The organism is Paraburkholderia sp. BL6669N2 (genome assembly GCF_003387275.1).
Taxonomy (GTDB): domain Bacteria; phylum Pseudomonadota; class Gammaproteobacteria; order Burkholderiales; family Burkholderiaceae; genus Paraburkholderia.
In genome coordinates this window covers 1,259,943-1,317,613 of record NZ_QUNA01000001.1, presented here as the reverse complement: position 1 = coordinate 1,317,613, position 57,671 = coordinate 1,259,943, and the positions used below count along the sequence as shown (strand labels likewise).

The window sequence follows — 57,671 nt, the reverse complement described above, 5'->3', positions numbered from 1 at the left end:
ACAACCACGACGAAGATCAATGTCATCAGCGTGATTGCGATGATCGCGAGCGCCTTCGCAAGGAAGGCGAGCAAGATTAGCGGCAGGTTTTTGATTAGCGTCCAGATCGAGATCAGGCCCGCCGAGTTCGCGCCCGCATCACTGGCCGAGCCGCATTCTTGATGCTCGGTGTTCGGAATCACGACACCTTCGGGCGTGACGTCGGGCACTTCTTCGCAGACCTGCGCTGCTTCGGTACGCACGCCCTGCATGATGGTCGATGCGGCATTGACAAGCGCACGCAGCAGGTCGCCCGGATTGCCGTCGCTGCCGGACACGCGTGAGGCCATCGTCTGCATGTTGTCGACGAAATAGCTGTGAACCGTGCTGCTCCATGCGGTGAGCAACACCAGGATGACCGCGCACTTGATCAGGTGGCGGAACAGGTTCGAAAAGAAGCCGGGGAAGTCGCCCTCGAGCAGCCACAGGAACACGTGCCAGGTGGCCATGACGAGACCTAATGCAGCGAGCAGATCAAGGCCATCGGAGAGGAACAGTGTCTGCAGGCTCATGCCTTTCGCCTGCATCGTCGCGAATAGCGTGTTGAGCACCGAGATGACGTCGTTCATGGCGCGGCTTCCTAGTGCTCACCGCAGGGCGCCTGCAAGGCGCGCCATTGCCAGCAGCGCAGCGAGCGGTAGGGCGAGCCAGCCGGCCGCGAACACATGGGGGCTGTCGAGTTGCACGACCAGCAATCCGGTGAGCAGCGACAGCCGGATGTTGCGGTTAATCCGTCGGTCAAAGCGCCACGTTTCGTTGTGCTCGTCATCGATGCCCCGGCCGCGCCCGCGATACGCACGGATGCCTTTGAGCACGACGCGCAGTTCGGCAGATGTCATGCAGAGGGAGCGGATCAGCCAGCGTAGCAACATGGTCGGCTCCCGGAGTTACTGATCCTGCAGCAGGTTGAAGTCAGGTGCCCCCTGCGTCTTCTGCTGCTCCTGCTGATTGATTTGACCCATCGCCGCGGCGCGCGCGGCGGCGAGTTGCGCGGCATTACCCTGCGCTTGCGCTTGGGCGACACGGTCCTGCATCTGCTGCGCGACCTGACGCTGCATGAGCGCATGCAAATCCACCATTTCGCCGGCCACTACGTTCGATTGCTGGTTCAGCATCTGCAGGCCCTGCACCGTGCCGGTGACATTGGGAATCTGCGACTGGATCTGTTGCAGGTTCTGTGCGCGCCCGGCGAGCGTGTCGAGATTCTGCATGTCCTGCGTGAGCTGCTGCTGATAGATTCCGCCGCGCGTCGAGGCGAGCGACGTGTAGGCCGACAGCCACTGCGCGGGGGACATGCCGGTTGTATTCATCTCCGACAGACTGCGCCCGAAGAGGGCACTCGTGGCGTTCGCCGCCTGCTGCAACTGCGTGATCGCCGTGGACAACGACTGGAAATTCGAAATCTGCGTGCGATACGGGGCGATCGTCTGGTCGATGAGCGAGATCGGTACCTGCTTCAGGTTCTGCACCATCGTCACGTACTGCTGCAGGCGCGTGATCTGCGCCTGGACGTTTTGCTCCACCATCTGCGCTTGCTGCGCTACGGAGGAGACCAGCTCCGCGTGGTTCAGGAGTTGTGTGATCTCCGTGGCGCCGCCTGTCATGCCACCGCCAGCCCGAGCTGTGCTGATGGACAAAAGTAGGCCAACAAAGAGCGAAGCGCGAGCGCCCCAAAGTGGGGTATCACGCATGATCGACCTCACGGTCGGCTGTAGGAATTTGATTCCCGCGCGCCTGTGCTGTTGCTTCCTCGATGTACCGCTCCTTCCAGTCCGAAAGACCCGAATGTAGATGCCGATCGAACATGATCTGCGCGCTCATTTCCGAGCGTAGGATTGCGATCGTGCGGGGATCGAGGGGCACCGAGACGCGGCGTGACGCGCCACCCTGCTCGGCGATGAAATAGTCGCGTTTTGCAACGAGCTTCTGGATCGCGCGAATCTGACCGTCGGACAGTCCAAAATCCCGCTGATAAGCGGTCTTTGCGGAAGGTGTGAAGTTCTCGACGGGCACAAAAACTCGCACGAGCACGTTATCGCGGATCTGCGGCCAGATCGCCGACGACGACACCTGTTCGGGCGACTGTGCATCCATCCACACGCAGCCGAGCTTCTTGCGCATCGTGACGATCCAGTTGCCGATCTGCCTCGCGAACGATTCATCGTCGAGCAGATTCCAGATCTCGGGAAGCATGACTACCGTCGGGCCGATGACACCGTTCGTGCGGCGTTGCTCGAGCGAATCCTGTATGCGGTAGGTGACGTATGACAGGAAAGGTCGCGCGATGACGGAATTCGCCAGAATCCGGTCGGTTGCCATCGAAACCCAGCGCGCGTCATCGAAACTGTCCATGACATTGTCAAAGTAGTGCGCATGCACGGCAGGCCCGACCCACAGAGCGAGCTCGTCTGCGAGCGGCCCTGCCGGCAGTGACGCGTGAACCGTGCGCAGCCGCCACAATCGCCGGTCGCTGCGGCTGCGCGTGGCGGCGAGTGCCGTTTGCAGCTCCCGCCGATCAGCAGCAGTGACGCGATAGGTGCCGCGCTGCTGCACAAGCAGCACGATCCATTCGACCAGGAATTCGAGATGGCGTCGGTCCGCGAGCAGCATCAGCGGATTGATTCGGGCTAGCTCGTTGGGATGGACGTCGCTGGCCTCGCTGTCGAACTGCATGTAACGACCGCCCTGGAGAATCGTCGGGATACGCATCGACTGGTCCTTGTCGAAGCCATACAGCCACGCGTTCGGATACTTGCGAAAGAGCGTCGCGCACAGCAGCATGAAGATCGTCTTGCCAAAGCCTGTGCGACCGCACACCAGCATGTGTCCGACGTCACCGAGAAAGCCGGTGAACCAGTAGGGGGTGCCGAACTCCGTCGGGAACGCGGCAAGCGCGGGGCAGCGCACGCCCGTTTCCTTCGTGAGATGTGCGTTGACGCGGTGGCCATCGGACACGCCACGCAACGGTAGCAGGCGCACCAGAGCCTCGGTGTCGATGAAGGACCAGCGCGCGCATTCGCGCCACATGCCGGGGATCGTGGTCGCGAACGCCGAGAGGGCGTGCAGCGTTTCGCGTACCGGCGTGAACTGAGCCGCGCGCAGCGCTTCCTCGACCGCCTTGTGCGTGGCCACGGCCTGCGTCCACGCCGCCTCAGCGGTGTGTCCGTCGTCGAACGGGCCGGTTTCGAAGACGGGCGAGTACGACAGTACGGACAGGTTGTAGTACCCATACAGTTCTTCGGCCATCTCGACCTTGCCGGCCCGACGGTTGGCTTCGTCGGCTGCGGCCGAGCGCGCCTGGTTCTGACGTGCACCCGTCAGATCTCCGCCGCGCAGTGTGGCGGCAAGGAGCGATCGCGTATCGAGCCGGCGTCCCTCGTGATAGCGGCGCACGCCGTCGATAAAGTGCATCGCAGCGGACGGCGACGTGAGCCGGAAGCAATGGCTGATGGTCACTTCGCCGGGAAGCTTGAGAAGGCCGTCGAGACTGGTCGGTAGGACGCTATCCGGCCAGAAGTCACGACGGGCCGGAATGCCCGCGGCGATCCCGAACCGTTGCCGACCTCCAGCATAGAAGTGCAAGTAGTCGTGACCCGGGCGCACTTCCGTATCGCACATTGCAACGTCGAGTGCAGGAATGTCCGGCACGGAGACCGCCTGCAGATGGTCGCTGGCGGGCGAGCCGCACGCGTGCATGAAGGCGCCCAGGCGGTTGCCGGACAGCCGTTGACAGTCCAGTCGAGGATTGCCGGCGACGAAGCCGAACAGGATGTGTTCGAAGGCTTCCACAACGGCGGCAAGTTCGGACGCGGTGTACGCGAACAGATACTGGTCGGAGAAGGTGCCGCGCACGGCCTGGAGCAGCGAGTTGATGAGGGAGAGCCCGTCGTGCGTCATTCCGTGGGTGAGCTTGCCGGCGAAGCGATCGATGCCGACTTCCGGCGCGAGCGTGAACGTCAGAAAGTGACGGTTCGAATAATTCGCGGCCTTCATGAATGTTTCTCGCCGTGCGTCATCGACCTGCTGCGAAACCGGGTCTGGCATTGGTGCGCTGAGATACCGCGCACTACGGCGGCGATGAACCGTCCACCACATCGTGATCGGGCGCCGAGCCATGTCGCGCAGTGACGTGAGGAGGTTGTCCATCAGTTCAAGGATGTGGCTGGTCGACAGCGCGTCCGCGTCAGGCCCGGTGAAGCCATATGTCGCCATCAGCGCCGAATCCTTGTTGACGATGAGCGAGTCGCTGAAACGGAAGAGCCATGGCACCAGTTCAGCAGTCGAGCGGCGATCGCCATCGGTGCGCTGTGCGACGCGCGTGAGCGATTCCGCGTCGAACGGGGGGCGTGCGAAGGCAGGCGTCAGCATGGCAAACTCCTCGCAAAGCCTTTCGGACGTGCGTTGACCTTCTGGCGGAGCAGCTGGCGCGGTTCGTAGTACTCGCCTTGGCGGCTATATTTCGTGTAGCAACGGATCTGGTCCGGATCGCGTCGCACGGCAAGCCACAATACGGGGTGCGTAACCAGCACCGCGAGCAGTACCCATGCGTTTCGCATGCCGGCGGCGAACGTGATGACGATAGCGCACTGCGCGATGCACCATTTTCGGTCGATACCAAACAGCAGGAACTGTTCGAGCATGGTCTTGCGGATACGTGCTGCGAGCGGATCGTCAGGTTCGCCAGTTGCATCGAGGTGGTCAGCGTGCTGTGCGCCCATCGTGTGTCTCCGATTCGCTCTTCACAGCGTGCCGGTGCAGGCTGCACCGTGGTTGAAGACCTGCGCCCACAGTAGCGGCATGTTCAAAATTGCGAGCGTGCCCAGCACGCCGCGCAGCACGTGGGTCTTGATGTTGCTGCGACCATCATCGAGCAGCCACAGCACGATCGAGCCGACCAGTGCAGACAGCGACACGACTTCCAGCAGCTCGTTGTCGAGCACGTCCTGATAGACCGTGCACAGGCCCCCGTTCCAGATCCCCGCATGTGCAAAGATCGGGATTGAACCAAGCCACAACGCAACGAGGATGGCGCGGATGGCACGCTCGTGCTGGAGCAGCAAACCTTGCCAGGTCGTCCGAAGTGCGCGGCTCATGTTGACGGCAACGGAAATCGTGCGACGCACAGCAATCACGCCCTGGGAGATAGGGGTTGATTCATGCATGAACTGCCTCCTCGACGTCCGCGTAGCGGGAAAAAAGGCGACGCGTGCTGTAGCGGTCGTGTTCAACGCCGAGCACTTCGAGGATTTCGACGGGACCGCGGACTGCGCCCTGTCGCTCGGCGTGCACGAAGAAGCGGAACGTCGAGGCGATCTTTTGGCGCAGGTCTGTCATCGTCATCAAACGCCCCTCGTCGCTCATGCGAATGAGCGATTCGAGTCGCGCGGGTGCCGTATCGGCCGAATCAGCGTGGAACGAGACGATGGAACCGGGGTGACCCGTGTTCAGCGCTTCCATCAAGTCGAATGCTTCAGCGCCGCGGACTTCACCGACGATGATGCGGTCGGGGCGGATACGCAGCGAGAAGCGAACAAGGTCGCGGACAGTGATGCCGAGGTTGGTTTCCAGTCCCACGTGGTTGGGTGCAAGGACCTGCAGCTCGGCCGTATCCTCGATAGTCACGATGCGATCGCTTGCCGGCATCGCATCGATCATCGCGTTGAGCAGAGTTGTCTTGCCAGACGACGTGCCGCCTGAGAACGCGACGTTAATCCGCTCACGCATGACCCATTGAAAAAACTCCCGCAGGGCAGCGCCGCCGCCAGCCAACCGTTCAAGCAGGGCTGCATTGCGACGGCGTGCGGGGCTGGACCGTGCCGCAGGCAGCACGTCGAACGCACCGTTACGTTCATATTCTCCGAGACCTATGCGACGGCGCGCGTGCTTGCGGACCGAGAGCATGTCGCCGTGAACGGCAACCGGATGTCTGGCGGCTGCGAGCCGAAGACCGGGCAGGCGCGCATCGAGCAGCGGTGTTTGTGCCTTTGCATTGACATTGGCGAGAATCGTAATGGCGCGGTCAAGCGCGTCCGGATCGAGGTCTGCGCCAGCAATATATGAAACAGCTCCGTTGCGCTCGAGGAAGACGGTGTCGGCACGGTTGACCATGATCTCCTGGACGTCAGGATCGGCCAGCATGGGTTGCAGTGGACCAAGGTAATCGTTCAGTACCTCAATCGCGTATTCGTACGTGAGCCGGCTCATTGCCCATTTCCCCATCCGATAGGTTCGAAGAGTCGGGCTACGAAGCTCGAATGAGAAGCCCCGGCAGTCATGGCTTGCTGGTGCTGGGCCCCGGTTTGCGGTGCGGCGTGCAGTTGCCGGTAAACACGACGTGCATAGGCAATGCGCTTTTGACGTGTGCCGGCGTTGTAGGCACCGATAGCATCCCACGTGAGTCCGAGGCGACGGATGTCCTGCGACAGGATCCACGCGCCGACATAGGCATTGGTGCAGCCGTCTTGGAGGTCTGCACGCGAGACGCCGAAGCGGGAGAGCCTCGAGAGCCACCGGCTGTTGATTTGCATGAGCCCGATGTCGGTGGTGCCGTCATCATTCAGATGGACGACGCCGGCGCGCTGTCCTGATTCAACGGTGGCGATCGCGCGCACCAGGCGGACATTGACGTGATGAAACCGCGCGGCATCGTCGAGGCAGTTGGCGCGGCTCGTCGCGGCGACGAGCAATGCACACAGGGGCATCATCGGGACACGCTTCACGTCGACCTCATCCGGTGGGACAGCTTTGAAGAAAAAGGACCTGCCGGGCGCGGGGTGCAGCCCGGCAGGTCAACAGCGCGCGTCAGTCCAGGGGGAAGGACTGACGGTTTCACTGTAGGCCGGGCCGGTGCGGTCAGTGCGGGGATGCCTGCACCGTAGCGATCCGTCTCGCGCCGTCATTTCTGACTGGGCCAGCGAACGGAGCCGACAGCACACGTGCTGTCCAGTGCGGGACAAAGTGATCCAGACAAGGCCGCAAAGGCAAGGGGAACAAAGGTTGTTGTAAAAGGGAAGGGCCCAATCCAAAGGCCGCGGATGATGCTGGGAGGATTCGCATCACCCGCTCAAAGGCGCAAACGGCCAAGGGCAAAAAAGGGTTGTGCAGCAACGGAGAAAAACGCTGCGGCCCTTGCCGCACAAGGCCGAGAAAGGACTGGTGGGCGGCCCCAGAAATAGGCTCACCGCCCGGCGGCGTGTCTGCGCGACGCGGCACGTTGTCGTGCAGCCATTTGCGGCAGGCAGTGCGGGCCAGTGCGTACCGTTGAACCGTGCGACGCATTTTCGATCGCGCGCCGAGGTCATCCCCCCTCCCGTTCTTCTGGAAACCTCACATGGCTTTAGCCAATGCGCTTGACTGGTTGAAGTTGCCACGATCGTCGATGGAGCTGGCGACACTGCCGGTGCAGCCGCCGGTGTCGTCATCAGTGCCGCCCGCGCCGCCTGTCAGGCGCAGCGTGCCGCCTTTGCCGCAGTATCTGCCGGTACTGGGATTTCGCGAGCTGGTCCAGCGAACGGGCGTCGAGGCAATGGTCCGCCGTATTGCCAGCAGTCTGGGTCTGTCGCCCGAGAGCGAGCAGCGCGACCTCGAACCTTTGCTGCAGCGGCTCACGGAGTTCGTGCAGCTTCTGCCGGCGTCGGAGTCGCATCATCACGCGCAACCGGGCGGGCTGCTCATCCACCTGCTCGAGGTGGCGCGCTATGCGCTGCATTTTCGTGAGGGTTACCGGCTGCCGCTCGGCGCGAGCCCCGAAGACCAGATGCAGCATGGCGCGCGGTGCAGCTATGCGGTGCTGGTTGGCGCGCTGCTGCACGACATCGGCAAGCCGCTCGCGGACCTGAAAGTCGAACTGGCCGCCGGGCATGACGTTCGTGCCTGGGTGCCGATGGCCGGCAGCATGAACGAGCAGGGTGGCGAGTGGTACCGCGTCGATTTTCCGGCGCCTGGGGACCGCGATTACGGTGCCCATTCGCGTCTTGCCATCGTCTTGCTGCAGCGTCTCGTGCCGGCAGCGTCGTTGAGCTGGCTGGCCCAGTATCCGCCAGTGCTGCAGGAACTGGCGGCATACCTGTCCGGAGAGGCCAGATCGAAAGACAGTGCGCTCGCAAAGATCGTTGGCGACGCGGATCGCCGGTCGGTCGCGGAAGACCTGCTTGCCGGTCCGCGCACGCGGTTCGCGACGGCGCGTGCGGTGCCGCTGATCGAGCGATTGATGGAGGGACTGCGACGGCTTCTGGCAGAAGGCGGGCTGCCGCTCAACCGCGCAGGCGCGACCGGCTATAGCGACGGCGAATCGCTGTGGTGCGTGGCCAGAACACTCGCCGAGGCTGTCCGCACTTACGTCGCTGCGCATGAAGAACAACGCAGCGGCGCCGCCGGCATTCCGGCGGACAACAACCGGCTCTTTGACACGTGGCAGGAATACGGTGCGCTGGTGCCCACGCCCGAGGGTGGCGCCATCTGGACGATCATGGTGACGATCGGTGCCTGGAGGCAGACTTTCACCGTGCTGCGTTTTCCGCTCGATCACCTTTACGCCGATCCCGCTCGCTATCCACGTGCCTTGCCTGCGGGTTCTGTTGAAGTCGTTGAAGTGAGCGCCGAGCCGAACCCCACTTCTGAATCAGCCGACATCGCTGATGGCGGTGCAACGACCCCTACAGCAGAGCCTGCCGGGCAAGCGTCATCCCCAGCCGCCGATCCAGTGACGACGAAACTCGATCAAGGCGTCTGCGCACCGGACGCCGCGGCATCGATCGCGCGCGAGAATCCGGATCGACGCGATCACCGCAGATCGGCCAATGACTCGCCAGGGCCGCAGGTGCGCTCCGCTTCTGATGCCGGTGCGCCGTCCATGAACGAGGGTGCGACGGCGTATCTGCCCGACGCCGAGAGCGCCGCCGTGCCCGATGACGAAGCGGTCATTGCACACCGCAGAGGCAGCGACGAAGTACCCATACCGGATCAGGTCAGTGCGCCGGTTCGCCCGCGCGAGAAGGCGCGGGTTCCATCAAGATCCATTGCCGCCCGCGCGGGTGCCCGGCAGCCGCGGCCCAATGCCGAACGGTTCATGGCCTGGGTGCAGGAGGGTATCGCGACCGGCGCGTTGCCCTACAACGAAGCAATGGCACGTGTGCATTTTGTGCCGGAGGGCATGCTGCTTGTCACGCCCGCGATCTTCCGGGATTTTGCCCAGGCGCATCCTGATGCGATCGAGCAGGCCGCGACCGACGATGGCCGTACCCCGGAGCCGTGGAAGCAGGTTCAGCGCGATTTCCAGAAGTCCGGCTACCCCGTGACAGCCGATGCCGGCGGCGTGGGCCGGTCCTATCTGCTCCACTACACCATCAAGGGTGCCGGCGGCCGGCAGCTATCCGTGATGCTGGTTCCCGAGCCCGAGCGGTTTTTCAATCCCGTGCCGTCGGCGAACGCGATGATCCAGTCGAAGCAGAAAGCGGGCGTAGCGGAAGACGCGGATTCACCTCAGTCATCTGAAGCGTGATCGGGGCATCGGGGAAACGGCGATGGCCTATCCGGTCGAGAACCTCTTTCGCAGGCCCGTTGAACTGCTGTCCTCCGTGGCTGCGCTCGCTGCAACCGGCATCCTCTGGTCCCACCGGGCGCTCTTCCTCATCACGCCCGCCACCGGCGCCGTCACGACGCTCGCGCTCCTGTCCCTGGCCTGCGTTCGCGGGCGACAGGCAGGGCGGTTGATGCGCTTCCAGCGCAACCTGCGGCGCCTGCCTCAATATGTCATTCCCGCGGCCGGGATTCCGGGCTCGGCGAACGAGGTGTTTCTCGGGCGGGGCTTTCGCTGGAGCGTCATTCATACGCAGCGGCTTTACCAGTCCCGTTTTCCCGAAAACCGCCGGCTGCTTGGCCGCAATGACCTGTACGACCGGGCGCGCGACTATGAGCGTCGGTATCCCGATAGCCGGATCGCGCATGTGACCCGTCGTGAGGCATGGTGGAATCCGGTGGCGCCGTTGCCGCCCGTTGGAGGAGACCCCGCGCTGCATGGTGTCGAACCGGATGAGCGGGACATCTGGTTCGACATTAGCGAGCGTGTCGGGCACATGGCAGTGCTTGGCACGACGCGCGTGGGCAAGACGCGGCTGTGCGAGGCGTTGGTTGCGCAGGACATTCGGCGCGGTGACATCGTGATCGTGTTCGATCCGAAGGGCGACGTCGATCTGCTGCTGCGCATGTACGCCGAGGCGAAACGCTGCGGGCGGGAAAGCGAGTTCACGTTCTTCCATCTGGGCTATCCCGACAAATCAGCGCGCTACAGCCCGATTGGCACCTACTCGCGCATCACGGAGGTGGCGACACGCATTGCCGGCAATCTGCCGAAGGAGGGCCAGTCCGCTGCATTTCGCGACTTCGTCTGGCGCTTCGTGAACGTGATGGCCCGCGCCATGAGTGCGCTCGGCATCCGTCCGACCTACGAGATGATCTACCAGAACGCGGTGAACATCGATGGGCTCGCGTTACGGTACTTCCGCTTCTGGCTCGATCGCAACCATCCGCGTTGGGAGGAGGGGCTGGAGGCGCTGGACAAGGAAGAGGCGAAGCAGGCGATGCGTCTGCAACGCAACCAGGAAGTCTTGCAGGTCGCGAACCTGATCCGGCAGCAGGGCTGGACCGATCCGATCGCCAATGGGCTGCTGTCGGTGATCAGCAACGAGCGCTCGTATTTCGACAAGCTCGTGTCGTCGCTCTATCCACTCCTGGAAAAGCTCACCACGGGCCGGACATCGGAGCTGTTGTCGCCTGACTATGACGACCCCCATGATCCGCGCCCCGTGTTTGACTGGAACCGCGTGATGGACCGCGGTGGCATTGTGTATGTCGGGCTCGACGCGCTGTCCGACTTCGAGGTCGCGGGCGTGGTCGGCAACGCCATGTTCGCGGATCTGACGTCGACCGCGGGCCGCATCTACAAGTACGGGCACAGCTACGGACAGAGCACGGCCGGCGGCCGACGGCGCGTGTCGATCCACGCCGACGAATTCAACGAACTGGTCGGCGATGAGTTCGTGCCGATGGTCAACAAGGCGGGCGGTGCCGGTTATCAGGTCACCGCATACACGCAGACAAGCGCCGATCTTGAAGCCAGAATCGGCTCACGGGCGAAGGCAGAACAGATCTTCGGAAATTTCAACACGCTTGTGATGCTGCGCGTGAAGTACGTCACCACCGCGAAGATCCTGACGGACCAGCTTCCGATGGTCGATGTGAAGTCGCTCACGCTCGCGTCGTCGGCGACGGACGCGGTGCGGCGCGGCGAGGGCATACATTTCACCGCGCAGACGCACGACCAGATCGCGGTGCGACAGGTGCCGATGCTGCAGGCGTCCGATCTGACGCAACTGCCGAAGGGCCAAGCGTTCGCGCTCGTCGAGGGCGGCCAGCTTGTGAAAGTGCGGCTGCCATTGCTCGACGCGCAGGACCCGGTCAGGCTGCCGGGGCTCGATGAGGTAGTGGCCGACATGAGGTCCCGCTATGCGTCCTACGTCCACGCCGTGTCGCCATTCGACGAGGCGGGCGGCGTATCGCCCGATGCCATTGGCGGCACGGTGGGCAGCTTCATGCCGGTCGATGCGTCTGCCGGGTCACCGGCGTCCACCACCGGTCCCTGGGCCGTGGAGGGCAAGGGCGCCGGGTTCTGACGATTGAGGCGGGCATGGTCACGAAAACACGGGACGGCAATGCCGATGGTGTGAAGTCCTTTTTCTGGATTGTTGACCTGGCGATCCAGATTGCCCTCTGGCTGCTGCTGGCTAGCATCCTTGCGGTGCTGGCCGATCTCGCAGTTGCGCACTACCTGTGGCGCGCCGATCCGGTCGGCGGGATGCAGGAGCTCCTGCACTTTTACCTGAACGAGACGACCGATCCCGGGTTGGCGGCGCGGGCGGCCGACGTCGCGTACTGGAGCTGGTTCGGCTGGACCGGCATCGATGCGTCGGCGCGGGCATGGGGGGCGGGCGTTCTGCCGTCACATGGCTTGGAATCGTACCTGCGACCGGCGTTTACGGGGGCGACACGCGAGTCGCTCGTGGTGGCGATGGTCGGTGTCGAGCTCTTCGGCGTTCGCATCGCCATGCTCTCGATGACCGTTCCGCAGTTCGTGCTCGCGATTGTTGTTGCTGTGGCCGACGGTCTGGTGGCGCGACACGTGAGGCGCGCGCAGGGCGGCCACGAGTCGGCGACCCGTTACCATCACGCGACGCGCTTCCTGACGTTCGGCGTGGTTCCGTTGACTGCGATGATCTGGCTCGTCGCGCCCGTACCCATACCAGTCTGGCTGCTGTTCTGGCCGGTGTCGATCATGATCGTCATGGCAGTATGGAACATGGCGAAGTACTTCAAGAAGTACACGTAGGTTGCAATTTGACTCCCCTATACTCCCGCCATGAAGAAACAGAACAGACAGGTTATGCAGCGACGTGTGGCGGTTCGACGCTCGCCCGTGCATGGGCGGGGCGTGTTTGCGTTACGGGAACTCGAAGCCGGAGAACGGATTTTCGAATACAAGGGCGAGACGATCGAGTGGACGGCAGCCATCAGACAGCATGAAAGCACGGGCACAACTGGCCACACGTATTTCTTTGGTCTGTCCGATGGGCGCGTGATCGACGGCGGGCGTCGGGGAAACAGCGCGCGCTGGTTGAATCACTCGTGCAACGCCAATTGCGAGGCGTTGGAGATTGAGGACCGCGTATTTATTCATGCGTCGACGGCGGTCGCACCCGGCGACGAACTCTTTCTGGACTACCAGTTGGTCGTCGACGAACCTGCAGACGAAGAGGCCCGACTGAGCTATGTCTGCAGATGCGGCGCGGCGGGATGCAGGGGCACGATGCTGGCCGCGGGCTCGTGATGTTACGCGCGGAATCAGCGGTCCGATGAGAGCGTTGGCGCCGAACGCTCTCGCGCGGCGGTGCGGTTCGCGAGCCAGGCTTCCAGCTCTGATTCGCGCCAACCTGTTGCACGTTCTCCAATGCGGATGGGCCGCGGGAATTCGCCTCGCCCGATCATTGCATAGATGGTCGCACGGCAAAGGCCGATCTTTTTCACGACATCCTTCATCCGCATTACCTGATCCATGGCGCATATCCTCCTGCTTCTTGTTCAGCTTTGATTATCCCCCCATCGTTTCAGCCCTCAATGGACACGCGTCAGAACGGGAATGAGGTGTCGTGAGGCGGCGTGAAGATTCGCCACCCAAGCTAAAACTAAAGTGACTGTCGCCGTTACTCTTGGTTACAATAATCCGCCTTGGACACGCTTGCGGCTGCGTCGGTTGACCGGATTCTAAGGTCGTGCCTAGCAACTTCGTCACAGGGCCAATACTTCGCTCCAGTATCGCGGCGGATGTGCAGGAAACCGTGAGCATCCTGAGACGGATTCGTTGGAATTCATCTGGCTGCCATGTATCAATGCAGTCCGGCGATTTCGAATCTTAAGACTCAGGTCGTGGCGGGATAGAGACCTACGGGGAAACAGCATGAACATCAAGCTCGTCGAGATCGGGAACTTCCGCAAGTTGCAGAAGGTGAGGGTCGATCTTGCGGAGAAGACGACTGTCTTCGTCGGCGCCAACAACAGTGGAAAGACGTCCGCGATGGTCGCGCTTCGCCATTTCCTCGTGGGACGCATTGATTTTTCGATCAATGATTTCACGCTGTCAAATTGGGCCAAGCTCGACGCGCTCGGGCAACAATGGGAGGCTTCGGAAGCCGAAGAGGCGGACCAGCCATTCGACTGGAACGCAGTACTTCCGCACCTCGACGTTTGGCTCGATGTGTCGGAGACGGAACTTCACTACGTTCAGAAGATCCTGCCGACGCTCGACTGGGCCGGCGCGCCCATCGGCGTGCGTCTGCGCTACGAACCCAAGGACGAGCAGGCCTTCAGGGCCGCATATCTGGCAGCGAAACTCGCAGCGGCGGCTGTCATGAGCGCTAATGCGGCGGAGGCAGCACCGTCAGCAGCAGCTTCTAATGGAGCGGATGGGTTCGCTCTCTGGCCCCGGTCCTTGATGGACTTCCTGTCCGTCAAACTTCGTTCGATGTTCGAAGTACGCGCGTACCTCCTTGACCCGGCCAAGCTGGTTCTGCCGAAGGATGGTATCGCCGCGCCGCAGGCTCTTCCCGCCGATAGCGAGCCTGTGGAAGGAGATCCACTTAAGAAGATTATCCGGATCGATGAGATCAGCGCGCAGCGCGGGTTTGGATTTGCGCCGGCAACGACACGGGGTGAGGATAATCAAGATGAAAGTGGCGCGCGCGGTGGGAAAAAACTATCCAGTCAGCTTCGTCACTACTACGCCCAGCACCTGGACCCTTTCGATCAACCCGAGCCGAAGGATCTGGAGGCCTTGCAAGCTCTTCACGGAGCGCAGACCGCATTCGGCAAGCGCCTGGCAGTGTGCTTTGCCGATGCACTCCGGGAACTGGAGGACATCGGCTATCCCGGTGTGACAGACCCGAAGCTCACGATTACCACGAACATCAAGCCCATCGACGGCTTGAATCACGCATCGGCTGTTCAGTACGTCGTGCCCACGCATCAAAGCACCCCGACCGGCCAGATCCATCAGCTTCCAGAAGATTCGAACGGACTCGGTTACCAGAACCTCGTTTCGATGATTTTCGCGCTGATGAGCTTTCGTGACAAATGGATGCGCATCGGCAAGGCCGGGAAAGTGACCGGGGATGGCGATGAGCTGATCCCGCCGCTTCATCTCGTGCTGATCGAAGAACCGGAGGCGCATCTTCATGCGCAGGTTCAACAGGTCTTCATCAGGCAGGCGTATGAGGTCCTGCGCAAACACGACAAGCTCAAGGCCTCAAAGGACCTGTGTACTCAACTGGTAGTGAGTACACATTCCAGCCATCTTGCACACGAGGCCGAGTTTACGTCGCTGCGGTATTTCAGACGACTCCCGGTGAAGACGGTGGACGGCTCCGTGCCCGTCTCATGCGTTGTGAACCTGTCCGGGACGTTTGGCACCGAGGACGATACTGCCCGATTCGTCAAACGGTACCTGAAGGCGACGCACTGCGACCTCTTTTTCGCCGACGGAGTGATCCTTGTCGAGGGACCGGCCGAACGTATTCTCGTTCCGCACTTCGTGCGTTCCCGGAGCGAGTATGAGTTCCTCGGCCGTTGTTACGTGACGTGGCTTGAGATCGGCGGGAGCCACGCTCATCGGTTGAAGTCGCTGATTGAACATCTCGGCCTGAACACGCTGATCATCACCGACATCGACGCCAAGAACGCTACGGGCAGTTCAGTTCCGCCGGCTCGTGGCACCGGTCTGAAAGCGCGCAATGAGACGCTGAAAACGTGGGTTCCGAAGAGTGAGTCGCTGGATACCTTGCTCGACACAAAGGAGGAGGATCTCGCTCTTTCGGACAGCAGTGGGTACGGCGTCCGCGTGGCCTATCAGCAACCCATAAGGGCCAAGTTCAAGACAACCGATCCGGTGGAGCTGCTCGCAAACACCTTTGAGGACGCGCTGGTCTACGAAAACCTTGAGACATTCAAGACGATGAGCGGCACCGGCCTGATGGGTCGCCTTCGGAAGTCGATTGATGACGCAGTCGATGCTGCCGACCTCGCCGGCAAATTCGCGATTGACCTCGGGAAAGGTGGCAAGGCTGAATTCGCAATGGAGCTTCTCTATAGTAGCGAGATCGACACGATGAGCGTCCCCACATATATCAGCAAAGGGTTGCTATGGCTCGCCGCCCAATTAAAGAGAAAGGAGGACGAGGTCCTCGGCAAGGGGCCGTCTGCTGTTTTGATGCCGGTAGAGTCCACGCCTGAAGAGCCCATAGGCGACGAGGTGGCCGCATGACGGCCGCCCTCCAACCGGCAGAGCCAGACGATGCTCACGTCGACATTGAAATCGCGGCCTGCCTCAATCTCGATACACCGAAAAGCTTTTTCCTCTTCGCTGGCGCCGGCTCCGGCAAGACGCGATCGCTTGTCACGGCGCTTCAGCACGTTCAAAGGACGATGGCAGACCGACTCCGCGTCAAGGGCCAGCGGGTCGCCGTCATCACCTTTACCAATGCCGCAAGCGACGAGATCAAGAGACGACTCCAGTTCGATCCCTTGATTGACGTTCGAACCATACATAGCTTCGCCTGGTCGCTCATCGAGGGGTTGAACCACGATATCCGGGAATGGTTGCGGTTGGATCTCGCAGAGGACATTGCGAAGCTTAGAGCTGAAGAAGCCAAGGGGCGCAAAGGGACGAAGGCTTCCGCGAGCCGCCTGAGCAGGATCGAATCGAAGACGCGGCGGTTGCAGAACCTGCCCAACATCAAATCGTTCACATATAGCCCAACAGGAGATAACCGCGGGCGCGACGCGCTCAATCATGGGGAGGTGCTGAAGCTAACGGCCCATTTTTTCAGCACGAAACCGGCCATGCAAAGCATTCTCGCGGGGCGGTATCCGATCCTGCTTATTGATGAAAGCCAGGATACCAATCGGCATCTGGTCGATGCACTCTTTGCCGTTCAGTCCAAACTGAAAGGGCGATTCCTGCTCGGCCTGATAGGCGACATGATGCAGCGGATCTATTCAGACGGGAAGGAGGGGCTTGGACAGGGCCTGCCGGACGACTGGTCAGAGCCGGCGAAAGCCTTGAACTACCGGTGCCCCAAGCGTGTTGTTACGTTGATTAACAAGGTACGCAGCGACGGGCAACGGCAGATCACACCATCATCCACGTCCGACGGGCATGTCAGGCTTTTCATTCTTCCCAGTAGCACGGAAGACAAGCCTGCAGCAGAACGCGCCATCGCCAGGCACATGGCCGCCATCACCCGCGATGAACAATGGAACGAGGCAAAGGCTGTGAAGACGCTCACCCTTGAGCATCGCATGGCCGCGTCGCGCCTGGGGTTCCTTGACGCGTTTTCCGCGCTCTACGACTACGAAGGCTGGCGCACCAGTTTTCTTCAGGGCACGCTGCCAGTATTCCGGTTTTTCTCGGAGCAAGTCCTTCCCCTGATCCGTGCCCAGCGCGCAGATGACCAGTTCGCCATTGCCCGCATGGTCAAAGCCAGCTCGCCGCTCATGAGCCCCGTGTCCCTGCGGCAGTCGAAAGACAACAAGGCCCTGCTCCAGGGTGTCAGCAAGGCAGTCAGCGGTCTCCTTGAACTCTGGAGCGGCACCGTGGAGCCTTCATTGCTCTCCGTCTTGACGTACGTCGCGACGACCAGTCTCCTTGAGATCCCCGATGCGCTTCAGGCACATGCGTCTGGAGCGATTGAACGGGCCGCGGCCGACTCATCCGACGAAGATGAACGGGAAGATCACCAAACGGAACGGGACATCGCCATCCAGACTTTTTTGAGGACGCCGTTTTCTCAAATCGAACCGATGACCGAATATCTTTCAGGTAGGGCTCATTTTGACACCCATCAAGGCGTGAAGGGTCTGGAATTTGATCGGGTAATGGTCGTCATGGACGACTCGGAAGCACGCGGCTTCATGTTCAAGTACGACGATCTGTTCGGGGGGAAGCCTGCAGGGGATAGAACGGTGGAAGCAACCAAACGCCTGTTCTATGTGACGGCAAGCCGCGCGAAGGAAAGCCTTGCGCTGGTCGCCTATTCCGCGGCGACCGAACGTGTTACGTCCTTCGTTTTGAACGAAGGCTGGTTCACTCCCGCAGAAATCGTCTCGGAACTCCAATTGGCTACATAGACACCACGGCGCCGTCTGAGCGCAACACAACGGAAAACGACGGGGAAATTAACCATGGACCAGGTCCCGGACATCAAGATCGACGAAGTTTTGCCACCTAAAGCGACGGGCACTCCCACGAGCAAAGAAAGAGACGATCCTTTTGGCCTTGCTCGCGCCGCCGAGAGCATTCGACATGGTTTCGTCGATACAACGCGTATTCGCGAGGAAGAGAAGACCCAGCGCGACGCGAACCTGCATCAGCAAAAGATGCTCGAGTTGGAGCACGCCGAAGCTGAGCGAAGGCGTACATTTCGTTCGAACTGGATCATTGCTGCCGCCTTCTGTGTCTTCCAGGCCCTGATTGCGGCATACGGTTTCAAGACAAGCAGCGTTAGCTACGTCCTTGCGGCGGCAAACGGCTTTGGTGCTTTTTTTGTCAGTCGCAAGTTTTGATAGACCGGAACGCAACCCTTGGGCGCCCCATAAGGCGGTCCACCACACAGAAAGGAAGAGGTAAACCAATGACTAGGCCGCCTCAATCGGCAACCCACTACGTTCAGACTTCCGCCGCATTGACCGATATCGAGGAGTGGGGGATCGCGCTAACATCGTCCCGGGTGGTCGGCGAGGGCGCAAGCCAGTGCATGCAGTTTCGGACCGCTTGGGTCAACACACCGGCGTTCGACTATCCGATCGCCGGCGCCATGCCGCTCGGCCTCTACCAAGGTCACGAGCTCTATGTTCGCCTACCTGCGGGGCATCTACCGGCGATGCTCGTCGCGCGCTATGGTCGCGAGCTTGGGCAAGAGCAGACCTGGCTACCGGCACCCGCCGGAAACCAGGCGATCACGGTCGTGGCTGACGTGCTGCAGGAGGCGCATCGTCGCGCACTGGCGCTCGGCTACGGCACCCTGCTCGCGTTTTGAGCAACGGAAAGCAAGAAGACAGCGGGACCAGCATGTCAAACAAAATCCAAATCGCTTTTGATACGTGGACACCTAGAAAGTATGCGGCGGACCAGCGCGTATATCAGGAGCGACTGATCGCGGCACTTCCGGCGCACGAATTGAAGTTCTCGATTGCCCGCGACACGCCTCAGTCGGTGTACATGCCGGAGGGCATAAGCATGGCCTCCGGTGTCGATGCGGCTTTGGCGATGAAATTGGCTAAAGCGATCTGGCCAACGGTGGCGAACACCGACCACCGACTGTACGTGCACAAGCTTGTACAACAGTTCCTGCTGTCCACGACGCGTGTACCGACGGAAATTTTGGACAATTCAGTAGTAGCGGAAAGTTGGCCAAGTGAAGAAAAGCCGCACGCTGCGGGTTTTCTTCACACTCGTCATGCCAGTCGGAGCATCAGTATGAGGGGATGAATCGGAGACGGTGTGAACGCGTACCCGCTTATTCGTATGGTTCAAGATGTCCCCGTCATAATTTTTCTGTGATCGCTGGCGTTTCGTTCTCAGAGAAGGGTTATAGTCTTCGTCGAAAAGGGGCCTTCGAATAACAAGAAGGCAAAAAGGACCGGGGGATTCATGGAATCAGTACGGGGGCAAGCCGCGTCTGCGGCCGGTGAAGATCAGTCCATTTTTCAGAGTAACTTGCCGCTTGTTGAAAAGCTGGAGCGAGCCCGCATCGAGTTACTCGATTTATCAGCGCGCAATCGCCTGCTTAATATGCCCCGAGGTGCTCGGGGAGGTCGCTCCATCGAGATTATCGATGAGAAAGCGGGTGAGATTTTTCGGCTGTTGGTCCGAGAGGGGAAGACTTTCACGTTCCTGGCAGGGCGGGCCGCGGAAACCGGGGATCCGATGCGGGAGGGCGCTGACGAAGCCTCAGTAGAAGACGTTTCGGACAAGGCGCCGACCGAACTCGATGAGATCGACGAATTGGCGCAGCCCGAAGATAACAGCATTGACGAGCGGGGTGTTTTGCGCCGGCATGCCGACACGCGTCTGCAAACACGTTTGACCAGCAAGGGTCTCCAGAAGCGCCTGCTGGAACTTTATCTGGATGCACGTACGTTGGAGGAAGAGCAGGGCGTCAACGTGCTTTTCCTGGCGATCGGTGCCCTGAAGTGGGTCGATCCGAATAACGCGGAGAACATCCGGTATGCGCCGCTTCTATTGATCCCCGTTCAGCTGGATCGCGGCAACGCGGGCGAACGCTTCAATCTGAAGGTCAGGCAGGAGGACTTTGCGTCGAACCTGTCGCTCGAAGCTTATCTCGATCGAGTGCATGCGCTTCGCATGCCAGCTTTTGATGCGAATGACACGTTTGAGCCACTCGATTATATGGAGCTGGTTCGAAAGAGCGTTGAGACCAAGGACACGTGGGAAGTGCTCCCCGACCATATGTCGGTGGGTTTTTTCTCCTTCGCGAAGTTCTTGATGTACCGGGACCTGGATCAAGCGGTTTGGCCCAAGGGTGCTACGATCGCTGATCGTCCGCTGATTCGCTCACTGTTAGCAGATGGTTTTGCCGACGGTGAGGACCTCGCACATGAGGACGCCAATATCGATGGGCTAATCCCGCCATCGGAAATGCTTCATATCCTGGATTGCGACAGTTCGCAGGCATTGGCAATCCATGAAGTGCGACGAGGCAAGAACCTGGTCATTCAAGGGCCGCCGGGTACAGGTAAAAGTCAGACGATCGCCAACATCATTGCTGCTGCGGTCAAGGACGGGAAGAGTGTGCTCTTTGTGGCCGAAAAAATGGCTGCACTGGATGTCGTGAAACGCCGTCTCGATGATAAAGGCGTCGGCGACGCATGCCTGGAGCTGCACAGTAACAAAGCCAACAAGCGCGCGGTACTTGACGAGCTTCGGCGAACGTGGGAATTGGGCGCTCCTAAGGTGGCGGATCCGGGAAGCCTGTTCACACGTCTGACCGAGGCGCGCGACAGCCTCAACGCTCATGCCAGAAATCTGCACGCCGTCGATTCGAAATCGGAGTTATCCCCGTTCCAAGTGATTGGACATTTGGTTCGTCTTCGCGAACAAGGCGAACGCCCCAACGACATTCAACTGGAGACCCCGGAGCAGTGGGGCAAAGATGGTTTCGCGGCGCGCCAGAGTTTGCTGGCTGATTTGGCTAGCCGTGTGATTGAAATTGGTCGGCCAGCTGATCATGCCTGGGTGGGTGTGGGGCGGGCTGCGATTTCACCGATGGATGCCGAGCGTCTGGTCGCACGCGTTCAGCAGTTGCTGCATCGGGTCGTGGCGGAGCAGCAGCAGTTCGCGGTTGCAGCGGAGCTTGTGGAGCTCGCGCCGCCACTTCGGCTGTCTGACATTCCTTCGATGGCAGAACTGCTCCAGCGCATCGCGGTGGCACCCACTCTCTCCGCGTCGGCCATGGGGCATGATGCCTGGCAGAATCCCGATCCCATCCTGCATTTGCTCGAGCTTGGGCAACGGTATGCATCACAACGAGAGGCTTTGGTTGACCGAGTTGTCGGGAATGCATGGGACATCGACGTGGGCGACACGCTCCGTGCCTTCACGGAGCTTCCCGAGACCTTCAATGAGGAGCAGTTCCAGCGCCTCGCCCGGCTAGCCGAAGGACTTCCCCGTTTGTTGGGCGAAGCGGCGGCGCTCGCTCGTCAACTGGGGCGGGAGGCAGGGTCCTCGTTTGAGGACTTCCAGATGCTGGCGCGCATCGGTGAGCGTGTGGGATCGGCGCCGCCCGCCAGCCCGGAAACCTTCGCGTCGGACCTATGGAGTGATGGGATTGAGCGCGCCGGTGAACTCGCGCAAGCCGTGGCCGACCTCGATGCCGCCAAGATCGCCATTGGGGCGCAGTTGACCGAGATGGCGTGGTCCCTCAGCTTAGCTCCCGCGCGTGCAACTTTGACATCACGCGGCACAAGCGTCTTCCGTCATTTAAGCGGTGAATGGCGTGCAGCCCGTCGGTTGGTCGAATCGGTTCTGGCAACCCCAAATCAGCCCCTACCCATGGTGCTGGGATTGCTGGATACCTTGGCCAAGGGGCAGGACGCGAAGAAGATCATCGACGCCGAAGATGCTTTTGGACGCAGCGCGTTTGGCGACGATTGGCGTGGCGCCAGATCCCAGTCAGCACCGCTGTTGGCGTTGGTCGAGTGGATGCGGTCTCTGAAGGGGTTAGGTGCCGAGCCCCGGCTGATCGCCGCGCGCAGCCCGGAAAAAACGGAAGTGGCGGCGCGCGCCAGGCAACTGTCGTCCGTTTGCCTGCAGATCGAACACGGACTAAGAGAAGTCTGGGAAGACCTGGGGGCGGTTCGAGGGCCGGTATTCGGCGACGTGGCAGCGGTGGAGCGTGCTGATTTGAGTTCCCTGCTCCAACTCGCAGTGCGATATACGAGCGCACATTCAGCCGCCGGCGCGCTATTCTCCGCGTCAGTCTCTGACGCCGGTAAAACCCGTTCTCTACTGGAAGCGCTGGCCGCTGGTCAACGCGATCGTCAGGCCGTGCGCGAAGGTTTAACTTTGGGGCAGGCAGCCTTCGACAGTGTGTGGCAGGCAGAACGGTCCAACTGGACCGTGCACAAATCCGCCGCGGACTGGATTGCACAGAACCCGGATATCCGGGCTCTAGCCGGCCGGATCAGCGAGCGAGAGTATTTGGTATCTCGTGCCAGAGTGCTGACGGAATCCCAAGCGCTTATCCAAAGCAGCCTCAAGGCGTTGGCTGACGAACTCCAATTGGACCTGGAAGCGTCCATTGGCGGGACGATTCCGGATGCACGGCTTGAAGTTATTGTTTGGCGCCTGCGGCGCTGGAGCGAGGAACACGAACAGCTCTTCCGATGGGTGAACTATCGGGATCGCTCGGCACGGGCCCGGACTCAGGGTTGCGGTGATCTGGTTGCTCGCCTGGATGACGGCCGACTTGCGCCGGAAGCATTGGCCACGGCATTTGAGATGGCCTATTTCGAGGCAACTTATGCGTACATGGTTCGTCTCCAACCAGATCTCGCCCGGTTCGATGGGGCTACGCATGGACGTCTTGTGCAGGAGTTTGCCTCGCTGGATCGGCAGCGGATTATTGCCGCGAGCTCGGAAGTGGTACAGGCGCATTACCAGAACGTTCCACCTCGCGATGGTGGCGCGCTCGGGCCGCTTGGAGTACTCCGGGGCGAAATTCAGAAAAAGAAGGGGCATATTTCGTTGCGCAAGCTTGTGGAGCGGGCTGGGCCAGCGTTACGAGCGCTCAAGCCAGTTTTCATGATGAGCCCGCTATCTGTTGCGCAGTTTCTCGTGCCGGGAAGTATGGAGTTCGACTTGCTGCTGATGGACGAAGCCAGCCAGATTCAGCCCGTTGATGCTTTGGGTGCAATCGCGCGATCAAGGCAGGTTGTCGTCGTTGGTGACCCCAAGCAGTTACCGCCCACCGCCTTCTTTGCCAAGATGACCTCGAGCAACGAAGACGAGGATGACGAAGGCGCGACCGCAGTCGCAGATATTGAGAGCATCCTTGGACTGTTCGCAGCTCGTGGCCTGCCTGCCCGGATGTTGCGCTGGCACTATCGGAGCCGTCACCAGTCACTGATTGCGGTCAGCAATCTTCAGTTCTATGAGAACAAACTTTACATCGTGCCTAGCCCTTACACGGCACAGGGTGGTAGGGGCCTGCGATTCCATCACGTCCACGAAGGTTTGTTCGACGCGGGCAACAAGCGCAATAACCTGATCGAGGCGAAAGCAGTGGCACAGGCGATCATTGCTCATGCGCGCACCTATCCGAAGCTCTCCTTGGGAGTCGCGGCCTTCTCCGCTGCCCAGCGCCGCGCCATCATTGACGAACTCGAACTTCTGCGCCGCGAGCTTTCACCGGACGTTGAGGAGTTCTTCAAGGCGCATCGTTCAGAACCGTTCTTCGTCAAGAATCTGGAAAACGTTCAGGGCGATGAGCGCGATGTCATCTTTATCTCGGTCGGCTATGGCCGATCCGTGCCTAACGGCCGAGTGCCGATGCGGTTTGGCCCACTGGGTACGGCAGGCGGTGAGCGACGCCTGAATGTTTTGATTAGCCGCGCCAAGCAGCGATGCAACGTGTTTGCGTCCATGACGGATGAAGACATTGATCCGGCCTATGCGTCGGAGCGGGCTGGGGTCAATGCGTTCCGGATTTTTCTCCAGTATGCCCGCACGGGGCGCCTGCCGATGGCGGAGGTCACGGGGCGCGATCATCACAGCGTGTTTGAGGAGCAGGTGGCCAACGCATTGCGGGCGAGAGGTTACGAAGTCCAAGCACAAGTAGGTTTGGCTGGCTTCTTCATCGATCTGGCTGTCGTCGATGCCGAACGCCCCGGGCGATTTCTACTGGGTATCGAATGCGATGGTGCTGCATACCACAGTGCCCGCTCGGCCCGGGATCGCGATCGGCTGCGGCAGGCCATCCTGGAGGAGCACGGCTGGACCATCCACCGGATATGGAGCACTGACTGGTTCCAGCGCCCGATCGAACAATTGGACGTTCTGATTCGTCGCATTGAAGCGCTCAAGTCTGAGTTCGATGAGTTGCGGGAAGATGCTGCGCTCGCCGAGCAACTGGATATCGAGGCACCTTATGTAGAGCGGGAGACGGTAACGGACAAGGAGGACGCTGCCGGTTTCGCACCCTACGAAGAAGTGACCTTGCTGCGGCCGCACCATCTCACCGGCGAGTTGCACGAAGCGCCACAGGGCGCGTTGACGGAGTTGGTGGTTCAGGCAGTTCAGGTGGAGGGGCCCGTGCATCGCGACCACGTCATTACCCGGATGCGGGAAGCGTGGGGTTTGAAGCGGGCCGGTGTCCGGATTGAAGATGTGGTCGGGCGATCCATTGATGTTGCGGTAACGATGGGCCGTATTACGCGTTCCGGAGAGTTCCTGTCGACGCCGAACCATGTCCCTGTGCCTCGTGATCGTTCGGGGGTCAATGCGATTGCCCTTCGTCGAGCCGATATGCTACCGCCGGCGGAGATCGAAGTCGCCACTCTTCAACTGATTGAGCGGAGCTTTGGCGCCACGCGGGAGCAGGTCGTTCAGGCGGTGTCACGTGGGTTTGGTATCCGCAACACAAGCAGTCAGGTTAGAAGCGTCCTTGAGCAGGCCGTCGACAGCATGATCGCTCGACGGCAATTGAGGGAAATCTCGGGAGTGTTGACTGCCACAGATGAATCGAGGCGGGCTGTGTGACCTGCCGAACAACCAGCGATACATCTAATACCCGCCCCCTCAATAAGACATGAACGACCGGTTGCCCATTCGCGACGCTATGCCGTCGATTCTCGATAGAGAAATTTCACAGAACGATCAGGACGCTTTTGGGCACCGGCACTTTGCCTTGGCGCTGAGAAGCATGATCGAATCCGATCGGCATCAAACGCCATTCAGCATCGGTTTGCTTGGCGGTTGAGGAACAGGGAAGAGCAGTATCAAGGAGCTTTATCGGGCGGATCTGGCGAGCGATGCGGTGAAGCAGGACGGTCGGCGTCGTTCTGAGCGTTTCCATTGCATTACTTTTAATGCATGGCGCTTCGGCGGTCGTGACCACGACGTCAAGCGTGCATTGCTTCGGCACGTGTTCTTGGAACTCGGAGGGGAGGAGGACAGCCTGCAGGACCGGCCCTTCCGGCAGATCAGCGAGACCACCGAGCAGCCGAAGTCGTGGCGCGCGGTGAGCGGGGAAACGTTGCATGGATGGCGCATACCGCTTCCCGCTCTCGTCATCGTTTTTGCCTTCCTTTCGCCGTATTGTTGGCCGAGCAGATGGTCGGCGCGGATCAATGTTTGCATGCACGCACGAGGCAGCGGGTGCGGTTGAATGGCAGGAGTTTCGCGAGGCCATTCGGCGACACTGTGGAATCGAAGTGCTGGCCGACGTAATCCTGTTTGAGCAAGGAAAGCAATATGGAAGTTGAAGTCACAGTCGATGGCCGAACATATGTCGCAGAGGTTCACGAGGTCGATGGCGCTGTCACGATTATCACGGACGCTGGATGTATAGAAACGACTACCATCGGTGGCGGCAGCGTCGGGTCGATCGCGCGAACGATGCTTCTACGTATGGCGCGGACCGGCAAGGCCCGACCGAAGGCTCAGTGACAACGGAAAACGTATAGAGGGAAATACAGGTGACAAAGATTAGCGAAACCGAATGGCGGGCAAGGTTAAAGCAAGCGGAGAGCCTTGCAGAAGCAGGCACTGAATGTGCCTTGTGTGGCGGAACTGGAGGGTGGCCTGGCTTGGCCGGCTTCGTCGCTTGTAAGCCATGCAATGGGACCGGATCGACGGTTCCAACCAGCACGAACGTGAACTAGGAAAGCAGGAGGGCTCATGCTGCAGAGATGGATCAGACGGCTCGCGTGTCTTATCGGGCGGCATCAATGGGCGCCGGGAGCCCACTACCACTACATACTTAACGATAGCGGCATTCATTTTCACGAATGCGTCCGCTGCGGTAAGGGGCGTTCAAGCTGAAAAAGCGGAACCTACCCTACAAGGTGAAGATCGATGGAAATTTTCAAGGCCGTTTGTCCGCGATGCGAGGGGGAACGGAACTGCAGCGTGCATGGTGCGCTTGATGAACCGTGGGAGTGGACGGATGGGCGTAACGCGACCAACGGACAGGTCGATCATCGACTATTGAAGTGCTTGGGCTGTGAAACCGTTTTCTACTGGCGCGGCAGTTGGGACTCTGAGGACTGGGACATTCGAGTAGGTGTCGACGGTGCTCAGGGATATTATCACCCGATCACCGTGACAACCTATCCGATGCCTGAGCAAACCACTAACCGGCCAGACTGGATCTGGGATTTGTCGAACATAGACCCCCAGCTCGCGACGATTCTGACCCAAACATATGATGCGAAAGAAGCGGGCGCACTCATCTTGGCGGCGGTGGGACTCCGGACGGCTCTCGATAGAACGACAGAGTTTCTTAAGATCGACCCCGGTTTGCCACTTGAGAAGAAGGTAGAAGGCTTGATCCAAAGCGGCTTTGTTGGAGAAACGGAGGCGAACGTTCTGGCAACCGTGGCGAACGCGGGAAACGCAGCCGCTCATCGTGGCTGGTCTCCAGATGAGACCGAATTCCGCAAATTGCTTGACGCATTGGAACATTTCATCAAGCGTACCGTGATCAGCGGCAAGTCCGTTCTTGAAATCGCGTCACGCATCCCTCCGCGGCATCCGCGTCCGGGGAAGTCGTTACGAATTGGTACCGTTGACGATGGTTCGATCAAAGGAGTTGCGATCGGCAAGGTCGACGACGAATAGGAATACATCGTGACGACCAAGGCCCGCTCCTCGCCGATAACTCCAGTGTGGTCGCATTGCAACGAGTGCGGTCATGAAACCCAGCACATCGTGGTGAAGCAGATCCGCAAGTCGCGCGACTACGATCACGGCCGCTACACGGTATCCGTCGGGACCACTCGGCGCATTTTGCAATGTTGTGGTTGCCATGAAGTTACCATGAGCCGAACCGACTGGTGCTCGGAAGATGATCCCCAGGATCCGTACGTTCCAACATACTTCCTGCCCCGCGTTTCGCGACGTAAGCCCGACTGGCTGGTTCGGCAAGAGGCGCCGGCGTATCAAGGGTTGCTTGACGAAGTTTATGCGGCACTTCACGCTGACAGCCGAAGGCTGGCGATGATGGGCGCGAGAGCGATTATTGACAAGGCGATTGGCAGGAGAATCGGTGACAAAGGCAACTTCGCCAAAGGGCTTGACGAATTGCAGAAAGCCAACTTACTGAGCCAGCAGGAGCGACTAATAATCGAGGCAGCCTTTGACGCAGGATCGGCTGCCATGCACCGCGGCCATCAGCCTTCGGCGGACTCGCTCAATACTACTATCGATATCGTTGAGCGAGTCATCCACGCTGAAATCCTCGAAGAGAAGGCCAAGGAATTGGTGGCGGCTACGCCAAAGCGCGCGCCTCGGGCGGCGAACTCCGCGACCGAGAAACGAGATACGGCAGGCTAGCTAACCAGTCTCCAAGTTAAACAGGAGGGAACGTATGCAAGAAGGAACTGTTGTTATCGTGAATCAGAGGCGCGGTATGTTTGTCGTGCAGATCGACGAAGGAGATTTTGCCGTTTTCGAATTGCTCGCGGGAATCGACGTCGCCATTGGCGATAGAGTTGCAGGTGACCTCGAAGCATTGGGACATGAGGAACTGCGGCATGTCGGTCAACGTCGCCGCTTCGCGGCGTATGGCCAAAGCGGGCCTAGCAGCTTGGTAGCATGCAAGCGGCTCGTCGGAGACTGACCGGAAAAGGCGTTATCGACGCTACAACTGGAGGTTGCCATGAAGCGCGTGAAGCGGTTCGCGGAATCCGGCGACTGGAAGATCAAGGCATCGCCGATCATTCTCGCGAATCAGCGGCTTTTCCAGGCTGATGTAGTTATCGAACATGTTGACGGTATGCGCTTCGTGTTTTCGGATCTAGGCAATCGGGTCTACCGATGGCAAGCCATATGAGCGCACATACAGAGTGCGGAATGGATATGCTGCGCGACGTCTCGGGTTTGCTGTGGTCGTAGTATCAGCTTATCGGTGCTCAGAAGCTGTCTTTGCGGCTCGAGATAGAGGGGCTTGGTTACTCTTTGTCGGTATTGAATGACGGTATTGGCTTCGGGCAGCGTCTGGTCGGCGGCGATACCGTCCCGTACGCCGTGTACGAGCTTCGAATCTGGCGATGCGTGTGAGGGAGCAGGATGTTTTGGTCGATGGGTCGACATCCCTGAACGACTTCAGACAAAGGGGCCGGGCCAGAGAAATTTCGCAGTGCCATAACGGCCCGCATAATGTAAGGCCCCAGACGAACACATAGGGCGGTACGCTTTACGGTATCATACTTACACGGATCGTCCCAATCGCCCGCCATTGCTGGTTTCGCAGGCCTGATAGAGAATCGAGTGGGAATTGGGCGGAGAAGTATTTCGCGGAGGCCGCCCTTGCCGAGTCCACACGGTCGATGCGCAAATCAGTTTACGACCGCAATCTCGCGTCGGAGTTTGGCCGTCTGAAGTTGGATGAGATCACACCGGCACGACTGATGGCGCGCTGCGAGAAGATCAAGGAGAGGGGCGCTGCGGCCCCTGCCGTGCATGCGCGCGAGATCGTTCTGCAGGTCTACCGTTTCGTGCAGGCGCGGGGACTGAAGGTAGACAATCCTGGGGAAGCCATCCGTCCGTCTGCCATCGCCAGCTTCAAACCACGTGATCGGGCACTATCGCCAGCCGAAATTCATGTGTTTTTCAGTGCATTGGATAAAACGCCGACGATGCCTACGTTGCGTCTCGCTATCAGATTCATGTTGCTCACGCTGGTGCGCAAGTCTGAGTTCATTCTGGCAATGTGGAGCGAAATAGATTTTGATACCGCAGTCTGGGCAATTCCGAAGGAACGGACGAAGGCCGGTCGCCCCCACAATGTCTACCTGAGTCAACAGGCTCTGGACATTCTGGTCGCGTTTAAGACGTGCTTCGGAGCGAGTTCGTACGTGCATCCCGGCCGCTATGAAACGGCCTCCCCGATCAGTGCGGCGACTCTGAACCGCGTCATTGACAGCACGGTCAAGCTAATACGCGACGACGGGACAGATTTTGATCCGTTCACGGTGCACGATCTGCGTCGGACGGCCAGCACGATATTGCACGAAGCAGGATTCAACACCGACTGGATCGAGAAATGTCTCGCTCACGAACAGCGTGGCGTGCGCGCGGTCTACAACAAGGCGGAGTATGGCGAGCAAAGGAGGGCGATGCTCCAGGAGTGGGCAGATTTGCTGGACGGCTGGATTGCTACGAATCCAAAGGCGAGCGTCCTGCCGCTAGCACAGCCGGCCAAGGCTCGCGAGTACATTCCTTGAGCTCGAAATTCCGTGAGATCAAGATTGACGCTGGACGTCAATTTCATGGCGGTAATATCTTTGCGAGCCACGAGAACAGCGTCATTTGAGAGCACGTTTTCTAATGTCAGTTGCAATTCTTGCCGCGGTGCAATGAGTATCGGACACACGGTCACGTAGAGAGGCGTAACATCAGGCGGGCGGAGAACTAATTCTCCCCAGTTGCGCATTTTTGAAATTGGTTTCAGCGGGGTAAATTGCAATTTGCGCGACGCTCGGGCAATGAAGTCTCAGTTTGCGCGGCACGACGCCGGGACACATATTGCTCGAACGACATCCCTAAAGTCTGGCGAAATATTCGGGAAAAAAAACCTGGGCCAAGTTGCACCAACTCGGCTACTTCTTCTAGCAGCACGTCTCGGGCAAGATGCTTTTCCACGTACTCGCTCACCATACGAGCTTGCGTAACGTCAAACCTGCCGGAAGTCTGGACCTGCAGATTGGCGCTTGAACCCTGACACCTCGCTGCCTCTCGAAGTACGAACGCCGCGAATGACTCCATGTAGAGCGAATTGATTTCCGGTGATGAGGCCATCAGAACAAACCGTGTTAGCAGGTTTCGTAAAAATGGAGCTTCCAAACTTGCAATTGGCGCGAGCCGGGTTGCCGCAGGGAGCACTGTGGACGTCTTCAGCAATTGCTCTTCTTCGATAACGACCGAGGTTACTCGTAGGAGACGGGTATGGCATTCAATAAACATCTGCTGCCCATCGGGCACAATGGAGATTGAGTTACCAAGGCAAACGGGCATCGCGTGAGCAACACCTTCGATATAGCAAGTACCTCGAAAATCCGATTTGCCGCTGTACAGACTAAATCGATGTCCATTGAAGGCGCTGCTATAGGAAAAAGACGACTGTGCCGCTCGCATCCTTGTAATAGTGAGCCACGGCAACAGACGTATTCGCTCGACTTGCGGTCCTTTCCCTCCGCCAATCACCAACTCCTTCTGTTCTATCCCCTCGTAACCTTCCGGGTATTCAAAATGTGTTGTCAACGACATATTGCTCTCCATCTTGTTGCAACAGCAGTGTGAACAGAACGGCTGCGACGCCTGAGTGTATGCTGACGTAGTTCGGCTCAGGGCCGGATTAGGGTGCGTCGATAATCTGCTGGCGACTGTCCCGTTATCTGTTTGAAGGTGCGCGAAAACTGGCTGCCACCGTTAAACCCACATTCTAGCCAGATTTCAACGAGCCTTCGACGTGGGAACTTTCGCATCAATTCAATGGCCTGTTTCACGCGACACTCACGGAGGTACTTGACGGGGGATCTCCCGAAAGTGTTGCGAAACATCTTTGTAAAATAGCTTCGACTAAGTTGCACCTCACGAGCCATGTCGTCGAAATCCACTTCGTCGCTCAGATGGCGGTCAATGAATGCACACACTTTCGCGTGTTGCCGACTGGACAGACCGGCGAATGGGCCGTCCTCGCGTGACGGCTCCTCCTCCTGCAGGCGCAACACGTCCAGCACGATGTAATGGACGCCCGCTTCAACGTATGCCACATCTGCACCATCACGAACGACGTGCCAAAAATTCTTGACGATGTCGGCAAGCCCGTCCGCCCGTTCGTACATCATCGGTTTTAGATCCATTTCCGCCGGCTGAATATTCAGCCTTTTCGCGAGCTCTTCCAGGTCAATGCTTACCGATATCGATCCGAATGGCCCTGTGCCATGTTCTTCACGGACCTTCGTGCCGGGCGGGACGATAGAGATGACTGTGCCAGCCCAACGCGGCACGTTGCAAAGAGCATCGTCGACATGAAGCACTGTGGGGCGGCGGCAGTCCGCATCGTACACGGTAATCTTGAGCTCATTGAAAATGCTGGAACAGTCAAGAGTCACGGACGGCAATTCGAGCCGTGTAAGAGTCACCCATGAGGTGGGTGTGTATCTTTCCGTCTCGTGGCGAACCTGCAACACACTGCCCATCATCATTGCGACGATGTCGTTGTCCGCTATCCGTTTCACCCGCGCTTCGGCGAGCGCGTTAATGTCATTGGAATGAATCGCTATCGAGGCGAGTCGTACCTGATCATCATGCAACCCGATGGCACTCGCGCTCATCTTCCGCCGTGGATGACCGGCGAAGCAGCAACTCGCATGTCTATCGTTGTGCAGCCGGAATTACCGCACGGGGCGTTGATCGAACTTCAACGCCTGGTCAGCGCCGCTTTATCTTCTTCAGTGTTGTCAACGCACAGGGGATACGGTGATGCGCAAACAGGTGATGGTGCAGCACGATCTGTTCGAGGGGAGCAGCGAGGAAGGACCTCTGCCCGCAGAGGTGTTAGCGGACGTAGTGGCGCAGTTGACACTGTTGATGCAGTCGGTGATCGATGCAATCGAGATGGAGGTGCGCGATGAACAAGATCCGCGCTGAGCATCTCTCGCGCCTCGCCTATGTCTACGTTCGTCAGTCGACGCTGGACCAGGTGCAGCATAATCGTGAGAGCCAGTTACGTCAGTATGGACTCGCCGATCGTGCCCGCGTGCTCGGCTGGCCTGAGGTGACGGTCATCGATGACGACCTGGGCCGCTCGGGCTCGGGTATCCATCGGCCCGGCTTCGAGCGCTTGCTGGCCGCCCTTTGTAGCGGCGCGGTGGGCGCAGTATTCTGTATCGAAGCGTCCCGGCTCGCGCGCAACGGGCGTGACTGGCACACGTTGCTCGAATTCTGTCGGCTCGTCGGAACGATCCTGGTGGATGAAGATGGTGTATATGATCCGCGCGAGCCTAACGACCGCCTGCTGCTGGGCATGAAGGGCACGTTATCCGAGATGGAACTCTCGACGTTTCGTCAACGCTCCCAAGCCGCGCTGGATCAGAAGGCCAAGCGCGGGGAGTTGTTCATGACCGCACCGATTGGCTACATGCGTGTTCCGAACAACCGCATCGAGAAGGATCCGGATCTACGTATTCGTGAAGCGCTCGATCTGGTGTTTCGGAAGTTTCGCGAGTTTGGTAGTGTGAGGCAGGTTTTAATCTGGTTTCGACAGGAGCGCATTGAGCTACCGGCGGCAAGCTATGGCCCGGAGGGCCGTTATATTGTCTGGAAACTACCGGTCTATAACACCCTGTGGCATGTCCTGACGAATCCCACCTACGGCGGGGCATACGCATTCGGCAAGACCAAGACGATTGTGCGCATTGAGAGCGGTCGCAAGCGGCTGTACAGCGGCACCCACGTCAATCGCGAAGAATGGCAGGTCTTGATCGTCGAACACCACGCGGGATACATTAGCTGGGACGAGTACGAGAGCAATCGCAAATTGATCACCGACAACGCCAACATGAAGGGCAACATGGTTCGGGGTGCGGTCAAACGCGGCGGTTTGCTGTTGGCCGGTCTCATCCGCTGCGGCCATTGCGGTCGCAAACTGCACGTCGCGTATTCAGGCACCAAGGGCGACATCGGCCGCTATAGCTGTCAGGGCAGCATGATCAATCATGGCGGCCCACGCTGCATCTCGTTCGGTGCGGTGCGCGTAGACCAACGCGTCGCTGAGGAAGTTCTACACCGACTTGAACCATTGGGCATTCGCGCATCGCTGGACGCCATTGAGCGCAAGCGCCTGAGTGAGGATGAGCGAGTCCGGCACAAGGAACTGGCGCTCGAACAGGCACGTTATGAAGCTGCTCGGGCGCGTCGGCAGTACGATGCGATCGATCCCGATAACCGGCTGGTAGCCTCCGAGCTTGAGCGTCGGTGGAACGACGCGTTGGCAACACAAGCGCAGCGGCAGTGCGAACTGGATGCGCTGCGCGAGCAGCCTGCAGACTCACTCAGCGCCACCGCGCGCGACGAGCTCATGAGATTAGGAACTGACCTGCCCAGGTTGTGGAATCACCCTGCCAGTGCCATCGAGATCAAGAAACGTATCTTGCGCACCGTGCTCAAAGAGATTGTCGTCACCAAGCAGGACCACACCATCCGGGCGCTCCTACACTGGCAAGGGGGCGATCACACCGAGCTCGAATTTGAAACGAACCGGACCGGTCAACATCGCTGGGCCACTGACGTCGAAACGATCGACATCGTTCGAGCCTTGGCGAGAACGCTTGCAGACCAAGGCATCGCTGCTGTCGTTAATCGTTTAGGCAAACGCACGGCGAAAGGGCTTTCATGGACAGCGGCGCGAATTTGTATCTTGCGCAAAGACCATGCGATAGCCGCTTATCGCGAGGGAGAGCGGCAAGAGCGCAATGAGCTGAATGTGACGGAAGTCGCGGCGCTATTAGGCATCAGTACACCGACCGTCTTCCGGCTGATCCGCATCAAGCGATTGCCTGCCACGCAGGCGTGTCTTGGCGCACCGTGGATTTTACGGCGCGTCGATGTCGAAACGTTTATCACAGCAAGAAGTGCCATCGAGGGTCCGCAATCAGCTGACCCGAATCAACTATCCATTGATCTTCAATAACATAGGGAGGTGAGCATTATGTCTCGTGTCCGGGAGCTCCCGGGTACTCACCCTGAGTCCGTCAAGCTTCGTGCGGACATATTCGCCAAAACGCGTAGGGTCGTCATCTGCCGCCATGGGTGCCGGGATCTCAATTTCTATTGTTGTTGGGCCTTCCATCCGAACTGTCGAAAACGCGCAATGGTACGGCGTATCGTCTGAGCAGATTAAAGTAGCCGCCGATAAATCTTTGACGATTTCTATGCTTTTTGGCGTTTTGTGTTGTCAAAAAATGACGCCGGTCCGCGGCCCGGTGCCAGACTGCGGCATTGCATTGTGCCGACGGACGGCGGTCGCGGCAATCAAGGTGATAAATAGCCTTCCAACCGAAAACTGCAAGCTATAGCCGATCCCAAGGAATTCAGCGCGTTGCGATAAAAGATCCGAAAAAGAACCAGAATCGTCAAGCCTCAGTTTTTTCGGTAAAGCCGCACGGCGACAAATACACCAGAATGCCACTCATGAATCGTAACGACGCGTTCGGAGCATTGTTGAAAGAGGGGCTTTGCTCGGCTGTTCGCACCAAAGAATTTTCGTTGGAGCTGACAGGCTCGCTTCCGAATGTCCAAGTTTCGCTTCATTACCTGTGACCTCAATACCTTTTCCGTAGCGCGCCGGAGAGACACTATGCTTGCCGTGAAGAACGTGGAAGAATACTCGCATAACCTAGAGGAATACGAACGGAATGGGTTCACAGTTTTTAGGAACGTCATAGATTCCGGACTCATTGCAGAGGCAAAGACGCATTTTATCTGGCTTCGCGAGAAGTTTCCAGAATTTCGTCCCGAACATCTTCACCACCCACTAATGCGTGACGACGCATTTTGGGTTCGGCTGGTTACTGATAGCCGATTGCTCGATCTAGCTGAGCTTTTCCTTGGGCCCAACCTGGCCTGCTTTACAGCACAATATATTTGCAAACCACCGATAGATGGTCAGGCAGTTCTCTGGCATCAGGACGGATCCTACTGGAAGCTGTCGCCGATGGAAGCGGCATCGCTGTGGCTCGCTGTTGATGAAAGCTCGACGGAAAATGGCTGTCTGAGGATTATTCCAGGCACGCACAAATTGCCGCTGCGGAAGTTGGTATTGCGCAGCGACACACCCAATATGTTGATGTCTTCGATTGAGGAGGAGTATGTCGACATCAGCAATGTCGTGGATATCGAGTTACAGCCTGGAGACGTATCGGTACATCACCCCAATGTCATTCACGGTTCCGAACCGAATAGATCTTTGAAGCGTAGATGTGGGTTGGATATAGGATTTATAAAGACTTCTACATTGATTTCGAATGAAGAACTCTATCTAAATCCAATCCTTGTCAGAGGAACGTCGGTCCCAGGCATTAATAGCTACCGGACTTGGCCGCCTTATAGTTCCAAGACGTCAGTGCAATTTTCAGGTAGTGAGTCGTGGACGAAGAGGATTCGAGAGTTCAATGCGTTGCACCCTGACTTCGTAGCGTCGGGGCGGGACGATGAGCCTGTAGAAGAAATTGTGAGGCGAATGATGATCCGTTTGAAGAGTGGAACGACGAAGCAGAGGCACTCCAGTTCTTGATGCCTTCATCAAGCTGGCTTCGCTAGTGCGGCGATGTCATCGCTCCTGATGCAAGGGAGTCGCCGCGCGGTCGGGCGCCACTCTGCCCGAAACGTCGGTGAACCGTTGAGAGGGTCACGCGGGGGCACTCAGCTCAATGCACATTGTCCAGCTTCGAGTCGTACGCAAAAAAAGGGGGCATCGATGTCTGCTGTTTCAGACCTCACGCCGCAAATGCGGGGCTATGTCGGCGAATTCATGGACCCAGATAATCTGGGTTGGTTGCCTTACATTATGTATTTTCATCCGGTCAATTTTAATTCAAGCATTGTGTCGACGGACGCTTCCGGGTTTCGATACACCATTGCCAGAAAAAAACGGTACTCGGCCACGACCTTAAACCGGGCTAACGCCGTTCGTTTGCTGGTCGGAAGTTCAACAGTATTCGGTACTGGCGCAAGTAGTGATCGTCATACGCTGGCGTCGCGGTTGACGGAAAACGATCTTCGACCGGAACTATGGATTAATTTTGCTGGCCGGGCATTCAACTCTACGCAAGAGTTGCTCCTGTTCGAGCTCTACCGACATCAACTGCCTCCCATAAAAGAAATCGTTATTTTCTCGGGGCTAAACGAACTCGTGCTTTCGCGCTTGCCGTCGAAGTTACGTGGCGAGCATGGAGGGTTTTTTTTCAGCCAGAATTTTTTCGATCGGCTGACGGCCAAAAGGATGTCAGCAATTTCTGCGTGGTTTAGAAAGAAGCCGAAAGAAGCTGGAGAAGTTGATGTCCTTTCACTCGAGGAGCAGATTGCATATACAACAGGCTTGACACTTCGACGTTTGGATTCATGGCAGATTTTCGCTCAGGCAATGGGTGCCCGACTTACCTACGTGCTCCAACCGTTGGCTGATTGGGTCCGGCCTTGTGGTTCCACGGAGGAGCAGGCGATTTTCCGAGAACTGGATACACACGGCTCACTCAGGGAGACGTACAGGGATATCTGCTCCCTAGCTACGCATGAAGCTTACGTGAAGTGTCTGAATGAAGGCATCAACGGGAAGGGAGTCAATTTTTTGGACTTTACACCGGTCCTTGCGAAGGCGGCCTTACCTGATCAGTGGCTCTTTGTCGACCGTATTCACTTCACGGACGAGGGTTCCGATGTGGTCGCGAAGCTTCTTCTTAACGAATTAACTCAGGAACATCTTTCATGAAAAACATATGGAATTTCATGCTCCGCATGCTGAGGCTAAAGCGGAATTCTGACAAAGGAGAAAAACAAAAAGACGCTTCCATATATCCCATGTTTTGACGTAACGCATCATTTCTGGACGAATCGAATCTTCGACTGCAACTCCTTCCGACAGACAGGCGTTGCGATGGACCCACATAAACATCTTGGTCGTAAGGAGCGCAGGATGATGCAACCAAGCCTTTTGCCCCGTTCGTTGTGTCGTGTATGACTCGTCGACACCCGTCAATGACATGGACCGTGATTGCCACCGGCCTTGGGTTCAGTGTTGTACAGCTGGATGTGACTATCGTAAATGTCGCGTTGTCGAAGCTGGCAGCGGCGCTGCACAGTTCGTTAGCCGGCCTGCAGTGGGTCGTAGACGCCTATACGCTGGCGTTTGCGGTGCTGCTGCTATCAGCGGGTACCCTCGCCGATCGCTTCGGTGCGCGGCGCGCCTATCTGGTTGGCTTCGGTGTGTTCGGAGTAGCTTCGGCGGTTTGTGGTGCGTCTGTTTCGGTTACGGGGTTGATCGCCGCGCGAGCGGTGCAAGGACTTGGCGCGGCGTTGCTGGTTTCACCTTCCTTGGCACTGCTAAATCACGCCTGCGCCGACAACCGCCAACTGCGTGCCCGCGCGGTTGCATTATGGACGGCCGCAGGCAGCGCGTCGGTCGCGTTCGGTCCGCTGATCGGCGGGGTGTTGTTGCAAAGCCTTGGGTGGCGAAGCATTTTTCTCGTCAATCTGCCTCTATGTGCTCTCGCGATCTTGCTGACCATACGATTGCCTGAAACAGCGTGCACACGGCGACCGCTTGATCTGCGTGGACAGATGCTGGTGGTGCTGGCGTTGAGCAGCCTATGCGGGGCTGTGATCGAAATCGGAGCACTGGGCTGGAGGCAGCCGCGAGTACTGGGCGGCTTCGCCTTGGCCACCGTCAGCGGCGTGGCCTTTGTCGTAGCCGAGGCACGTGTCTCACACCCGATGCTGCCGTTGAGATTTTTCCGGTTGCCTAATTTTAGCCAAGCGGTGTTGCTCGGCGTGGCGGTGAACCAGACTTACTACGGTGTGATCTTCGTGCTTAGCCTGTATTTGCAACATGTGAAGCACTACACCGCTATGCAGGCCGGACTCGCCTTCATACCGCTGACCGCTACCTCCGTCATCGCCAATCTCCTCAGTGGTTGGTTGAATGGTCGCTTTGGCGCACGCCTTCCCATGCTGCTGGGCAGTGCAATTGCTGCCCTCGGCTTTTCCCTTCTCGCGCAGCTGGATGGTGCTAGCAGCTATGCCTTGATGCTGACACCGTTCCTGTTGATCCCTGGTGGTGCGGCGTTGGTGGTGCCGGCGATAACTGCGACCGTCCTCGCCAGCGTCGACACGACCTGGTCGGGCACTGCTTCGGCCGTGCTCAATGCGGCGCGCCAGGCCGCTGGCGCAATTGGCGTGGCTATATTCGGTGCGCTAGTCGCTGGTGGTGACGATCACATTGTGCGCGGCCTGCGCTACGCGGCCGGGATGTCGGTCGGTGTACTTGCCTGCGCCTGGTTGGTGGTGTGGCTAGGTATGCGCCGTGAAGATACAGGCCTTTCTGCTAATGGGGAGCACGACACGAGCTGTCCGTAGGCGACGTACAGAGCTTCCCTCAACCATGATCGCGTTTTAACGGGGAAATTAGTGATGTGGCGTGATATTTACAGACTGACGCTGAATCCTGAAATTTTTGTTGATTCAGATAATTTGCGGAATCTCATCGGAGAGGCTGGATTCGGCTCAGTAGACACCGTGCCTTTGAAGGTGGCTGGAGATGTCGATGCACTTTGCGACTATCTCAGTCGGATCGCCAGTAACTGCGAGATGCAACTCCGATCACGGATAGAGGCGGTCGGCCACAGTGGGAATATCCGACGTGCGGCCCGTGGCGTGTTTATGCAGAGTGCTCCGGTAGCGTCTGCTCTCGGCAGGTGGCTACAAGGCCTCAGTTGCCCATCCAATTTCGAGGATCAGATGTACCTCAAGACCCTCGCTTTACTTGCTGATGACATTGGTGTCGGTAAGCCGGAGATGTCTAGGACTGACGGCTTCCGCCAAATCGCCCGAAGGTTTGATCTCGTGAATGCTGCAGGGCAAGCCCATGACCTAGTTGCGGACCGCAGCCTACGGGATGGCGCTTTTCGTTTTCCGGCAATCCTGTTTGCCCTTAGCCGGCGCAGCGAGATGTTTGTGCCCGAAATAACGGGACTTGACTTCGCACTTCGCACGATCGGCCTACTTCCCGTGTGGCGTGTGCTGGCGGGATACTTTGATGATCCTGAGTGGCGACGCCTTGATCTGGCGGTGCCGCAAACCGACGTACTCCCACAAGGTCACACTCCGACTTCTCTAGCACGTCATATCCTGAATCTCGTTAGCAGCTGGGGGTGCGGCTAAATACTTGGACTGGTTTATGCTGCGATTCCCAGGCTCTCCCGGTATTCGAGCGGGCTGAGAGCGCCTAGCGAGACCTTGATCCGCTTCGCGTTATACCAGCGTATGTAGGAGTCAAGTACCTCAATGAATTGCTCGACGGTCGTAGTCCGCCAATCACGGGAATGGAACCACTCCGTTTTGAGCCGCCCGAAGAAGCCTTCGCAGGCCGCGTTATCGGGTGAGCATCCTTTGCGTGACATCGAGCGAACTAGTTTGGCATCACGTATGCGTGCGAGCCATCCAGGCCAGCGATAGTGCGCCCCGCGATCAGAGTGGACCACAGGCCGTTTATTACTGTTGGCTACCGTCTTGATGCCCTCATCAAGCATGGTATTTACAAGTTCGGCATCCGGCCGCGTGCCGATTGTCCAGCTCACCACCAGTCCATCGAAGCAGTCGATCAACGGAGACAGATACACCTTGCCGGCCGGGATCTGGAATTCGGTAATGTCGGTGAGCCACTTCTCGTTCGGGGCTCCTGCGCGGAAGTCACGATTGATGATGTTCTCCGGCGCAGGGCTTATTTCTCCGCCGTAGGAGCGGTAGCGACGTCGTCTTGCTGTGGCAGCGGTCAGCCCATCCTGCCTCATCAAACGTCGCACCACTTTCTCCGAGATAACGACCTTCTGCCTGCCCAGTGCAGCGCGTATCCGGCGATAGCCATAACACCGGTGATTGACTTCAAAGATGTCTGCGATGACTCGGCGAGCGCCAGCATACTTGTCGGCCACGAGCAGACGCGCACGATGATAGAAGTAGGAACTGCGAGCTAGCCCCAATACGGCTAAAAGCTCTGACAACGTGTAGGTGTTTTTCAGGACATCAACCAGCATCGTCTTCTCCCGGTTGCTCAGGAGTTGCGGGACGATGCCCATTCCTTTTTTTATCAGTTCGTTCGCCTTCTTCAGGATGTCGTGCTCGAGCTGCAGTTGCCGGACGTCGCGTCGAAGCGATTCGACCTGCTGTTCCAGTTTCGCACGCTCACTGTCAGGCGCTGGCTTCTTCTGGCGTTTCATGGATGCTGGGGCTTCACGACCGAGTAGCTGGTTCTTCCAATTGTAAAGCGTCGGCCTGCTCACGCCTGCTTTCTGCGCAAGCAGGCGCGCGCTTTCCTCTCTGGTGCACAGTTCGATGACTGCCGCCTGCTTCACCGCCGGCGATTTCGGAATGCTGCCAGTTGCTCTGCCGACAATGCGTTTTCCGATTTCGGGATGCAGTTCTTCGATCCAGGCGGCGAGCGTCCCGCGACTGGGATATCCCAACGCCCTCAAGGTTGCAGCAGCACAACGGCCCTGGCCTAAGTAATGATCGACGGCCACCTTCTTCCGTTCGGCCGAATATACCGGCCTGGAACGAACATAGCCGGTCCGCAAATCATGACATCGCTCGTATTCGAGATGCCACGATTTCAGAGAATTCTTGGTCGGATAACCCAGCTGTCGGATGGTCGCCCCGACGCGCTTACCCAACTTCAAATAAAGCCGGACCGCTCGCATGCGGTCTTCGTACGAGTACATGAACTACCTCCAGGTAGTCCAAGTTTTCGTCCGCAGCTCCCTCGGGAGAGAGACCCTTGATTGGATGGCGGTAGAGATTGATAATTTTCGCCATTATTCCCGCAGTGCTTAACATAGCGCGGGAAGGGGCCGACTCCCGCCGAGCGTCGTCGGACAGAATTCGGCCATCTACGGCCACCTGCCCACGCAACTAAACGGACATTCGAACGTCGACTTCCCCGTTGATAAAGGCAAACAAGTGCTGCTTCCACCCGAAAATTCGTCGACGAAGAGGTGGTCCGCTTCCGCAACGGAATCGACCGATCTTCAGATCGACAGGGTGGAAGCGTTCGACCGGATGTATGAAGCGGTTTCTACGAGCGCTGTTTCTACCCCGGTCTTCCAGTCATTATGATTTTCGACCAGATTCACTTCGTTGAAACTTCTTTCCAGTATCCAAGGCTTTGCTCATTCCGTAAAAAATTTCGTAATGGGCTCCAATTTTAACGCTAGGCGAGATATTGGAGTATGTCCTGTCCTTAAAACACCAATGGAAAAACTTCTGGTTGTCGTCAGTTGTTTCGATATATGAAATGATGTTCAAGTCATATAGAAACTGTAGAAATTCCTCTGCGGACGACATGAATTTTGGTCGCGGCACCCCAGATGATTCGTTGTGTGCCGTAAGTGACTCATACGCCCTTAGATATTCTTCGTAATCAAATTTATTCCTGCCATCCAAAAACTGGAAAAACTTAAGGAAGCTTTCGTAATCTTGGCTGGAGTAATAAAATGACAACTGATCCTTCACTTCTCCCAGGAGATAGTCGGAATAATCTCGTCTAAAAGTAGCGTCGTTAAAATCATCCAATGAAAACGATCGACTCTGATCCTTGGATGCGGTGACAAATCTTTCGCGAAGCATCGTCAACATTGTAATGATATCACGGGGACGATATAAAGCGAATCGAAGAAAGCTTATGAATGAAGACGGCTTTTCAAATACCATCGTTCTATCGTTTTCACTTGGAGAATCCCACGGAAAATAGAAGTCCCACGCGTCTCCTTTCTTTAAAGCAGTAGAATTTTTTTGCTGGTGGGCCAACACTTGATCCGCTACAGCAAACAAGTCGCTAGTGCGATGGTCGCGATACGTCGTGGACCAGTTTAAAAGTACGGCGTTGTCTCTTATTTTAGTATTTTGGTTTTGCAGTCCCAACGAGCCAAAGATGTCGGGGCGCACTAGAAGAACAGCTCGGAGTCGACCAGGAGAATCACGGATTGATGGGAAGAAATCGTTATTGATTTCCCAAACGGCGTTCGCAAGTCCTTTAATACATTCTATGTAATCGTTGTACGGAATTGATGCCGGGCGGATGTCGATCCCGTCAATAAGCAAAATGTGGCTTCGCTGAAGCTTGAGCGAACTTAACGCTGTCTCAAAGTTTTTTTGAATATAAAGAAGATTTGTCTGAAATCTTGATTCACTGAACGTTACTGAATTCTTTTCTTCCCCAGAGGCTTTTGCGAATTTACTCAGCAACTCTGCGGCGATCTTTGACTCTCTTACGAATTGGAGTGCATGCTGAATCTCGGGTGTGAAAGCATGGACATAATATTCTTGAATTGCGTCGTGGAGCGCCTGAAATTTGGTAAAGCGCCTAAAAAACCCCGATCCACCTTCGTTCTCATATATCTCCTGAGAGAGCAGCAAATATATGATTACCTTCCAAATCGATGAATAATCGGAAAGGTCTAACTGTTTTTCGTTTTTTAACGTAATAAATTTTTGGTACTCTGTCTCCCGAATGTATCTGAGAGAGGAAATATTATTGTTATGTGAATTATTAACCATGAAAACAGAATAAGCCGTTTCCCCATGCCTTTGTCGCCAATCAAAAACGTGGTCGAGGGCCTGCAAAGTTGATTGAGATAGTCGTTTTGGATAAATATTTCGTTAAATAGATTTTTATTTTCTCTTCGCTTGTAATTTTCCGCGTCGCTATAACCAATTGTCAGTTCGTTGATTTTCTTCATCATATTTCCCCGAGGAACGTTTTCGTCGTATTCAGTCGTGGCGATCCAAACCACGATAAGCTACCACGCCGGCAATATCGGAAAGCCGATTAGTACGCTTTTGCTAATCATACACGGCGACACGACGACGTGAGAAGCTCAGAACTCGTTCTGATCAGTTGACGCGAAGGGTTCACCGATGCCTTCAGCTTGGTGCGGTGTGGCTAGTTCGCGAGTGGGTAACTAGAAGGGCCCCCTGCCCATCCTGGCTGAACCAAGAGGCAGTGCTGCTGCCATCTCTTTCGATGGTCCGCCGATTTCCGGAAGCGGCCATTGAGCTGGCGGCAGTTCCAGTGACTGCTTCGGGTCGACAGCCGAGGTTCGCCGCCGTTGGCGGTGCGGCTTGCGATGATCTTCCGGGTTCGGCCAAACCGCGTCGGGTCCGACAAGGGGAAGTTAAATGCCCAGATCGGCATGGCCGAAATGCTGCATGATCGCTTTCGGCAGATTGGCATCGCGTGTGGCGGTCTCGGGGTTGACGTTGATTACGGCACAGCGCCGCGTCGGTAGGGCCCCGCGAAAGCGTATCCCGCCAATCTCCACTTCCCGACCGAGCCAGTTGAGCTCCGCCCAGGCAGGCACGCCGTCGAGATAGACGTTAGCGCGTGTTGCCAACACCCGCCCTTGAAAACCGGCTTGACGAAAATCATGCCGTGCTTTTTCAGCATCGCGCGAATCTGTTCTTCGCTAGCGTCCGGACCCAGAATCTCGGGCGTCGGAAAGCCCACGAACTGCAGCAATCTGGCGCCGTGCAACAAACCGGTGACTAGCATGATGACCTCAGAACGTGAGTTGGGAAGTCGGTGTCGCCGGGACAATATCCCTCACGGGGTCTTTGTCGAACCCGTAAAACGAGCGCGGGGTTGAGCACAGGATTGCCTCGACAATCGCGGGCGCAAGAGGTAAGTCCAGCAACGCGGTAAGCGTTTGGCTGTAGTTCGTCGCATGTTCAAACTGCGTGTGTGGCCAGTCGCTACCCCACATCAGACGTTCGGCGCCAAATGCGTCTATGAGCTGGTCAGTGGCATCGCGCATGAACCTCGAGTCCTGCACCGAGCACCGATAGGCGCCCGAAATCTTGACCCACACGCGGCCAGATGGGCCAAACTCCAACAGGTCGTGAAACCCCGGGTCGCGTGTGCCGCTGTCCGGGTCAGGGCGGCCAAAATGGTCAACGACGACTGGCAAGCCCACATCCAGCAAAGTGTTGACGAGCGGCGCCAGGTCCGACGCCTCCCTGTGCAACTCGACATGCCAGCCTAGTTTTGATAACTGCTGCCAAAGCGTTAGATATGGCGCCGAGCCCAGCTTGGGGAGCGTCTGCCCGACAAGGTTCAGACGCACGCCCGTCACGCCCTGGCAGTTCAGCCGCTGCAGGTCGTCTTCTGAAATTTCGGGCGACACGACTGCCACACCGCGCAGCCGGCTAATGTCGCTGGTCAGCGCCTTTAAAAGATGGCTGTTATCGGTGCCGAGAAAGCTGGGCTGGACAAGGACGGCATTGCCAATATCGTTCTCGTCCAGAAGCTTCAGGTAGGCATCCAGCGTTGCGTCATAGTCGGGTGCGTAGCGCCGTCCGTCCGCCAGCGGCAGAGTCCGGGCAAACACGTGCGCGTGCGTGTCAACGCGCGGCAGCCGTGGCCGCGCGATGGAGGGTGCCCGGGTCATCGCTGGCTCCGCGGATGGTCAAGCGCTAATTCGGCGCCGGCGACCGGTTGTGAAGCCTGCTCGACGCCGGACGGCCGCAAGCGCTTGCCGCGCGTTTCGGGAAGCAGCAACACGGCAACCATCGCCAGCCCGTACGCAATTGCGGCATCGATGCCAATCGCTGCTCCCAGCGACATCGAATGACTCATGTACCCGACCAGCACCGGGAAACCCGCCGAGGCGATGCGACCGAAGTTGTAGCAAAAGCCGACGCCTGTCCCGCGCATGTCGGAAGGATATAACTCGTTAAAGAGTGCGCCCAGACTGGCCGGTATACCGGCAGCAAAGAAGCCTAGCGGGAAGCCCAGAACAAGCATTTCCGTGTTGCTCAAGGGAAGCATCACGTAGGCGAGCACAGTGACGATGCAAGAAAATGCAAAAAATGCGATGTTGCGACGCCGTCCGATACGGTCGAGCAGGTAAGCGCTCGCCATACAGCCGCACCAGAAAGCCACGATAACAACCGCAAGATACCCGCCAGTGTTGAGGACCGACAAATGTCTTTCCTTGGAGAGGAAGGTCGGCAGCCAAGTCATGATGGCGTAGTACCCGCCATGTGCGCCTGTGCCCAGAATCGCCCCGATAACGGTGGTCTTGATGACGCGCGGCTGGAATACTTGCGCGATTTGCCCCCACACAGAAACCGCTGGTTCAGCGCGAGACGGCTCAACGCGCACAGGTTCGCGGAGATTGCGGCGGACGTAAAGGACGAGAAGCGCGGGCAGCAGGCCAACACCGAACATGACACGCCACGCCGTGTCTGACGGCAACCACGAAAAAGCTGCGGCATACAACAGCACTGCGCCGGCCCAGCCGACAGCCCAGGCGCTCTGCACCGCGCCCATGGCCTTGCCGCGGTGTTCCGTCCGGATGGTCTCAGCCATCAACACGGCGCCTGCAGCCCACTCTCCGCCGAACCCGAACCCTTGCAGGGCCTTCAGGACCAGTAGTTGAGGAAAACTTTGGGCGAAGGCGCAGAGGAACGTGAAGCTGGCAAACCAGAGAATCGTAATTTGCAGCGTCCGGACACGACCAATCCTGTCAGACAGGGCGCCTGCCAACCAACCGCCCATCGCCGACGACACCAACGTCACGCCACTGATTGCGCCCGCCTGCGTGTGGTCGATGCCGTACGCTGCAATGATTGCGGGGATTGCCAGGGTGAACATCTGCACATCGAGAGCATCGAGGCCCCAACCCGCGAAACATCCCCAGAAGGTGCTGCGTTCGAGAGGTGTGCCTTGCTTGTACCAGGTGAACATCGCCGTCTCCACGGTAAATTCATATATTCATGTATATGACTGTATGTTTAGTTTAGGCGCCTCGACGAAGAAGTCATTGGGGATTTACCCTTGTCCCTGCAGATGTTGTACAGTGACTATTCCTGTGAACAACTATATGAATCATGGATATGCAGTCGTTCTCGGCCAAGCCAGACGGTCGATTGCCGCGCTACCAGCAGCTGCGCGATGACCTGGTGCGCCGCATCGCGGAGGGCGAGTGGGCGCCAGAAAAGGCTATCGACACAGAGGCGGAACTCAGCCTGTTTTATAACGTGTCGACCGGCACACTTCGGAAAGCCATTGATTTGCTGGTAGCCGACGGAGTACTCACCCGCACCCAGGGAAAGGGGACGTTTGTGCGGCGTCCGCGCTTTGATTCGTCATTGTTCCGCTTCTTCCGATTCAAGTCAGCTGACGGGAAGCCGGTCCGACCGACGGCGAAGGTGCTCAGCCGCGACGTCGTCAAGCCAAACGAGACGATTCGCTCAACCTTGCGGATGAAGGCGGCGGAGAAGGCTGTTCATCTCTCACGGGTACGACTGATTGACGGACAACCCGTTCTGTCGGAAGAAATATGGCTACCTCGAAGCCGTTTCGAAGCGCTGGCGACGCTGCCCCTTGGTCGCTTCGAGGATTTGCTTTATCCGCTTTACGAGCGGCTTTGCCGCCAAATCGTCGCGTCCGCAACCGAGATCCTGAACGTCGAACAGGCGACGGACGCTGATGCAGCGCTCTTGCATATCGACGTTGGCAGCCCGGTAATCCTTGTGCACCGTGTGGCATCCGATTTCGCCGGGACGCCTATCGAATGGCGCACCACGCGTGGTGCTGCTGCAGCGTTCCAGTACCAGGTCGATATTCGCTGACAACGCGACTCCCTCGCCGCGTTCGGTGCCGTCAAAGGGACCGACAACGCGAACTGACTTTCTGTCACCCGGCAAGTCGCATTTTCCCGCGACTTTCAGGCTCTACACCTCGTTCGCCGAATACATCACTGGTCGCCAGCTGCGGCCGCAGCTCGCTTGCGTGCGCTTGTCCGGGTTATACCTCATTGCAGTCCTACCTTAAACATACAAACATATATATGACTATATCAATTTGCCTGTTTTCGTCAGACTGACGGTTTTCGAAACGCCAGTCGAGCGGCAGCGGGCATGGAACCGGAACGAACATGTCTACGTCCGTAACACGTGAGCAGCAGGTAATGAAGAAAATGGCATGGCGGCTGATGCCGCTGCTGATTGTCATGTTTCTCATCGCATTCATCGACCGGCAGAACGTCGGCTTCGCGAAACTGGAAATGGTTCAGGCACTCGGCATGACGGAAGCCGCGTATGGCCTTGGAGCGTCGCTGTTTTTCATTGGCTACCTCCTGTTTGAGGTGCCCAGCACACTGGCGCTTCATCGTTTCGGGGCCCGGACGTGGCTCGCTCGCATCATGATTACGTGGGGCATCGTTACAGTGCTAATGGCGTTCACACGGTCCCTGCCAGTTTTTTATTCGTTCCGGTTTGCACTTGGCGTTGCTGAAGCGGGGTTCTATCCAGGCGTCATTTACTACCTGACGCAATGGTTTCCTCAAAGCTACCGGACACGTGTGCTTGGCCTTTTTACCCTCGGTAGTTCGCTGGCAAACATGCTTGGCGCGCTGGTCGGAGGGCTGCTCCTTTCCTTGGGCGGAACACTGGGACTGGCGGGTTGGCAATGGGTCTTCCTTGCCACCGGTCTTCCGGCAATACTGATTGCCTTCGTAGCACTTAGATATCTACCGAGCTCCGTCAAGGAAGCGAACTTCCTTTCTCAGGATGAGAAGGACATTGTGGTCGCAGCGCTTGTGCGCGAAGCGTCCCCGGAAGCAAAGGAGTCCCGGCCATGGGCGGCATTGCTTGACCCGAAGGTTCTCATGTTCGCAGCAACCTACATGCTGATGTCGACGTCGCTGTACGGTGTTACGTACTGGTTGCCTACGCTGGTCAAGAGCTGGGGCGTTCCGTCGAGCGTCAACGGCCTGCTCAACATGATTCCGTGGGCACTCGCGACACTTCTTCTGCTTTGGCTTCCCGGGAAGCTCAAACGTGAACAGGTGGTGTTAAAAGCAATGGTCGTGGTCGCAGGCATCGGCGTTGTATGTTTTGCCTCCAGCCTCGTATTGCCGACGGTCTCGTTGCGCTTCATCGCCCTGTGTGTGGGTGGCGCCTGTATTCCTCTGCTGTACCCTTGTTTCTGGTCGCTTCCCCCGCGCTTCTTTTCCGGTGCTCGAGCCGCGGCAAGTGTCGCCGCCATCAACTGCATCGGCAATCTCGGAGGGTTTTTCGCACAGAACCTAATGCCGTACGTCGGCAAAGTTAGTCATAGCCATGTCGCACCAATGCTTGTTCCGACCGCGTGCCTGTTAGCTCTCGCAATCGGGACCGCGATTGCGTGGACAGTCGGTGGGCATCGCAAGGCGGCGCTTGCGTCGTCAACGGTTCCGCTTTGACGAGAGCGCTGACACGCCTGAGCTCTTTGCACAGATGCAACGTGCACTTATTCGAGCCGCACTTTTCGACTGGTTGCAGGCTGAGTGCGGTTCAACATCGCGAACGGTTAAGGCCATCCGGGCTGGCTGGAGGCAGTTCCGTAGCAAGGCTCAAATCGAGCGCTCGTCGCCCTTTGTGCGCTTCCGATATATCACGGGTTGTACGCCTGTAACCCCATCGTTTGTACGAGGTGAACGACCGCCTACGAGCTAGCTGAATGTCTCTTCGGGGGTCGGGAGTACGCACTGCCGACTGGCTGCTTCCAGACCGCTGAATTCCAGTGGCCGCTTTGGACCGGTGGGTTCAAATAGCCGACCGACGCTGTCCGACCCTGCTGGGTCATTCAAGCCCGATAAATCTCGACGGCCGCTTCAGTGGCACTTACGGAAGACGGAGGCTCGCCGGTCAGTTCCGGCCCGTTCGTGGACAATCGAGAAACCCAGCAGCAAGGCAATGGTCGCTGGGATCGCGGCACAAGGGAGGCAACCGTTCCCAAGTTCCGGCGTGCGCCGAAGATTGACATTTCCGGCGCACAAGTCGTTCCGCGATTGGTCAGGCAGCGGTTCCGGTGGGGCACACGACAGCGGGAAGAAGGGGACGGTACTACTCGCCTCCAAAATAGAGTTGCTTCATGTCTCCGGTAGAGGCGGGGCGAACGACCGCGCGGGACCCGGACGTCGATGAGCCGAAGGGCACGCCGCCATACGCCGTTGGGCTCTGGGTCGATATCCGTGCCTCCGCCGCCTGGATGCCGCTCGGATAACTCGCATCCTCGCCTTTGGCCGGATCATACCCGGCCTGTTCAAGCTGCTGTAGCTCCGCCCGCACCTGGGCACGTGTCGGTGTCGGATCGGTCTGAGAGAACGTGAAAAGAGGGAAGGAAAGCGCCGACGCTGCGGCAACCACGATAACGACTGATTTCATGACAACCTCCTCGTAAATGCCAGGAAGCAGGAATTCTCCACTCTCGTTTCCCGGCGCTGTCATATTGATTTTCGACGACAGCCGACGCCGCCGACACCCACGCAGGTAGGCGGGCGCCCGAAATTGAGTTGCGAAAGATGTAGGAATCCGGAAGCAGACAGGCACATTCGTACCGCTACATTTGTGTATTCGGACTCGAATGACGTCCTGCTATTCTGTTTGAATGTCACGCTGCCGTATCCGCGGACGGCGACATTCCTGATCGGGTATCGCCATGAGATCGTCGGGCCTCTGGGTGCGCAGGTTCAGATCGGCGGCTCAGGAACGTGCGTTCCGGATGGACTACGCGCGGCGCTTCTCCGGACAGCGAAGACTGGCCATCGCAATCTTCACCGCGTTATGGATCGTTTTTTCCATCCGTGATTTCGGGCGGCTCGACATACTCGATCCCACCTACCTGCACCACAACGAACTCATTTTCGTGAGAATCGCTGCGGCGATCGGCATGGGCGTGGCCGTCCTGTTGTGGACCCCGCGCGCACTCGACGAACGCTGGGCCGTCGGGCTGCTCTGCATGTGGACGCTCAGCGCCTGGCTGGCCACCCTCAGAATGCTGCAGATCGTTGACCTGCCGTGGCATGAACACTATTCGATCCTGACGCTTACCCTGTTCACGATATTCATGGCGTTCCGGCTTCGGGCCATCACGGCAGCGTGGCTGGTCGGGCTTTGCGTCGCGAGCTATCTGCTCATGCTCTACCTCCAACCTCCGGGCGAGAGGTTCGGCATGCACCTGTCGTCGGTGGTTGCGCACGGCACGAGCGTGCCGCTGACGTATGCCATCGGGCTGGTTGTCAGTATTCCTTTGGAACGTTCGGCAAGACGCGAATTCATGTATCAGCGCAACTTGCGCGCGGCCAAGGCGCGCGTTGAAGCTGCGTCGCGTGCGGTCAACGAACGGAACAAGCGCATGCAGGAACTCGTCAAGGAGAAGGAGCGGTTCTTTTCGTCGGCGTATCACGACATCCAGCAGCCGCTCGCCGCGATCAACCTTTTCATCCGCAGTGCCCGGACCAGGATCAGGGACGAACACGCGGTGGAACGCGACCTCGACGTCATCCAGGAGACCGCGTCCGACATCCTCGACATGTTCAAGGACATCCAGGACTATAGCGAGTTGGGCTCGTATGTTCCTCGCCTGACGTCGGTCAATACGCTCAACCTGTTGACCGAGGTGCTCGAGCAATACCGGCAGACGGCCCAGTTGCGGGGAATCGATCTCAGACTCGCGCGGCGACGAGTGGCCCCGCCGTCCATCGAGACCGACCGGTCACTCTTCAAGCGGGCCATATCCAATCTCGTATCGAACGCGATGAAGAGCACGTCGTCGGGTGGCGTCGTGCTTGGCTGGGTGCAGTTGGATGAACGGCTGCGCGTCGATGTATGGGACACCGGAATCGGCATTGCGCCCGCCCATCGGGAGGCGATTTTTGCCGAGTACTATCAGATCAACAATCCGGGGCGCGACCGTTCGAAAGGGCTGGGCCTGGGGCTATCGATCGTGCAGCGTGTAGTTCGTATTCTGCCGGGACACACCATGAGTTTCGCATCGGTCGAAGGGCGCGGATCGCGCTTTTCGCTCTACGCACGCGTTGCGGCATCGCAGCCGGCTGCTGAGACGAATCCGTATGGCGACCTCTACAGTCCCGATCTCAACGGCACGTTCATGCTGCTGTGTGACGACGAACCAACCGTCCTCGAAGGCCTGAGACGCCTTTTCTCGAGCGCGGGCTCGCTTGTGCAGGCCGCGGAGTCGATGGCCGGGTTTGAAGCCATTCTCGCCGACGATAGCCGCATTCCCGATCTCATCGTGACCGATATCCGGCTGCGCGATGGGGCCTCGGGCAAGGAGGTTGCCGATCGGATCAGGCGTCACTTCGCGTGGGCGGGCGTTATTCCGGTCGCATTCATCACGGGCGAGTTACTCTCCGCTCAAGTGCTTCGCGACTTTCCGGAGCCATTCGTGCTGCTGCGCAAGTCCGCGGCACCGGAAGATCTGGTGGCGAATATCAGCCGGTTCGTTGCGGCCCATCGGAAGGTGAGTCTCGATCTCGCGAAGGATCGGTGACCGATAGCGTCCCGAGTGTTATGCCCTTGTCGGCCAGCATCACGATGAGTTCAGTGCGGCGCCGCAGGTTGAAGTGCGCAAGCAGATGACTGATGTACTTGCGCACAGTGATGTCTTCGAGCCCCATCTTCGACGCGATGGCTTTGGAAGGGAGCCCGCGTACGAGCCACGCAAGTGTTTCGTGCTCACGCGGCGTGAGTCCAAGCAGCGGAGCGTTCCAAGGGTCGGCGCCGCCGTTCGTCGGCTGTGCTCGTGCTGATTCGCGTGGCGGTGCCTCGGCGATGTCGATCGCGCGCCTCAGCCCGGCGATGCTCGCCGCGGGCAGGAACACGCCGCCTGAAAGCACGGCAACGATCGCGGCATGGAGTGCTTCGGGCGACGACGATTTCGGCACGTAGCCCATCGCGCGGAGTTCGAGGCATCGACCGACCGTCTCCATGCTTTCATCAGCCGATACGACGACCACGGGCAAGGATGATCGTGCGTCTTTCAACCGGATCAGCGCGTCGCAACCGTGCCCGTCAGGGAGTTCGAGGTCGAGAAAAACGATGTCCGGCTGCTCGGTCATCGCCAGATCGACTCCATGCGACAACGTACTCGCATGCAGCAGTTCGACATCAGGGAAAAGCTCCTTGATGAGTAGTCCGAGACCGGCTCTGAAGAGTTCGTGGTCATCGACGAGCAGTACGCGCATCGCATCGTCTCCCGGCAACACATGCACATTCGTACGGATGAAGCAAGCGGCGTTCGAATTACAGCAATCGGCCACGGTGGCAGTATTCGAACGATCTTACACGCGGTTTGCCGTTGAGACCGGCCTATGTCACGCGATGCGAAAAGCGAACGAGTGCATCGGAGTCTGACTTCTTCCTGCATGACTGGCTGAAAGTGCTGATGGCGGACAATTCCAGCCGATCGCCTGTATCGGCGCTTGTCTTTCAAGCGGCCGTTCTATTATTAAGACGGCCAACTATCGAGCGGCGGGGAAGGGGCGGGAGTGTGAGTTCGCTGATGCAGGAAGCTGCCGACCGGCCGCTCGATGCCGCCACCGTCGGCAATCCGTCTCACTGCCGACGTAGATCCAAGTCCTCTCCAACGTCGGCATTGGCCGACAAGCAACGTTCACCATCTTGAATTAAATGGCCGCTTCCCGGATTCTTCCGACGACGCTCGGCGGGAGTCGGCCCCTTCCCGTTCCCAGTTAGTTTCTGCGAATGCGGCCACTGCGCTCCAGAGCGACCGTTCTGCCCCGCCGCCGCTCGAACGCAACTCGACGTCACCGATTTGTGTCCCTGCCTGTCCATACTCACAAAGGACTGTTCTGCGCATATTGAGCGAGCCACTTGTCGATCCATCCCCGGTTCCCGGTGGCTTGTCACCCTCACCAGGTGCTATGTTAAGCACTGCGGGAATAATGGCGAAAATCAGTGATGGGACAGGAATAATGGCGAAAATTATCAATCTCTACCGCTATCCAATCAAGGGCCTCTCTCCCGAGCCCTTGACGGAAATGGCCGTCAGCCAGGGGCAAGGACTGTCCTTCGACCGCGCATTCGCGCTGGCGCTCGGCACGACGCGTTTTGATCCGGAAGCCCCCGAGCCGCTCGACAAGGGCCATTTCCTGATGCTGCGCAAGAATGAAAAGCTTGCCGCGCTGGCGACGCGGCTGGATCCAGAGACCGGCACGCTAACCATTCGCTATCGCGGTGAGCTTGTGCTTGAGGCGGCGACGACGAGTGCTGCGGGCCGCGAGGCGATCGAGGATTTCATGGCGGCTTATCTGGGCGAAGCGACTGAAGGCCGCCCCCGCCTGGTCTCGGCCGCAGGCCACAAATTCACGGATGTCGGCGTGGTCTCGCCAGTCATGATGAAAGCGATCTCGGTGATCAACCTGGCCTCCGTGCGGGCGCTTGAGGAGGCGACCGGGACTTCCGTGCACCCCCTGCGGTTCCGCGCCAACATCTATCTCGACGGCGTGCCTGCCTGGGCGGAGCTCAACTGGCTCGGTCGGGAAGTCGAGATGGGCGGGATACGCTTTCGCGGGGCCCTACCGACGCGGCGCTGTGCCGCCATCAACGTCAACCCCGAGACCGCCACACGCGACGCCAATCTGCCGAAAGCGATCATGCAGCATTTCGGCCATGCCGATCTCGGCATTTATCTTGAGGTGCTGAGCGACGGCGTCTGTTCGGTCGGCGATGCGGTGACGGTCGCGGCCGCCACCTGACGACGCCGGAGGGGTAATCAGGGTTTCGAGATTCTGTTCGTCGGACCAGCGCTTGACTTTCCGGCTTCCTGCGGATTCCCGGTTACCCGCAGCACCGTTGCCTTTCGCTAACTTCCCCCTGTCGGGCCCGACGCGGTTTGGCCGAACCCGGAAGTTCGTCGCAAGCCGCACCGCCAACGGCGGTGAACTTCGGCTGTCGACCCAAATTTGCCGTTCGGACCGTCGCGGAACAGACGACCTCTTTCAACCAGCACTGCAACGACTGTCGCCAACAACCGGGAAATGAGCACCTCCGGAAACACCCGCGACTCAATGCGAGCGGGATTGACCTCGTGTACCTGGTCACCTGAACCCACAGTGCGACAGCGCATCGTCTATTGCGGGAAGAGAGTGCAGCGCTCCAAGCCTTCGCGCTTCTTTTTTCAGGCGCAGAAGTTCGTCGAGCAATGCCGCGACCTGGTTTCCCTGCCCGCAGGCGAGTAGCGCGCGCGCCCGTGCGACGACGAATGCGGAAAACGGCGACGGCTCGCGACGGGCGTACGCCTCAAGGGCCGCAGCATGTGCTGCAGCCGCGTCCCACCATCCGCGCTCGAGACAGGCTTCGATCGCGTCACGTCGAAACAGATAGTGATTGTGGCTCACCGCCCCGGCTGCAAGCAGAGCCTCGCCCTCCTCGATAGCCTGCTTGACGATGGCGACATCGTCGGTCGCGCGCGCGAGCGTGCCCAGATACGACGCGCCGAGGTAGGCCATGCCCGTCTCGCGGCTGATCGCCAGCGCCTGTGCGATATCGTCGAGCGCCTCCCGCCGGCGCCCGGCGACCCGATGCAGTTCCGCGCGAAACGCAAGCGCCTCGCCTTCAAAGCGCCTCGATTTCAGTTCGCGCGCACAGTTCAGCGCCGAACCGGCATGCTCCCACGCGCGGTCCCACTGCGCGAGATCGTGCAGGCAATGCCACGCGGCGTGATGAGAGACGGCCAGCGCCCGCAGATGCCCGACCTTTTCCGCCGCCGCCACGCTTGCCAGGGCCGCGTCGAGCCCGGTGCTCGCCTTGCCGGCAAACCACGCGGTAATTGCGCGCATCGGCAGATTGGCGACCTCTATTCGTCCGAAGCCGTGGCGCTGACACAGCTCGATGCAAAGGCTAAATGCGTCATGCGCACTGATCATCCGTCCACGCATGTATTCACCGTCGCCAAGCCCGCCGAGCGCGGCCGCCTCCTGTTCGTAGTCGCACGCCTCGCGCGCGAGCGCAAGGCTGCGTTCATGCTCTCGCACGCAGCTGTCGCTGTCGCCGCGCGGAAAACAGAGATTGCCGCGCAGAAAGTGAATGCGTGCCTGTTCGCGCGAGAGCCGCTCGGCTGCGGCCACTGTGGCCGCGCAGTCGAGATCGGTCCACGCGCCGTCGAGATCGTCGATGACCCGCTTCACCGTAGCGCGTCCAATCCATGCGTGACAACGTTCTGCATCGGTCGTCGCCGCCGCGAGCGCCGTTTCGAACGCACCGAGTGCCGACGTCATGGCGCCGATGTCATGCAGGATGTTGCCGCGGAGCAATTCGAGTGCGACGCGGTCGGCACAGGTATCCGCTAATGCCAGCCCGCGTTCGACAAGCTGAAGCGCAAATTCATGGCGATAGCCGGCCGCCTGCGAGCGCGCCGCGTCGCAATAAGCACGAGCCGCGTCACGGTCGCCTGCCCGATCGAGATGTTCAGCGCGCAGTACGGTATCGCGCTGCGCAAACCACTGCGCGGCGCGTCGATGTAACTCGCGGCGTTGGCTCTTCAGCAGCCCATCATAGATGGCGTCGCGAATGAGCGCGTGATGGAAGACGAGTCCGCTGCCCTGTCGACGCAGCAGGCGCGCCGTCACCATCGGTTCAAACGTCACATCCGTGCGTTCGAGAATGTGGCTGATGGCCTGCGGCTCGAAGAATTGGCCAAACACCGACGCCGCACGCAAGACGGTCTTGTCGACGGGATCGAGTCCATCCAGCCGCGCTTGCACCAAACTTTGCACCGAACCTGGCACGCCCGTTTCTGCCGTTTTATCTGTGCTGCTGAGCAGTTGTTCGAGAAAGAGCGGATTACCCGCGGCCCGCTTGATGCAGCGCGCCACCACCTCGGTTGCACAGGAAAACGACTCGGCCATCAGGCGGGAGTCGCCGTCGTTCAAAGGGCCCAGATCGAATAGCGAGCACGGCGCGTTTGCCGCTGCGCCCGATGACGAGTCGAGCGGATCGCCTTGCGGTCGCGTTGTCAGGATCAGCACGGCCGCGCAATCCGCCGCTGCCAAGCTGAGTTCGACGAGGTCCTGCAGCGTCGATGGGTCCGCCCAATGAATGTCTTCAACGATGAGCAATCGAGGCTGCACGCGGCTCGCGCGTTGCACGAGTCTGGCCATCACGTCCTGCCGGCCTCGAACGCGCATCGCGTTGTTCATGGCTTCGTAGACCGCCCGGTGTTCGGGCGGCTGCGGCACCTCGATCAGATCGTTGAGGAAAAGCGCATCGCCGGCGTCCGCCAAACCGTCGGCGATGGCTCGCGTCATGGCGGACTTGGCGGCTTCCTCATGGCTCGCGTCGTCGAACGCCAGGAGCCCACGCATAAGTGATCGGATCGCGTCGCGACCGGCTCTTGAACCGAAGTCGAGCACGAACGCCGTGTGACACACGAAGCCTAGTCCGTTTGCCTCGCGCTGAAATTCCTCGACCAGACGCGTCTTTCCGATACCAGGCTCACCCCGCAGACGAACGACGCGGCCGCGTCTCGTCTCCCGGCATGATTCGAGGATCGCCCGGAAATGGCGCAGTTCGTCGCGACGGCCAAAGAGTGGTCGACTGGCAGACGGACGTCGAAAGCCGGTGAGACGCCACACGGGAACGGGCTCGGCGAAGCCTTTCACGGCAAGTGCGCCACGGGCTTCGCACGCGATGCGGTCAGCCAGCGGGCGCCACAAAGTTTCCGAGACCAGGATTTCGCCCGGTCCGGCCGCGTCGGTCAGACGCGACGCGAGGTTGACTGTTTCGCCCGTCACGGTGTACTCGCGATGCGCCGCGCTGCCCGTGTCGCTTGCGACGACCTGGCCGACCGCAATACCGATGTGACTGGAGAGCGGGCGCACCAGCGTTCGAGACAGATTCGGCATCGCGTCGATGATCGCGAGTGCGGCCCGCGCTGCGCGCTCCCGATCGTTTCCGTACGAACGCGGCGCGCCGAACACCGCCATGACGCAATCGCCGACATGCTTGTCGATGTGCCCACCATGGCGAACGACGATGTCATCCACCTGCTCGAAGTAGCCGCCGAGCACAACGAGCAATTCTTCCGGATCGAGTGCCCGGCTGAGATCCGTATAGCCGCAGATGTCGGCGAAGAGCACTGCGACTTGCCTGCGCTCGTCCGCTCGCGCGACAGGCTGGTCGACAGAAGCCTGTACCGTGGACGACGGTTTCTCCGCTATCGCCGTCAGCAGCCGCTTGCGATGCCCTAGCGAGCGCACGCCGAGCTCCTTCAGGTCCGCATCGCTGAGCTCGCGCAGCATCGCCCCATCGATGTCGTTGTCGGCAAATACCTGCATGTACTGCTCGAGCCCGAGTTCGCGCAGCCACAGTTCGATGTCCATCGCGTCACCGCCGGAACCTGTTTCCCGTTGAGCGCTTAAGAAATACAACGGCGCTCGCCTGTTTCAGTGTAGGCGTTGCGCGCACCGACGGGTGTATGACGGCCGTTTGACACGCGCAAGGACGACGGCGGATACTGGGTCGCGCGGCGCGCTGGCATGTCTCGGCGCCGCGCGTTGCGGGAGAGCGCCGTGAAGGAAGATGCCACAGGTTCTGCGTCCGGGTCTGCGTCGGAATTCGCGTCGAACGTCGCCGGCCTGCTCGGCGACCTGGCGGCGGGCGCCGTCTCGACGCTCGTCATGCTCTGCTACGCAATGAGCCTGGGCACGCT

General features: G+C 58.8%; 45 protein-coding genes and 2 pseudogenes (2 of these 47 cut by a window edge). 26 read left to right on the top strand and 21 right to left on the bottom strand.

From position 1 onward, the window contains the following. The 8 genes from B0G80_RS05930 to B0G80_RS05895 all read right to left on the bottom strand — a co-directional run. A protein-coding gene (locus B0G80_RS05930; protein ID WP_116117353.1) for a type IV secretion system protein crosses the window boundary here: on the bottom strand, positions 1–608 show its 5' portion. Its footprint begins 421 nt before the window's first position; 608 of the gene's 1,029 nt are visible here — the first part of the coding sequence; it begins with the start codon at positions 606–608; its stop codon lies off the left edge, out of view. A gap of 18 nt (positions 609–626) precedes the next feature. Next, the gene (locus B0G80_RS05925; RefSeq protein ID WP_116117352.1) at positions 627–911 is read right to left on the bottom strand and encodes a hypothetical protein; all 285 of its coding nucleotides are present in this window, start codon (positions 909–911) and stop codon (positions 627–629) included. Between the two features lie 15 nt (positions 912–926). After that, the gene (locus tag B0G80_RS05920; RefSeq protein WP_116117351.1) at positions 927–1,643 is read right to left on the bottom strand and encodes a conjugal transfer protein TrbJ; all 717 of its coding nucleotides are present in this window, start codon (positions 1,641–1,643) and stop codon (positions 927–929) included. Positions 1,644–1,722: 79 nt separating this feature from the next. Further along, positions 1,723–4,407, bottom strand: coding sequence for a VirB4 family type IV secretion system protein (locus B0G80_RS05915; protein ID WP_116117350.1), 2,685 nt, complete (start codon positions 4,405–4,407; stop codon positions 1,723–1,725). Then, positions 4,401–4,757, bottom strand: a complete 357-nt coding sequence (locus B0G80_RS05910; protein ID WP_258878821.1) for a VirB3 family type IV secretion system protein — start codon at positions 4,755–4,757, stop codon at positions 4,401–4,403. The genes B0G80_RS05915 and B0G80_RS05910 overlap by 7 nt, the downstream gene beginning before the upstream one ends. A 21-nt stretch (positions 4,758–4,778) precedes the next feature. Then, a complete protein-coding gene (locus B0G80_RS05905) occupies positions 4,779–5,132 on the bottom strand; it encodes a hypothetical protein (RefSeq protein WP_408967972.1) in 354 nt (117 codons plus the stop codon). 61 nt (positions 5,133–5,193) lie between these two features. After that, positions 5,194–6,243, bottom strand: a complete 1,050-nt coding sequence (locus tag B0G80_RS05900; protein WP_116117348.1) for a CpaF family protein — start codon at positions 6,241–6,243, stop codon at positions 5,194–5,196. Further along, positions 6,240–6,758, bottom strand: coding sequence for a lytic transglycosylase domain-containing protein (locus tag B0G80_RS05895; protein ID WP_116117347.1), 519 nt, complete (start codon positions 6,756–6,758; stop codon positions 6,240–6,242). The genes B0G80_RS05900 and B0G80_RS05895 overlap by 4 nt, the downstream gene beginning before the upstream one ends. A gap of 611 nt (positions 6,759–7,369) precedes the next feature. On the opposite strand from B0G80_RS05895, the gene mobH reads away from it, so the two are divergent. The 4 genes from mobH to B0G80_RS05875 are packed head-to-tail and all read left to right on the top strand — an operon-like array spanning position 7,370 to position 12,919. Continuing rightward, a complete protein-coding gene (gene mobH, locus B0G80_RS05890; RefSeq protein WP_116117346.1) occupies positions 7,370–9,538 on the top strand; it encodes a MobH family relaxase in 2,169 nt (722 codons plus the stop codon). Between the two features lie 22 nt (positions 9,539–9,560). Continuing rightward, positions 9,561–11,708, top strand: a complete 2,148-nt coding sequence (traD, locus tag B0G80_RS05885; protein WP_116117345.1) for a type IV conjugative transfer system coupling protein TraD — start codon at positions 9,561–9,563, stop codon at positions 11,706–11,708. Positions 11,709–11,722: 14 nt separating this feature from the next. Continuing rightward, positions 11,723–12,421 (top strand): DUF4400 domain-containing protein, encoded by a 699-nt coding sequence (locus tag B0G80_RS05880; RefSeq protein ID WP_116117344.1) that lies wholly within the window; start codon positions 11,723–11,725, stop codon positions 12,419–12,421. 54 nt (positions 12,422–12,475) lie between these two features. Then, on the top strand, positions 12,476–12,919 hold the full coding sequence (locus B0G80_RS05875; protein ID WP_116117343.1) for an SET domain-containing protein: 444 nt from the start codon (positions 12,476–12,478) through the stop codon (positions 12,917–12,919). Positions 12,920–12,933: 14 nt separating this feature from the next. On the opposite strand, the gene B0G80_RS05870 is transcribed toward B0G80_RS05875, so the two are convergent. Then, entirely contained in the window at positions 12,934–13,128 is a 195-nt protein-coding gene (locus B0G80_RS05870; protein WP_258878949.1) for an AlpA family transcriptional regulator, read from the bottom strand. 418 nt (positions 13,129–13,546) lie between these two features. Here B0G80_RS05870 and B0G80_RS05865 point away from each other — a divergent pair, with 418 nt between their 5' ends. The 6 genes from B0G80_RS05865 (at position 13,547) to B0G80_RS05840 (ending at position 24,919) form a co-directional block, all read left to right on the top strand. After that, on the top strand, positions 13,547–15,904 hold the full coding sequence (locus B0G80_RS05865; RefSeq protein WP_116117341.1) for an AAA family ATPase: 2,358 nt from the start codon (positions 13,547–13,549) through the stop codon (positions 15,902–15,904). Then, entirely contained in the window at positions 15,901–17,769 is a 1,869-nt protein-coding gene (locus B0G80_RS05860; protein ID WP_116117340.1) for a UvrD-helicase domain-containing protein, read from the top strand. Before B0G80_RS05865 ends, B0G80_RS05860 begins: the two co-directional genes overlap by 4 nt. A gap of 54 nt (positions 17,770–17,823) precedes the next feature. After that, positions 17,824–18,204 (top strand): hypothetical protein, encoded by a 381-nt coding sequence (locus B0G80_RS05855; protein ID WP_116117339.1) that lies wholly within the window; start codon positions 17,824–17,826, stop codon positions 18,202–18,204. 119 nt (positions 18,205–18,323) lie between these two features. Beyond that, complete coding sequence (locus B0G80_RS05850; RefSeq protein WP_147309833.1) at positions 18,324–18,677, top strand: hypothetical protein; 354 nt, start codon at positions 18,324–18,326, stop codon at positions 18,675–18,677. A 32-nt stretch (positions 18,678–18,709) separates the two neighbouring features. Beyond that, positions 18,710–19,129: a hypothetical protein gene (locus B0G80_RS05845; RefSeq protein ID WP_116117337.1), complete on the top strand. Its 420-nt coding sequence runs from the start codon at positions 18,710–18,712 to the stop codon at positions 19,127–19,129. A gap of 162 nt (positions 19,130–19,291) precedes the next feature. After that, complete coding sequence (locus B0G80_RS05840; RefSeq protein WP_116117336.1) at positions 19,292–24,919, top strand: DUF3320 domain-containing protein; 5,628 nt, start codon at positions 19,292–19,294, stop codon at positions 24,917–24,919. A gap of 106 nt (positions 24,920–25,025) precedes the next feature. On the opposite strand, the gene B0G80_RS47955 is transcribed toward B0G80_RS05840, so the two are convergent. Further along, positions 25,026–25,421: a hypothetical protein gene (locus B0G80_RS47955; RefSeq protein WP_408967694.1), complete on the bottom strand. Its 396-nt coding sequence runs from the start codon at positions 25,419–25,421 to the stop codon at positions 25,026–25,028. A gap of 815 nt (positions 25,422–26,236) precedes the next feature. Between B0G80_RS47955 and B0G80_RS05820 the strand changes: the two genes are divergently transcribed. The 5 genes and pseudogenes from B0G80_RS05820 to B0G80_RS05805 all read left to right on the top strand — a co-directional run. Continuing rightward, positions 26,237–27,001: a DUF4145 domain-containing protein gene (locus B0G80_RS05820; RefSeq protein WP_116117333.1), complete on the top strand. Its 765-nt coding sequence runs from the start codon at positions 26,237–26,239 to the stop codon at positions 26,999–27,001. 9 nt (positions 27,002–27,010) lie between these two features. Beyond that, on the top strand, positions 27,011–27,715 hold the full coding sequence (locus B0G80_RS46645; protein ID WP_258878818.1) for a DUF4145 domain-containing protein: 705 nt from the start codon (positions 27,011–27,013) through the stop codon (positions 27,713–27,715). A gap of 76 nt (positions 27,716–27,791) precedes the next feature. Then, entirely contained in the window at positions 27,792–28,001 is a 210-nt protein-coding gene (locus B0G80_RS05810) for a hypothetical protein (RefSeq protein ID WP_258878817.1), read from the top strand. 39 nt (positions 28,002–28,040) lie between these two features. After that, positions 28,041–28,214, top strand: coding sequence for a hypothetical protein (locus tag B0G80_RS45700; RefSeq protein ID WP_181919910.1), 174 nt, complete (start codon positions 28,041–28,043; stop codon positions 28,212–28,214). 439 nt (positions 28,215–28,653) lie between these two features. Further along, positions 28,654–29,607: pseudogene (locus B0G80_RS05805) on the top strand (tyrosine-type recombinase/integrase); the annotation flags it as partial. 223 nt (positions 29,608–29,830) lie between these two features. Here the strand turns inward: B0G80_RS05805 and B0G80_RS05800 are convergent. After that, complete coding sequence (locus tag B0G80_RS05800) at positions 29,831–30,649, bottom strand: AraC family transcriptional regulator (RefSeq protein WP_116117331.1); 819 nt, start codon at positions 30,647–30,649, stop codon at positions 29,831–29,833. Between the two features lie 77 nt (positions 30,650–30,726). Beyond that, the gene (locus tag B0G80_RS05795) at positions 30,727–31,719 is read right to left on the bottom strand and encodes an AraC family transcriptional regulator (RefSeq protein ID WP_116117330.1); all 993 of its coding nucleotides are present in this window, start codon (positions 31,717–31,719) and stop codon (positions 30,727–30,729) included. Between the two features lie 148 nt (positions 31,720–31,867). Here B0G80_RS05795 and B0G80_RS45695 point away from each other — a divergent pair, with 148 nt between their 5' ends. From B0G80_RS45695 to B0G80_RS05770, 6 genes are all read left to right on the top strand, one after another. Further along, complete coding sequence (locus B0G80_RS45695; protein WP_181919892.1) at positions 31,868–32,035, top strand: hypothetical protein; 168 nt, start codon at positions 31,868–31,870, stop codon at positions 32,033–32,035. Beyond that, the gene (locus tag B0G80_RS05790; RefSeq protein ID WP_116116778.1) at positions 32,016–34,076 is read left to right on the top strand and encodes a recombinase family protein; all 2,061 of its coding nucleotides are present in this window, start codon (positions 32,016–32,018) and stop codon (positions 34,074–34,076) included. The genes B0G80_RS45695 and B0G80_RS05790 overlap by 20 nt, the downstream gene beginning before the upstream one ends. Positions 34,077–34,742: 666 nt before the next feature. Continuing rightward, on the top strand, positions 34,743–35,678 hold the full coding sequence (locus B0G80_RS05785; protein WP_116117329.1) for a phytanoyl-CoA dioxygenase family protein: 936 nt from the start codon (positions 34,743–34,745) through the stop codon (positions 35,676–35,678). Between the two features lie 183 nt (positions 35,679–35,861). Then, positions 35,862–36,872 carry an SGNH/GDSL hydrolase family protein gene (locus B0G80_RS05780; protein WP_116117328.1) on the top strand — a complete coding sequence of 337 codons (1,011 nt, stop codon included), beginning with the start codon at positions 35,862–35,864 and terminating at the stop codon, positions 36,870–36,872. A 278-nt stretch (positions 36,873–37,150) separates the two neighbouring features. Next, a complete protein-coding gene (locus B0G80_RS05775; RefSeq protein ID WP_258878816.1) occupies positions 37,151–38,515 on the top strand; it encodes an MFS transporter in 1,365 nt (454 codons plus the stop codon). A 54-nt stretch (positions 38,516–38,569) separates the two neighbouring features. Beyond that, a complete protein-coding gene (locus tag B0G80_RS05770; RefSeq protein WP_116117326.1) occupies positions 38,570–39,319 on the top strand; it encodes a hypothetical protein in 750 nt (249 codons plus the stop codon). A 14-nt stretch (positions 39,320–39,333) separates the two neighbouring features. Here the strand turns inward: B0G80_RS05770 and B0G80_RS05765 are convergent, their stop codons facing one another. From B0G80_RS05765 to B0G80_RS05740, 6 genes and pseudogenes are all read right to left on the bottom strand, one after another. After that, positions 39,334–40,875 carry an IS3 family transposase gene (locus B0G80_RS05765; RefSeq protein ID WP_116116775.1) on the bottom strand — a complete coding sequence of 514 codons (1,542 nt, stop codon included), beginning with the start codon at positions 40,873–40,875 and terminating at the stop codon, positions 39,334–39,336. Positions 40,876–41,263: 388 nt separating this feature from the next. Continuing rightward, complete coding sequence (locus tag B0G80_RS05760) at positions 41,264–42,775, bottom strand: P-loop ATPase, Sll1717 family (RefSeq protein WP_220377441.1); 1,512 nt, start codon at positions 42,773–42,775, stop codon at positions 41,264–41,266. Positions 42,776–43,326: 551 nt separating this feature from the next. After that, the gene (locus tag B0G80_RS05755) at positions 43,327–43,545 is read right to left on the bottom strand and encodes an MOSC domain-containing protein (protein ID WP_258878815.1); all 219 of its coding nucleotides are present in this window, start codon (positions 43,543–43,545) and stop codon (positions 43,327–43,329) included. 2 nt (positions 43,546–43,547) lie between these two features. Beyond that, positions 43,548–43,703: pseudogene (locus B0G80_RS46640) on the bottom strand (carboxylate--amine ligase); the annotation flags it as partial. A 7-nt stretch (positions 43,704–43,710) separates the two neighbouring features. Further along, positions 43,711–44,598, bottom strand: a complete 888-nt coding sequence (locus tag B0G80_RS05745) for an amidohydrolase (protein WP_116117325.1) — start codon at positions 44,596–44,598, stop codon at positions 43,711–43,713. After that, entirely contained in the window at positions 44,595–45,899 is a 1,305-nt protein-coding gene (locus B0G80_RS05740; protein WP_116117324.1) for an MFS transporter, read from the bottom strand. Before B0G80_RS05740 ends, B0G80_RS05745 begins: the two co-directional genes overlap by 4 nt. A gap of 143 nt (positions 45,900–46,042) precedes the next feature. Here B0G80_RS05740 and B0G80_RS05735 point away from each other — a divergent pair, with 143 nt between their 5' ends. Then, a complete protein-coding gene (locus B0G80_RS05735) occupies positions 46,043–46,786 on the top strand; it encodes a GntR family transcriptional regulator (protein WP_116117323.1) in 744 nt (247 codons plus the stop codon). A gap of 305 nt (positions 46,787–47,091) precedes the next feature. Beyond that, on the top strand, positions 47,092–48,399 hold the full coding sequence (locus tag B0G80_RS05730; RefSeq protein ID WP_116117322.1) for an MFS transporter: 1,308 nt from the start codon (positions 47,092–47,094) through the stop codon (positions 48,397–48,399). Positions 48,400–49,042: 643 nt separating this feature from the next. Here the strand turns inward: B0G80_RS05730 and B0G80_RS05725 are convergent. Then, positions 49,043–49,363 carry a DUF4148 domain-containing protein gene (locus B0G80_RS05725; RefSeq protein ID WP_116119534.1) on the bottom strand — a complete coding sequence of 107 codons (321 nt, stop codon included), beginning with the start codon at positions 49,361–49,363 and terminating at the stop codon, positions 49,043–49,045. Positions 49,364–49,637: 274 nt separating this feature from the next. Between B0G80_RS05725 and B0G80_RS05720 the strand changes: the two genes are divergently transcribed. Next, positions 49,638–51,491, top strand: coding sequence for a hybrid sensor histidine kinase/response regulator (locus tag B0G80_RS05720; protein ID WP_116117321.1), 1,854 nt, complete (start codon positions 49,638–49,640; stop codon positions 51,489–51,491). On the opposite strand, the gene B0G80_RS05715 is transcribed toward B0G80_RS05720, so the two are convergent. Continuing rightward, positions 51,433–52,185, bottom strand: a complete 753-nt coding sequence (locus tag B0G80_RS05715) for a response regulator transcription factor (protein WP_147309832.1) — start codon at positions 52,183–52,185, stop codon at positions 51,433–51,435. The two genes, B0G80_RS05720 and B0G80_RS05715, sit on opposite strands and share 59 nt — an antisense overlap. A gap of 750 nt (positions 52,186–52,935) precedes the next feature. Here B0G80_RS05715 and B0G80_RS05710 point away from each other — a divergent pair. After that, positions 52,936–53,718: an MOSC domain-containing protein gene (locus B0G80_RS05710; protein ID WP_116117319.1), complete on the top strand. Its 783-nt coding sequence runs from the start codon at positions 52,936–52,938 to the stop codon at positions 53,716–53,718. A gap of 342 nt (positions 53,719–54,060) precedes the next feature. Here the strand turns inward: B0G80_RS05710 and B0G80_RS05705 are convergent, their stop codons facing one another. Next, complete coding sequence (locus tag B0G80_RS05705) at positions 54,061–57,342, bottom strand: adenylate/guanylate cyclase domain-containing protein (RefSeq protein ID WP_116117318.1); 3,282 nt, start codon at positions 57,340–57,342, stop codon at positions 54,061–54,063. Positions 57,343–57,498: 156 nt separating this feature from the next. On the opposite strand from B0G80_RS05705, the gene B0G80_RS05700 reads away from it, so the two are divergent. Further along, positions 57,499–57,671 carry the start of a SulP family inorganic anion transporter gene (locus B0G80_RS05700; RefSeq protein WP_116117317.1) on the top strand. Its footprint extends 2,092 nt past the window's final position, so the window shows 173 of its 2,265 coding nt (coding positions 1–173); it begins with the start codon at positions 57,499–57,501; the stop codon falls past the right edge of the window.

What these genes read in the sequence shown, in the direction of transcription:
- B0G80_RS05790 (WP_116116778.1), top strand. Translation starts at nt 32,016, where the DNA reads ATGAACAAGATCCGCGCTGAGCATCTCTCGCGCCTCGCCTATGTCTAC.
- B0G80_RS05900 (WP_116117348.1), bottom strand. Translation starts at nt 6,243, where the DNA reads ATGAGCCGGCTCACGTACGAATACGCGATTGAGGTACTGAACGATTAC.
- B0G80_RS05725 (WP_116119534.1), bottom strand. Translation starts at nt 49,363, where the DNA reads ATGAAATCAGTCGTTATCGTGGTTGCCGCAGCGTCGGCGCTTTCCTTC.
- B0G80_RS05720 (WP_116117321.1), top strand. Translation starts at nt 49,638, where the DNA reads ATGAGATCGTCGGGCCTCTGGGTGCGCAGGTTCAGATCGGCGGCTCAG.
- B0G80_RS05840 (WP_116117336.1), top strand. Translation starts at nt 19,292, where the DNA reads ATGGAATCAGTACGGGGGCAAGCCGCGTCTGCGGCCGGTGAAGATCAG.
- B0G80_RS05860 (WP_116117340.1), top strand. Translation starts at nt 15,901, where the DNA reads ATGACGGCCGCCCTCCAACCGGCAGAGCCAGACGATGCTCACGTCGAC.
- B0G80_RS05810 (WP_258878817.1), top strand. Translation starts at nt 27,792, where the DNA reads ATGTTTGTCGTGCAGATCGACGAAGGAGATTTTGCCGTTTTCGAATTG.
- B0G80_RS05785 (WP_116117329.1), top strand. Translation starts at nt 34,743, where the DNA reads ATGCTTGCCGTGAAGAACGTGGAAGAATACTCGCATAACCTAGAGGAA.
- B0G80_RS05705 (WP_116117318.1), bottom strand. Translation starts at nt 57,342, where the DNA reads ATGGACATCGAACTGTGGCTGCGCGAACTCGGGCTCGAGCAGTACATG.
- B0G80_RS05770 (WP_116117326.1), top strand. Translation starts at nt 38,570, where the DNA reads ATGTGGCGTGATATTTACAGACTGACGCTGAATCCTGAAATTTTTGTT.
- B0G80_RS05765 (WP_116116775.1), bottom strand. Translation starts at nt 40,875, where the DNA reads ATGTACTCGTACGAAGACCGCATGCGAGCGGTCCGGCTTTATTTGAAG.
- B0G80_RS05730 (WP_116117322.1), top strand. Translation starts at nt 47,092, where the DNA reads ATGTCTACGTCCGTAACACGTGAGCAGCAGGTAATGAAGAAAATGGCA.
- B0G80_RS05925 (WP_116117352.1), bottom strand. Translation starts at nt 911, where the DNA reads ATGTTGCTACGCTGGCTGATCCGCTCCCTCTGCATGACATCTGCCGAA.
- B0G80_RS05845 (WP_116117337.1), top strand. Translation starts at nt 18,710, where the DNA reads ATGTCAAACAAAATCCAAATCGCTTTTGATACGTGGACACCTAGAAAG.
- B0G80_RS05740 (WP_116117324.1), bottom strand. Translation starts at nt 45,899, where the DNA reads ATGTTCACCTGGTACAAGCAAGGCACACCTCTCGAACGCAGCACCTTC.
- B0G80_RS05875 (WP_116117343.1), top strand. Translation starts at nt 12,476, where the DNA reads ATGCAGCGACGTGTGGCGGTTCGACGCTCGCCCGTGCATGGGCGGGGC.
- B0G80_RS05870 (WP_258878949.1), bottom strand. Translation starts at nt 13,128, where the DNA reads ATGAAGGATGTCGTGAAAAAGATCGGCCTTTGCCGTGCGACCATCTAT.
- B0G80_RS05710 (WP_116117319.1), top strand. Translation starts at nt 52,936, where the DNA reads ATGGCGAAAATTATCAATCTCTACCGCTATCCAATCAAGGGCCTCTCT.
- B0G80_RS05745 (WP_116117325.1), bottom strand. Translation starts at nt 44,598, where the DNA reads ATGACCCGGGCACCCTCCATCGCGCGGCCACGGCTGCCGCGCGTTGAC.
- B0G80_RS05915 (WP_116117350.1), bottom strand. Translation starts at nt 4,407, where the DNA reads ATGCTGACGCCTGCCTTCGCACGCCCCCCGTTCGACGCGGAATCGCTC.
- B0G80_RS05820 (WP_116117333.1), top strand. Translation starts at nt 26,237, where the DNA reads ATGGAAATTTTCAAGGCCGTTTGTCCGCGATGCGAGGGGGAACGGAAC.
- B0G80_RS05735 (WP_116117323.1), top strand. Translation starts at nt 46,043, where the DNA reads ATGGATATGCAGTCGTTCTCGGCCAAGCCAGACGGTCGATTGCCGCGC.
- B0G80_RS05795 (WP_116117330.1), bottom strand. Translation starts at nt 31,719, where the DNA reads ATGAGCGCGAGTGCCATCGGGTTGCATGATGATCAGGTACGACTCGCC.
- B0G80_RS45700 (WP_181919910.1), top strand. Translation starts at nt 28,041, where the DNA reads ATGAAGCGCGTGAAGCGGTTCGCGGAATCCGGCGACTGGAAGATCAAG.
- B0G80_RS05910 (WP_258878821.1), bottom strand. Translation starts at nt 4,757, where the DNA reads ATGGGCGCACAGCACGCTGACCACCTCGATGCAACTGGCGAACCTGAC.
- B0G80_RS05780 (WP_116117328.1), top strand. Translation starts at nt 35,862, where the DNA reads ATGTCTGCTGTTTCAGACCTCACGCCGCAAATGCGGGGCTATGTCGGC.
- B0G80_RS05865 (WP_116117341.1), top strand. Translation starts at nt 13,547, where the DNA reads ATGAACATCAAGCTCGTCGAGATCGGGAACTTCCGCAAGTTGCAGAAG.
- B0G80_RS47955 (WP_408967694.1), bottom strand. Translation starts at nt 25,421, where the DNA reads ATGCAACGTTTCCCCGCTCACCGCGCGCCACGACTTCGGCTGCTCGGT.
- B0G80_RS05920 (WP_116117351.1), bottom strand. Translation starts at nt 1,643, where the DNA reads ATGACAGGCGGCGCCACGGAGATCACACAACTCCTGAACCACGCGGAG.
- B0G80_RS05880 (WP_116117344.1), top strand. Translation starts at nt 11,723, where the DNA reads ATGGTCACGAAAACACGGGACGGCAATGCCGATGGTGTGAAGTCCTTT.
- B0G80_RS05905 (WP_408967972.1), bottom strand. Translation starts at nt 5,132, where the DNA reads ATGAGCCGCGCACTTCGGACGACCTGGCAAGGTTTGCTGCTCCAGCAC.
- traD (WP_116117345.1), top strand. Translation starts at nt 9,561, where the DNA reads ATGGCCTATCCGGTCGAGAACCTCTTTCGCAGGCCCGTTGAACTGCTG.
- B0G80_RS05855 (WP_116117339.1), top strand. Translation starts at nt 17,824, where the DNA reads ATGGACCAGGTCCCGGACATCAAGATCGACGAAGTTTTGCCACCTAAA.
- B0G80_RS05715 (WP_147309832.1), bottom strand. Translation starts at nt 52,185, where the DNA reads ATGCGCGTACTGCTCGTCGATGACCACGAACTCTTCAGAGCCGGTCTC.
- mobH (WP_116117346.1), top strand. Translation starts at nt 7,370, where the DNA reads ATGGCTTTAGCCAATGCGCTTGACTGGTTGAAGTTGCCACGATCGTCG.
- B0G80_RS45695 (WP_181919892.1), top strand. Translation starts at nt 31,868, where the DNA reads ATGCGCAAACAGGTGATGGTGCAGCACGATCTGTTCGAGGGGAGCAGC.
- B0G80_RS05800 (WP_116117331.1), bottom strand. Translation starts at nt 30,649, where the DNA reads ATGTCGTTGACAACACATTTTGAATACCCGGAAGGTTACGAGGGGATA.